At 71.3% G+C, this 57,364-nt stretch carries 51 protein-coding genes, 1 tRNA gene and 1 pseudogene (2 of these 53 only partly in view); 13 read left to right on the forward strand and 40 right to left on the reverse strand.

The window, feature by feature from the left end:
• The 3 genes from EBO15_RS09045 to EBO15_RS44100 all read left to right on the forward strand — a co-directional run.
• Positions 1-1,251: the 3' portion of a carotenoid oxygenase family protein gene (locus tag EBO15_RS09045; RefSeq protein ID WP_122193877.1), read on the forward strand. The gene continues 84 nt to the left of window position 1, outside the view; 1,251 of the gene's 1,335 nt are visible here — the last part of the coding sequence; the start codon falls outside the window, past its left edge; it ends in the stop codon at positions 1,249-1,251.
• A 60-nt stretch (positions 1,252-1,311) separates the two neighbouring features.
• A complete protein-coding gene (locus EBO15_RS09050; protein ID WP_122193878.1) occupies positions 1,312-2,811 on the forward strand; it encodes an aldehyde dehydrogenase family protein in 1,500 nt (499 codons plus the stop codon).
• A 222-nt stretch (positions 2,812-3,033) separates the two neighbouring features.
• Positions 3,034-3,207 carry an SbtR family transcriptional regulator gene (locus EBO15_RS44100; protein WP_158628167.1) on the forward strand — a complete coding sequence of 58 codons (174 nt, stop codon included), beginning with the start codon at positions 3,034-3,036 and terminating at the stop codon, positions 3,205-3,207.
• Here EBO15_RS44100 and EBO15_RS09055 read toward each other — a convergent pair.
• Complete coding sequence (locus tag EBO15_RS09055; protein WP_122193879.1) at positions 3,167-3,811, reverse strand: TetR/AcrR family transcriptional regulator; 645 nt, start codon at positions 3,809-3,811, stop codon at positions 3,167-3,169. The two genes, EBO15_RS44100 and EBO15_RS09055, sit on opposite strands and share 41 nt — an antisense overlap.
• A gap of 119 nt (positions 3,812-3,930) precedes the next feature.
• On the opposite strand from EBO15_RS09055, the gene EBO15_RS09060 reads away from it, so the two are divergent.
• The gene (locus tag EBO15_RS09060; RefSeq protein ID WP_122193880.1) at positions 3,931-5,340 is read left to right on the forward strand and encodes a DHA2 family efflux MFS transporter permease subunit; all 1,410 of its coding nucleotides are present in this window, start codon (positions 3,931-3,933) and stop codon (positions 5,338-5,340) included.
• A 386-nt stretch (positions 5,341-5,726) separates the two neighbouring features.
• On the opposite strand, the gene EBO15_RS09065 is transcribed toward EBO15_RS09060, so the two are convergent.
• Positions 5,727-7,322: a GMC family oxidoreductase gene (locus tag EBO15_RS09065; RefSeq protein WP_122193881.1), complete on the reverse strand. Its 1,596-nt coding sequence runs from the start codon at positions 7,320-7,322 to the stop codon at positions 5,727-5,729.
• An 87-nt stretch (positions 7,323-7,409) separates the two neighbouring features.
• On the opposite strand from EBO15_RS09065, the gene EBO15_RS09070 reads away from it, so the two are divergent.
• Together EBO15_RS09070 and EBO15_RS09075 are read left to right on the forward strand one after the other, a co-directional pair.
• Complete coding sequence (locus EBO15_RS09070; RefSeq protein WP_122193882.1) at positions 7,410-8,051, forward strand: cob(I)yrinic acid a,c-diamide adenosyltransferase; 642 nt, start codon at positions 7,410-7,412, stop codon at positions 8,049-8,051.
• Between the two features lie 119 nt (positions 8,052-8,170).
• Positions 8,171-8,902, forward strand: coding sequence for a DUF4097 family beta strand repeat-containing protein (locus EBO15_RS09075; RefSeq protein ID WP_122193883.1), 732 nt, complete (start codon positions 8,171-8,173; stop codon positions 8,900-8,902).
• A gap of 212 nt (positions 8,903-9,114) precedes the next feature.
• Here the strand turns inward: EBO15_RS09075 and EBO15_RS09080 are convergent, their stop codons facing one another.
• From EBO15_RS09080 to EBO15_RS09145, 14 genes are all read right to left on the reverse strand, one after another.
• On the reverse strand, positions 9,115-10,617 hold the full coding sequence (locus EBO15_RS09080; RefSeq protein ID WP_122193884.1) for a M28 family peptidase: 1,503 nt from the start codon (positions 10,615-10,617) through the stop codon (positions 9,115-9,117).
• A gap of 113 nt (positions 10,618-10,730) precedes the next feature.
• Positions 10,731-11,276, reverse strand: a complete 546-nt coding sequence (locus EBO15_RS09085) for a DUF2550 domain-containing protein (RefSeq protein WP_122193885.1) — start codon at positions 11,274-11,276, stop codon at positions 10,731-10,733.
• A gap of 8 nt (positions 11,277-11,284) precedes the next feature.
• Entirely contained in the window at positions 11,285-11,677 is a 393-nt protein-coding gene (locus EBO15_RS09090; protein WP_122193886.1) for a F0F1 ATP synthase subunit epsilon, read from the reverse strand.
• A 76-nt stretch (positions 11,678-11,753) separates the two neighbouring features.
• A complete protein-coding gene (gene atpD / locus EBO15_RS09095; RefSeq protein WP_122193887.1) occupies positions 11,754-13,187 on the reverse strand; it encodes a F0F1 ATP synthase subunit beta in 1,434 nt (477 codons plus the stop codon).
• Between the two features lie 4 nt (positions 13,188-13,191).
• Complete coding sequence (locus EBO15_RS09100) at positions 13,192-14,091, reverse strand: F0F1 ATP synthase subunit gamma (RefSeq protein ID WP_122193888.1); 900 nt, start codon at positions 14,089-14,091, stop codon at positions 13,192-13,194.
• Positions 14,092-14,095: 4 nt separating this feature from the next.
• Entirely contained in the window at positions 14,096-15,730 is a 1,635-nt protein-coding gene (atpA, locus tag EBO15_RS09105) for a F0F1 ATP synthase subunit alpha (RefSeq protein ID WP_122193889.1), read from the reverse strand.
• A gap of 89 nt (positions 15,731-15,819) precedes the next feature.
• Positions 15,820-16,638 (reverse strand): F0F1 ATP synthase subunit delta, encoded by an 819-nt coding sequence (locus EBO15_RS09110; protein ID WP_122193890.1) that lies wholly within the window; start codon positions 16,636-16,638, stop codon positions 15,820-15,822.
• On the reverse strand, positions 16,635-17,171 hold the full coding sequence (locus tag EBO15_RS09115; RefSeq protein ID WP_122193891.1) for a F0F1 ATP synthase subunit B: 537 nt from the start codon (positions 17,169-17,171) through the stop codon (positions 16,635-16,637). The genes EBO15_RS09110 and EBO15_RS09115 overlap by 4 nt, the downstream gene beginning before the upstream one ends.
• A gap of 39 nt (positions 17,172-17,210) precedes the next feature.
• Positions 17,211-17,435, reverse strand: coding sequence for an ATP synthase F0 subunit C (gene atpE, locus EBO15_RS09120; protein ID WP_122193892.1), 225 nt, complete (start codon positions 17,433-17,435; stop codon positions 17,211-17,213).
• Between the two features lie 70 nt (positions 17,436-17,505).
• The gene (gene atpB, locus EBO15_RS09125) at positions 17,506-18,315 is read right to left on the reverse strand and encodes a F0F1 ATP synthase subunit A (protein WP_122193893.1); all 810 of its coding nucleotides are present in this window, start codon (positions 18,313-18,315) and stop codon (positions 17,506-17,508) included.
• A gap of 136 nt (positions 18,316-18,451) precedes the next feature.
• Positions 18,452-18,712: an AtpZ/AtpI family protein gene (locus tag EBO15_RS09130; RefSeq protein WP_122193894.1), complete on the reverse strand. Its 261-nt coding sequence runs from the start codon at positions 18,710-18,712 to the stop codon at positions 18,452-18,454.
• 81 nt (positions 18,713-18,793) lie between these two features.
• Positions 18,794-19,261 carry a hypothetical protein gene (locus EBO15_RS09135; RefSeq protein WP_199744415.1) on the reverse strand — a complete coding sequence of 156 codons (468 nt, stop codon included), beginning with the start codon at positions 19,259-19,261 and terminating at the stop codon, positions 18,794-18,796.
• Between the two features lie 268 nt (positions 19,262-19,529).
• A complete protein-coding gene (locus tag EBO15_RS09140; protein WP_122193895.1) occupies positions 19,530-20,795 on the reverse strand; it encodes a glycosyltransferase family 4 protein in 1,266 nt (421 codons plus the stop codon).
• A gap of 134 nt (positions 20,796-20,929) precedes the next feature.
• Positions 20,930-22,009 (reverse strand): DUF2207 domain-containing protein, encoded by a 1,080-nt coding sequence (locus EBO15_RS09145; RefSeq protein ID WP_122193896.1) that lies wholly within the window; start codon positions 22,007-22,009, stop codon positions 20,930-20,932.
• A gap of 239 nt (positions 22,010-22,248) precedes the next feature.
• Between EBO15_RS09145 and EBO15_RS09150 the strand changes: the two genes are divergently transcribed.
• Both EBO15_RS09150 and EBO15_RS09155 read left to right on the forward strand, forming a co-directional pair.
• Positions 22,249-22,728, forward strand: coding sequence for a hypothetical protein (locus tag EBO15_RS09150; protein WP_122193897.1), 480 nt, complete (start codon positions 22,249-22,251; stop codon positions 22,726-22,728).
• Positions 22,729-23,138: 410 nt separating this feature from the next.
• Entirely contained in the window at positions 23,139-23,660 is a 522-nt protein-coding gene (locus tag EBO15_RS09155; protein WP_122193898.1) for a hypothetical protein, read from the forward strand.
• A gap of 186 nt (positions 23,661-23,846) precedes the next feature.
• Here EBO15_RS09155 and EBO15_RS09160 read toward each other — a convergent pair whose 3' ends face one another.
• The 14 genes from EBO15_RS09160 to EBO15_RS09225 form a co-directional block, all read right to left on the reverse strand.
• Positions 23,847-24,668: an L-threonylcarbamoyladenylate synthase gene (locus tag EBO15_RS09160; RefSeq protein ID WP_122193899.1), complete on the reverse strand. Its 822-nt coding sequence runs from the start codon at positions 24,666-24,668 to the stop codon at positions 23,847-23,849.
• A 123-nt stretch (positions 24,669-24,791) separates the two neighbouring features.
• The gene (prmC, locus tag EBO15_RS09165) at positions 24,792-25,652 is read right to left on the reverse strand and encodes a peptide chain release factor N(5)-glutamine methyltransferase (RefSeq protein ID WP_122193900.1); all 861 of its coding nucleotides are present in this window, start codon (positions 25,650-25,652) and stop codon (positions 24,792-24,794) included.
• Complete coding sequence (prfA, locus tag EBO15_RS09170) at positions 25,649-26,722, reverse strand: peptide chain release factor 1 (RefSeq protein ID WP_122193901.1); 1,074 nt, start codon at positions 26,720-26,722, stop codon at positions 25,649-25,651. Before prfA ends, prmC begins: the two co-directional genes overlap by 4 nt.
• Positions 26,723-26,812: 90 nt before the next feature.
• Entirely contained in the window at positions 26,813-27,025 is a 213-nt protein-coding gene (gene rpmE, locus EBO15_RS09175; protein WP_122193902.1) for a 50S ribosomal protein L31, read from the reverse strand.
• Positions 27,026-27,312: 287 nt separating this feature from the next.
• On the reverse strand, positions 27,313-27,960 hold the full coding sequence (locus EBO15_RS09180) for a response regulator transcription factor (protein WP_122193903.1): 648 nt from the start codon (positions 27,958-27,960) through the stop codon (positions 27,313-27,315).
• 48 nt (positions 27,961-28,008) lie between these two features.
• Entirely contained in the window at positions 28,009-28,857 is an 849-nt protein-coding gene (locus EBO15_RS09185; protein WP_122193904.1) for an endo alpha-1,4 polygalactosaminidase, read from the reverse strand.
• Between the two features lie 61 nt (positions 28,858-28,918).
• On the reverse strand, positions 28,919-30,289 hold the full coding sequence (locus EBO15_RS09190) for a sensor histidine kinase (RefSeq protein ID WP_233616066.1): 1,371 nt from the start codon (positions 30,287-30,289) through the stop codon (positions 28,919-28,921).
• Between the two features lie 165 nt (positions 30,290-30,454).
• Positions 30,455-32,518, reverse strand: coding sequence for a transcription termination factor Rho (gene rho, locus EBO15_RS09195; protein WP_122193905.1), 2,064 nt, complete (start codon positions 32,516-32,518; stop codon positions 30,455-30,457).
• A 430-nt stretch (positions 32,519-32,948) separates the two neighbouring features.
• A complete protein-coding gene (thrB, locus tag EBO15_RS09200) occupies positions 32,949-33,965 on the reverse strand; it encodes a homoserine kinase (protein ID WP_122193939.1) in 1,017 nt (338 codons plus the stop codon).
• A 14-nt stretch (positions 33,966-33,979) separates the two neighbouring features.
• A complete protein-coding gene (gene thrC / locus EBO15_RS09205; RefSeq protein WP_122193906.1) occupies positions 33,980-35,047 on the reverse strand; it encodes a threonine synthase in 1,068 nt (355 codons plus the stop codon).
• Between the two features lie 99 nt (positions 35,048-35,146).
• Positions 35,147-36,436, reverse strand: a complete 1,290-nt coding sequence (locus EBO15_RS09210; protein ID WP_122193940.1) for a homoserine dehydrogenase — start codon at positions 36,434-36,436, stop codon at positions 35,147-35,149.
• A 20-nt stretch (positions 36,437-36,456) separates the two neighbouring features.
• Positions 36,457-37,851 carry a diaminopimelate decarboxylase gene (gene lysA, locus EBO15_RS09215; RefSeq protein ID WP_122193907.1) on the reverse strand — a complete coding sequence of 465 codons (1,395 nt, stop codon included), beginning with the start codon at positions 37,849-37,851 and terminating at the stop codon, positions 36,457-36,459.
• Positions 37,848-38,420, reverse strand: a complete 573-nt coding sequence (locus EBO15_RS09220) for a DALR anticodon-binding domain-containing protein (protein WP_147481430.1) — start codon at positions 38,418-38,420, stop codon at positions 37,848-37,850. Before EBO15_RS09220 ends, lysA begins: the two co-directional genes overlap by 4 nt.
• Before the next feature lie 148 nt (positions 38,421-38,568).
• Positions 38,569-38,928, reverse strand: a complete 360-nt coding sequence (locus EBO15_RS09225; RefSeq protein WP_122193909.1) for a response regulator transcription factor — start codon at positions 38,926-38,928, stop codon at positions 38,569-38,571.
• Between the two features lie 132 nt (positions 38,929-39,060).
• Here EBO15_RS09225 and EBO15_RS09230 point away from each other — a divergent pair.
• Positions 39,061-39,132, forward strand: a tRNA-Arg gene (locus EBO15_RS09230).
• A gap of 425 nt (positions 39,133-39,557) precedes the next feature.
• On the opposite strand, the gene EBO15_RS09235 is transcribed toward EBO15_RS09230, so the two are convergent.
• The 5 genes and pseudogenes from EBO15_RS09235 to EBO15_RS09255 form a co-directional block, all read right to left on the reverse strand.
• Entirely contained in the window at positions 39,558-41,393 is a 1,836-nt protein-coding gene (locus EBO15_RS09235) for a hypothetical protein (RefSeq protein ID WP_122193910.1), read from the reverse strand.
• Positions 41,390-42,136, reverse strand: a complete 747-nt coding sequence (locus EBO15_RS09240) for a hypothetical protein (RefSeq protein ID WP_122193911.1) — start codon at positions 42,134-42,136, stop codon at positions 41,390-41,392. The genes EBO15_RS09235 and EBO15_RS09240 overlap by 4 nt, the downstream gene beginning before the upstream one ends.
• A gap of 81 nt (positions 42,137-42,217) precedes the next feature.
• On the reverse strand, positions 42,218-42,850 hold the full coding sequence (locus tag EBO15_RS09245) for a Crp/Fnr family transcriptional regulator (RefSeq protein ID WP_122193912.1): 633 nt from the start codon (positions 42,848-42,850) through the stop codon (positions 42,218-42,220).
• 347 nt (positions 42,851-43,197) lie between these two features.
• Positions 43,198-43,398: pseudogene (locus tag EBO15_RS45860) on the reverse strand (GTP-binding protein); the annotation flags it as partial.
• A gap of 135 nt (positions 43,399-43,533) precedes the next feature.
• Positions 43,534-43,764 carry a hypothetical protein gene (locus EBO15_RS09255; RefSeq protein ID WP_122193914.1) on the reverse strand — a complete coding sequence of 77 codons (231 nt, stop codon included), beginning with the start codon at positions 43,762-43,764 and terminating at the stop codon, positions 43,534-43,536.
• A 269-nt stretch (positions 43,765-44,033) separates the two neighbouring features.
• Between EBO15_RS09255 and EBO15_RS09260 the strand changes: the two genes are divergently transcribed.
• Positions 44,034-44,837 (forward strand): SAM-dependent methyltransferase, encoded by an 804-nt coding sequence (locus tag EBO15_RS09260; RefSeq protein WP_199744416.1) that lies wholly within the window; start codon positions 44,034-44,036, stop codon positions 44,835-44,837.
• A gap of 24 nt (positions 44,838-44,861) precedes the next feature.
• On the opposite strand, the gene EBO15_RS09265 is transcribed toward EBO15_RS09260, so the two are convergent.
• Positions 44,862-45,554, reverse strand: a complete 693-nt coding sequence (locus EBO15_RS09265) for a response regulator transcription factor (RefSeq protein WP_122193915.1) — start codon at positions 45,552-45,554, stop codon at positions 44,862-44,864.
• 280 nt (positions 45,555-45,834) lie between these two features.
• Positions 45,835-46,080, reverse strand: coding sequence for a hypothetical protein (locus EBO15_RS09270; RefSeq protein ID WP_122193916.1), 246 nt, complete (start codon positions 46,078-46,080; stop codon positions 45,835-45,837).
• 163 nt (positions 46,081-46,243) lie between these two features.
• Between EBO15_RS09270 and EBO15_RS09275 the strand changes: the two genes are divergently transcribed.
• Together EBO15_RS09275 and EBO15_RS09280 are read left to right on the forward strand one after the other, a co-directional pair.
• Positions 46,244-47,593, forward strand: coding sequence for a HAMP domain-containing sensor histidine kinase (locus EBO15_RS09275; RefSeq protein ID WP_122193942.1), 1,350 nt, complete (start codon positions 46,244-46,246; stop codon positions 47,591-47,593).
• Positions 47,594-47,773: 180 nt separating this feature from the next.
• Positions 47,774-49,102: an MFS transporter gene (locus tag EBO15_RS09280; RefSeq protein WP_122193917.1), complete on the forward strand. Its 1,329-nt coding sequence runs from the start codon at positions 47,774-47,776 to the stop codon at positions 49,100-49,102.
• A 614-nt stretch (positions 49,103-49,716) separates the two neighbouring features.
• On the opposite strand, the gene EBO15_RS09285 is transcribed toward EBO15_RS09280, so the two are convergent.
• On the reverse strand, positions 49,717-51,762 hold the full coding sequence (locus EBO15_RS09285; RefSeq protein WP_147481431.1) for a tetratricopeptide repeat protein: 2,046 nt from the start codon (positions 51,760-51,762) through the stop codon (positions 49,717-49,719).
• A 61-nt stretch (positions 51,763-51,823) separates the two neighbouring features.
• Positions 51,824-52,009: a hypothetical protein gene (locus tag EBO15_RS09290; protein ID WP_122193919.1), complete on the reverse strand. Its 186-nt coding sequence runs from the start codon at positions 52,007-52,009 to the stop codon at positions 51,824-51,826.
• Positions 52,010-52,231: 222 nt separating this feature from the next.
• Here EBO15_RS09290 and fxsT point away from each other — a divergent pair, with 222 nt between their 5' ends.
• On the forward strand, positions 52,232-54,841 hold the full coding sequence (fxsT, locus tag EBO15_RS09295) for an FxSxx-COOH system tetratricopeptide repeat protein (RefSeq protein ID WP_122193920.1): 2,610 nt from the start codon (positions 52,232-52,234) through the stop codon (positions 54,839-54,841).
• A gap of 60 nt (positions 54,842-54,901) precedes the next feature.
• Here the strand turns inward: fxsT and EBO15_RS47025 are convergent, their stop codons facing one another.
• Positions 54,902-57,364: the 3' portion of an FxsB family cyclophane-forming radical SAM/SPASM peptide maturase gene (locus EBO15_RS47025; RefSeq protein WP_325051884.1), read on the reverse strand. 117 nt of this gene lie beyond the right edge of the window; the window shows 2,463 of its 2,580 coding nt (coding positions 118-2,580); the start codon falls outside the window, past its right edge; it ends in the stop codon at positions 54,902-54,904.

The following is a 57,364-nucleotide window of genomic DNA, read 5'->3' on the forward strand; positions in this document are numbered from 1 at the left end:
GCCGAACTGAACGGCCGCTACCTGCGCAACGGGCCGAACCCGAGGCCCGGCGAGCCGAGCGGGCACTGGTTCACCGGGCACGGCATGGTGCACGGGATCCGGCTGCGGGACGGACGCGCCGAGTGGTACCGCAACCGCTGGGTCCGCACGAACCGGTTCACCGGCGACACCCCGTTCGTCCGCGAGGGGGGAACGTTCGACCTCACGTCCGTCCAGGCGAACACGCACGTGATCGCGCACGACGGGACGGTGTACGCGCTGGTCGAGGTCGGCCTGCCCTACGCGCTCACGCCCGACCTGGACACGATCGGCCCGTGCGACTTCGGCGGGCTGCTGACGACGGCGATGACGGCGCATCCCAAGCGGGATCCGCGCACGGGCGACCTGCTGTTCTTCGGCTACGGGTTCGTCCCGCCCTACCTGACCTACCACCGGCTGTCGGCGGACGGCGTGCTCGTCGAGAGCCGCGAGGTCGAGGTGCCGGGGCCGACGATGATGCACGACTTCGCGATCACCGAGCACCATGTCGTCTGGCTCGACCTGCCGATGGTGTTCGACATGGAGCTCGCCGGACGCCCCGGGATGCCGTTCCGCTGGGACGACGCGTACGGCGCGCGCCTGGGCGTCATGCCGCGCGAGGGCGGCGGGCCGGTGCGCTGGTACGACGTCGACCCCTGCTACGTGTTCCACGTCGGCAACGCCTATGAGAACGAGCGCGGGGGCGTCGTTCTCACGGGTGCGCGTTACCGCGACGCCGACATCACCGCGCTGTGGGGAAGCATCGGCGGGGAGCCGGATCCGGCGTCCGCGGCCGCGGACCTGGGCGCGTCCCGGCTGCACCGCTGGACGCTCGACCCGGCCACAGGACGCGCGTTCGAAGAGCCGCTGGACGACCGGAACGTCGAGTTCCCAACACACGACGACGACCGCACCGGCCTGCCCCATCGGTTCCTGTACACGGTCGCCGGTTCCGGGCTCGTCAAGTACGACCTGCACACGGGGACGTCCGCCGAGCGCGACTTCGGTGGGCGTGCGGGTGGGGGGCATGTCGGGGAGGCGGTGTTCGTCCCGGCCGAGGACGCCCGGGCCGAGGACGACGGGTGGCTGCTGACCATCGCGTCCGACCCGTCCGGTTCGCGGCTTCTGGTGCTGAACGCGGGCGACCTCTCGGAGCGGGCCCGGGTCGAGCTGCCGCGCCGCGTCCCCGCGGGCTTCCACGGGAGCTGGATCCCGGACGACGTCGTAAGGTGATTTACTAGCCGGTACGCAGGCAAGTGGTCACTTACCCTGTTGAGTCGCCCGGAGGCAGCCATGTCCGTCGCCACGGAAAGCACCACCTTCCCCTCGCTGAACCCGGCCACCGGGGAGGTGGTCGCCGAGCATCCCGTGCACGACGCCGCGGCCGTCGCGGAGGCCGTGGCGAAGGCGCGCGACGCCGCCGCGTGGTGGGGCGAACTGGGCTGGAAGGAACGGCGCGTCCGGCTGCTGAACGTCAAGGGCGCGCTCACCCGCAACCTGAACCGGATGGCCGAGCTCATCCACCAGGAGACGGGCAAGACCCTCCAGGACGCCCAGCTCGAGACGGTCATGGCGATCTCGCACCTGGACTGGGCCGCCCGGCACGCCGCCAAGGTGCTCGGCCCGCGCACGGTGTTCCCGGGCGTGATGTCGCTGAACCAGAAGGCCGTCCTGGAGTACCAGCCGCTCGGCGTCGTCGGCGTCATCGGCCCCTGGAACTACCCGATCTTCACCCCGATGGGCTCGATCGCCTACGCACTCGCCGCGGGCAACGCCGTGGTGTTCAAGCCGTCGGAGTTCACGCCCGGCGTCGGCGTCCTGCTCTGCGAGCTGTTCACCACGGTGATCCCGGAGCGTCCGGTGTTCCAGGTCGTCACCGGCTTCGGCGAGACGGGCGGCGCGCTCGCGTCGTCCCCGGACGTCGACAAGATCGCGTTCACCGGCTCGGGCCGGACGGCCAAGCGCGTCATGGCCGCCTGCGCCGAGAACCTCACCCCGATCGTCGCCGAGTGCGGCGGCAAGGACGCCTGCATCGTCGACGCGGGCGCCGACCTCGAGGCCGCCGCCGACTCGGCGCTGTGGGGCGCGATGGCGAACGCGGGCCAGACCTGCATCGGCGTCGAGCGCGTCTACGTCGTGGACGAGGAGTACGACGCGTTCCTCGCCAAGCTGACCGAGCGCGCCGCCCGGCTCCGCCCGGGCTTCGACCGCGAGGCCGCCTACGGCCCGATCACCATGCCGTCCCAGCTGGACGTCATCGAGCGGCACATCAAGGACGCCCTCGACAAGGGCGGCAAGGCGGTCGTCGGCGGGCCCGAGTCGGTCCGCGCGCCGTACGTCGAGCCGGTCGTGCTGACCGACGTCCCGGACGACTCGGCCGCGGTCCGTGAGGAGACCTTCGGGCCGACCATCACCGTCCACCGCGTCCGCGACCTGGACGAGGCCGTCGAGAAGGCCAACGCGACCGGCTACGGCCTGGCGGGCTCGATCTTCTCCAAGGACAAGGCACGCGCCATGGACGCCGCCCGCCGCATGCGATCGGGCATGACGTCCATCAACGCGTTCGCCGCGTTCGCGCTGGTCGCCGCCCTGCCGTTCGGCGGCGTCGGCGAGTCCGGCTTCGGCCGCATCCACGGCGCCGACGGCCTGCGCGAGTTCGCCCGGCCGAAGGCCATCACGCGCCAGCGCTTCGCCCTCCCGGCGAACCTGACGTCCTTCGACCGCACCGAGAAGCAGATGGCCCAGGTGCTGCAACTGGTCACGATGCTCCACGGCAAGCGCTACAAGCGCTGACCCGGCCGTCCCCCGGAACCCCTCGGCCATCCGCTCAGCGGGCGCCGAGGGGTTTTCTGCGCGCCCGGATGGCGCGGTGTGCGATGCGCCAGCCTCGCGGCCCTCGCTTCACGACGTCCTGGTAGACGCTACTGCCCGCCGTGCCGTCGGCGAAGACGCCGATCGCCTTGGAACGGGCATGGACCTCGTCTTCCCCCACTTCCGTGAGGACGAGCCGCCGAGGTGCTCGCCGTTCGCGCGAAGCGGGCCGGGACGCTCCGGGACGGCATCGCGACCGCCGACCTGCTGGCGCTGGTCAGCGGGGGGGCGATGACGGCCGGGAACACCGGCGAAGCGCGCCGGCTGCTTCGCCTGGTCAGGGACGGTCTGGAGCCCCGGACGGCCCGAACGCCCTGAGGAAGGTGTCGACGGCCTCGCGGGCGCCGGCCCTCAGGCCGTCCTCGGAGAGGGGCCGGGTGCCGAAGCGGGTGCGCCGGTCGACCGGTCCCGTGAGCAGCCCCGTGAACTGCTCGGCGGCCAGCTCGGGATCGGTGAGGTTCAGCCGTCCCGCGAGGGCGAGGCGGGCGAACCGGTCGGCGAGGGTCTGGAGGACGCGGTCGGCGACGCCGCTCTGCGTGACGTCCAGCAGGTCGGGGAACTGGCCGTGCTCGGCCAGCAGGAGCCGCCGGACGGCCCAGGACCGCTCGTCGCAGTAGCACTCGAGCAGTCGGCGGCCGACGTCCTCCAGCAGGTCGCGCAGGTCGCCGCCCGTGTCCGCGAGGACCTCGAGCGCGGCCAGGTTCGCGGTGAGCACGCGTTCGGCCTGCGCCGCGAAGGACGCCCTGAACAGGGCCTCCTTGTCGCCGAAGTGGTTGTAGACGGTGGCCTTGGCGACGCCCGCCTCGGCGGCGATGACGTCCACGCCCGCCTGCGCGTACCCCTCGCGGCCGATCACCGCGAACGCGGCGTCGAGGATCGCCCGCCGCTTGTCGATGCGGCCTCGCGCCGCCGTCGCCTCCATGCCGCGCAGTGTACCGGCCGCATCCCCGACTTGGACTCACCGGTCTACTTCGCCGCACCGACTTGTTCAATACCGTCCAGACTTCTATGTTGGACGCACCAGTCCAATTAAGGAGTCTGATGAATACAGATGCGTTCGATCCCGCGCTGCGGCGGCTGATCGCCGTGGTGCTGCTCGGCGGGATCATGGGGATCCTGGACGCCACGATGGTGTCCGTCGCCGCCGACCACCTCGTCGGCGAGTTCGGCAGCACGCTCGGCTCGGTCGGCTGGGTCTCCACCGGCTACCTGCTGGCGCTCACCGTGACGGTCCCGGTGACCGCCTGGGCCGCCGGGCGGTTCGGCTCCCGGCGCCCCTGGCTCGCCGGGCTGACGCTGTTCATCGCCGGGTCGCTGGCCTGCGCGTTCGCCGCGAACCTGCCGCAGCTGGTGGCGTTCCGGATCGTCCAGGGCGTCGGCGCGGGGATCGTCGACCCGCTGGTCATGGTGATCCTGGCGCGCGGCGCCGGGCCGGCGCGGGCCGGACGGGTCATGGGGATCATGGGCGTGGTGCTGTCGCTCGGGCCCGTCCTCGGCCCGGCCCTCGGCGGCCTGGTCCTGGACGGCCTCGGCTGGCGCTGGATGTTCCTGATCAACCTGCCGGTCGGCGTGGTCGCGTTCGCCCTCGCGCTGCGGATCGTCCCGCGCGACGAGCCGGCCGCCCCGGACACCCGCCTCGACCTGGTCGGGCTCGCCCTCCTCGGGCCGGGGTTCGCGGCCGTCCTGCTCGGGTTGTCGCGGGTCGCCGGGCAGGGCGGCGCGGGCGCCTGGGCGCCGTTCGCGGCCGGGGCCGTGCTGCTCGCGGGCTACGCCGTCCGCGCGCTGACCGTGAAGCGGACGCCTCCCCTGCTCGACCTGCGGCTCTTCACCCGTCCGGCGTTCAGCGCGAGCGTCGGGATCATGGCGCTGTCGGGCCTGGTGACGTTCGGGTTGATGTTCCTGCTGCCGCTCTACTACCAGCAGGCGCACGGGCACGGCGCGCGCGTCGCGGGCCTGCTGGTCGCGCCGGTCGGGCTCGGCGCGTCGCTGGCCATGCCGATCGCCGGACGGCTCTCCGACCGCGTCGGGTCACGCGTCCTCGCCCGTTGCGGCGCGCTGATGGCGGCCGCGTCCGTCGTGTCCCTGGCCTGGGTCGGCGGGCGGACGCCCGAGGCTTGGAGCGGCCTCGCCGCGCTCGCCGCCGGGATCAGCATGGGCCTCATGGCCGCGCCGACGATGGGCGCGCTCTACCGGACGCTGCCGCCCGAGCTGATCCCGCAGGGCAGCTCGAGCCTGTACATGCTGAACCAGCTCGGCGGATCCCTGGGGATCGCCGCGGTCGCGGTCATCATGCAGCGGTCGGACGGCGCGGTCCCGGGCGTCCACCATGGCGCCTGGCTGCTGGCGGGCGGCCTGCTCACCGCCGCCGCGATCACCGTCCTCCTCCCCGGACGCCCCGCCCGGGCGGCGGCGTCTCCGCAGGTCGAACGCGAGGCGACCCAGGTGTCCTGACGTCCGGCGACGGCCGCCTAGGCCGGGGCGGGAACGATTGGATAATACGCGCCGCGTATTAGGACCTTCCTAGGACGCCCGAATAGGGCGTCATCCTCATGTGCCCACCGGGGTCTTAGGGCGAATCTATAGATGTCGGCAGGGACCTGCCGGCGGAGATGAGGAGAAGAAGATGTACCACCACTCGTTCGCCCAGGGCATCGCCAAGCAGCGCGTATCGGCGCGGCGCACGGAGGCCAAGGCCACGTGGCGCGCGGCCAAGGCCAAGGCGAAGGCGCGTCAGCGGTGACGCCCGCGGCCAGGCGGCGGCCCTCCGAACCGGACGGCTGTCGCGACGACAAGAGGCCCTCACCACCGGCAGGTGGTGAGGGCCTCACCCTTTTCCCCTACAGCGAGGCGGGTGCGAGCGGCTCGCGCCCGCGGATGAGGTCCGCCGCCCGCTCCGCGATCGCGATCGTCGGCGCATTGGTGTTCCCGCGCGGCACGGACGGCATGACCGACGCGTCCACCACCCGCAGGCCCTCGACGCCCCGGACCCGCAGCTCGGGATCGCACACCGAGGACGACGCGTCCCCGCCCATCGCGCACGTGCTCGTCGGATGGAACAGCGTCGCGACCTCCCGCCGGACGAACGCCTCGATGTCCGCGTCCGACGCGGCCTGCTCGCCGGGCGCGAACTCGCCCGCGACCAGCGACGCCAGCGGCCCGGTCGCCGCGATCTCCCGCGCCTGCCGCACCCCCGCGACCAGGACGTCCAGATCCGCCTTGGCCGCCAGGTAGGCCGGGTCGATCAGCGGCTTGGCGTGCGGCGACGCCGACCGCAGCGTGAGTGCGCCGCGGCTCTCGACCGCGACGGCCGTGGCGAACACCGACAGCAGCCGCTGCGACGACTCCACCAGCCCCTGGTTCACGAACGGCGTGGGCAGCACGTGGTACTGGAGGTCCGGCGCGGGCAGGCCGTCCACGGTCCTGGCGAAACCGCCGACCTCCGCCACGTTGGACGCGTACGGGCCGCGCCCGAACGCCTGCCACTGCGCGAACTTCAGCGGGCTCGGCAGCTCGAAAAGGCTCTTCACGCGCGGCGTCGCGAACATGACGTTCACGAACGGATGGTCCTGCAGGCCCTGGCCGACGGGCGCGTCCACGACCACGTCGATGCCGTGTTCCCGCAGGTGGTCGGCCGGTCCGATGCCGGACAGCATGAGCAGCTGCGGGCTGTTCACCGCGCCGCCCGACAGGATGACCTCGCCCTCCGCCCGCACCGTGACCGTCTCGCCGCGCGCCTCGTAGGTCACGCCGACGGCCCGTCCGCCCTCGATGTCCACGCCGGTGACCAGCGCGTCCGTGACGACCGTGAGGTTCGCGCGGTCCCGGACGGGACGCAGGTACCCCGTCGCGGTCGACCAGCGCCGGCCCTTCTTGTGCGTGACCTGGTAGGAGCCGACGCCGTCCGGGTCCGCGCCGTTGAAGTCGTGGTTCTCCGCCAGCCCGGCCGCCCGCGCCGACCTCACCCAGGCGCGCGACAGCGGGTGCGTGTACCGGCGGTCCTCGACGTGCAGCGGCCCGCCGACGCCGTGGTACTCGGACTCGCCGCGCTCCTGGTCCTCGGCCCGCCGGAAGTACGGCAACAGGTCGGAGTACCCCCAGCCCTCGCAGCCGTGGGAGTCGCGCCAGGTGTCGTAGTCGTACCGGTGCCCGCGGATGTAGATCATCGCGTTCGTCGAGGAGGAGCCGCCGAGCGTCCGGCCGCGCGGCCAGTACACGCCGCGGCCGTCCGCGTGCTCCTGCGGGACGGTCGTGTAGTCCCAGTCGAACGGCCCCTTGATCAGCGCCGCCACCGCCGCCGGGATGTGGATCTCCACGGCGTCGTCCGGCGGCCCGGCCTCCAGCAGCAGCACCCGCGTCCCCGGGTCCTCGCTCAGCCGGTGCGCGAGCACGCAGCCCGCGCTCCCGGCGCCAACGATGATGTGGTCGTACGTCACAGCCGCCTCCGCGCAAGGGGTCAGACCAGGCCAGTAAGTGAGAACCTACAGAACCAGACTCGGGGGCCCGCTGGATAGGCTCGGCCTATGGCGAAGAACAGGGAGACCCCCGTCGTGCTGTCGCGCATCTACACCCGGACGGGTGACGACGGCACCACGGCGCTCGGCGACATGTCCCGCACCCGCAAGACCGACCCGCGGCTCGCGGCCTACGCCGACGTGGACGAGGCGAACGCCGCGATCGGCGTCGCGCTCACGATGGGCGGCCTCGGCGAGGACGTCGCCACCGCGCTCGTCCGCGTCCAGAACGACCTGTTCGACGTCGGCGCCGACCTGTGCGCCCCCGTCGTCCCCGACCCCGAGTACCCGCCGCTGCGCGTCGACGCGTCCTACGTGGAGCGCTTGGAGGGCGTCTGCGACGAGTTCAACGAGGGCCTGGAGCCGCTGCGCAGCTTCATCCTCCCCGGCGGAACGCCCGGCGGCTCCCTCCTGCACGTCGCCCGCACCGTCACCCGCCGCGCCGAGCGCACCGCGTGGGCCGCGATCGAGGCGCACGGCTCCGCCCCCCTGGACGAGTCGGGCCGTCCCACCGAGGACGCGGCGGCCGACGGCGTGAACCCGCTGACCGCCAAGTACCTCAACCGCCTCTCCGACCTGCTGTTCATCCTCGGCCGCGTCGCGAACGCCGAGCACGGCGACGTCCTGTGGAAGCCGGGCGGAGAACGCTGACACAGAACGGGGGGTGGGGTTAACCCCACCCCCGACTGTGTAGTCCCCCACCTCGTGGTTCACGGCGTCGGCCCTGGAGAATGAAGGAACTCGCTTCTCCAGAGAAAGACGCCACGTTCATGAGCCTGACCGCGAAGACCCTCCTCCCGGCCGCCGCGCTTCTGGCCGTCCTGCCGCTCTCCGCGTGCGGCGGCAGCCTCAGCGTCGGCCTCGCCAACTCCGAGAAGGATCAACGCACGTACACGGTGTCCGAGAAGGTCACCAGCATGAAGGTCACCGGGCACACCGGCAGGGTCGAGATCGTCGGCGCGGACGTCCCCACCGTCAAGGTCACCGAGAACCTCCGGTTCACCAAGAACGGCCGTCCCGACGTCAAGCACGAGGTGACGGGCGGCGCGCTCGAGATGTCCTACTCCTGCCCGGGGTCCATCTCCCTCAGCGGTCACGTGTGCGAGGTCGACTACCGCATCACCGTGCCGCGCGCCCTGGCGGCCGAGCTGCGCACCGACACCGGCGCCATCGTCGTCAGCGGCATGACCGGCTCGGTCACCGCCCGCGCCAACACCGGCACCATCACGGGCACCGGGCTGCGCCCCGTCGCGTCCGCGCACATCAGCGCCCGGACCGACACCGGCAGCGTCCGGCTCAGCATGGCCTCGGCCGCCGCCGAGGTGTCGGCGCGGGCCAACACCGGTCACATCAAGATCGTCGTTCCGGGTGCCCAGAAGTTCGCCGTCAGCGCGGACACCAACACGGGCGAGAAGCAGGTCAACATCCCCACGGACCCCGGCGCGCCCCACACCATCAAGGCGCAGACCGACACCGGCGACGTCACCATCTCCGCCGCCTGAGACCACGAAAGCCCGGCCTGTGCCGCACACGGGTCCGGGCATGGACACCGCGCAACCCCACGGGGCTGAGACCGCCGGCCGGCGGAATCAGCCCGCGCGAGCACGCGACCGATCTCCGACCGCCGTCCGAGCGACGTCGCGTGCCCGGGCTTCCGGTCCGCGTCCCGACCATCTGGCGAGGGCGCGGGCGCGGACCGGAGACCCGGTGATCGTCAGCGGACGAGGTGGCTTCCGCGGTACAGCGGAGCGGTCGGCGCCGGCTTGGCGTAGCTGCGGCCCGTGCGGAGGGCCTCGCCGTTCACCGGCAGGGTGCTCTTCGCGAACGACTGGACGGCGAAGGCGACGCCGTCGGCGTTGGTGTCGAGCAGACCCCAGTTGATGTTGGTGATGCGGTCGCACTTGGCGTGGTAGCAGACGTCGTACGGCTGGCCCGCCTTGCCGCCGAAGAGCTTGGCCTCCTCCGCGCTCTTGAGGCCCTCGGCGCCGGTGTCGATGCCGCCGGCCGGGATGCCCGCCTCGAGGAAGGGCCCGTAGTCGGAGCGGCCGTTGAAGTCGCTCGGGACGGTCGGCAGCTTCCGCTTGCCGTAGTAGTCGTTGATGACCTTCTGGATCGCGGCAGAGCCGTGCGGGGCCGTCGGGTCCGAGCCGTTGTAGACGCCGCGGACGCCGTTCGGGGACGCGGTCATGTCGAAGTTCAGGTTGAGCGCGATCTTCGCCTTCTGGGCGGCGGAGAGCGACGTGACGTAGTGCTCGGAACCGAGCAGGCCCTCCTCCTCGGCGCCCCACCAGGCGAAGCGGATCTTGTTCTTCAGACCCTTCTTGCCCAGCTTGCCGACCTTCTGGGCGATGGTCAGGATCGTCGAGGTGCCCGAGCCGTTGTCGTTGACGCCGGGACCCGCGTCCACACTGTCCAGGTGCGCGCCCACGACCACGACGTTGTCGGAGCTGCCGTACCTGGTCTCCGCGATGACGTTGCTCGCGGTGCGCTTCTCGTTCAGCGTGTCGGTCTTGATGTGCAGCTTCAGGCCGCCCGCGTTCGCGAGTCTCACCAGCTCCGAGCCGACCTTGTAGGTCGGGCCCACGGCCGGGATGGCGACCGGACCGCCGAGGGTGCCGCCCACCGGGCCGTCCGCGACGGTCGGCTTCTGGTAGATGACGACCGCGACGGCGCCCGCGGTCTTGGCGTTCGCGGCCTTGGTCGCGAAGTCACAGCCGCCGCGCTGGATCAGCGCGATCCCGCCCTTGGGGAAGGACGCGAAATCCCCGGTCTGGCAGCCCGCGTCGCCGTCGGCGTTGGGGGCCGGGGTGTCGACCGCGGCGGCGACCGCCGTCACGTCGCCCGCTCCGGAGTACTGGTAGGTCGTGAAGTCGGTGTCGAGCTTGTAGTCGACCTTGCCCGGCGCGGTCTGCCCGAAGGACGCCGGGGACCTCTCCTGGAAGTAGTCGAAGTCGAAGTTCTGGACGGTCGGCTTGTACCCGGCCTTCTTCAGCTGGCTGACCACGTACTTGGTCGAGACCGTGAAGCCGGCCTGGCCGGCGGACCGGTTGCCGCCGTTGTAGTCGGCGATCGTCTGGAGGTTCTCCAGGTGCCGCCTGATGTCCTTGGCGGTGACCAGTTTCGCGAGGTCCGGCGTGGCCGGGGCCGCGTTGGCGGACGGCACCACGAGACCGGTGGCGGCGAGCGCCGTGGCAGCGCCGATGGCGAACTTGCGCACATGAACTCCCGAAGGGGGACGAACAGGGTGCCAAGATCATGGTCATACCCGGCCAACTGCGACAAGTGTCGCCGAGATATTTGACCAAGGCGAGATATTTCCCACCAGATCAGTTAAGAATCCTGCACCGGGGAGTCCACCGGTGAACCGGGCGGCGCGGCCTCCAGCCACGCCAGGAACCCCGTCAGCGCGGACGCCCCCATCGCCAGCTCCAGCCGGCGCCCGCCGTCCCGCACCTCGACGATCGTGACGTCCGGCAGCAGCCCGGCCGCCTCCTCGCCCTGCGGGACGCGCCGTCCGGCGACGACAAGGCCCCGGCGGTGAATCACCTGCCGGGGCCTGCGTCTGAATCCGAACACGCGGTGCCACTGGAGCACGTCGCCCTTGTACCGCCCGAAACCGAGCCGCCACGGGCCGGCCGGACCGTCCGCCGAAGCACCGCCTACCGAAGCACGGTCCGCCGAACCACGGTCCGGCGAAGCGCCGTCCGGCGACGAACCCGCCGCGGCCGACCGCAGCTCGCGCAGCGAACACTCGACCGTGCCACCCGCCCGGACGAACAGCCAGCGCCGGACCGTGAGCACGCCGAACACCAGCGCGACCAGCAGGACGACGGCGGCGAGCACCGTGCCCGCGTCCAGAGCCAGGTGTCCGCCCAACGCCGTGGTTAGGCTTCCGAGCCCGCCGCGCGCAGCCGGGCCCGGGCCCGGCGCTCGGCCGTACCGTCCTGGTCCGCCCCCGCCGCCGTGAGCGCCTCGTCCAGCGCCCGGCGGGCGTCGGCGACGTCCACCTCGGAGCCCAGCTCGGCCTGCTCCGCGAGGACCGACACCTCGTCGTCGGCGATCGAGAAGAACCCGCTGCCGACCATGGCGCTGACCCACTCGCCGCCGTCGGCCGGCTCGATCTTCACCACGCTGCCGTCCAGCAGGACGCCCAGCACCGGGGCGTGGCCCGGCATGATGCCGAGCTGGCCCTCGATGGTCTGCGCGACCACCATCTTGGCCTCGCCGGACCAGACCTCACGCTCCGGTGAGACCAGCCCGACCTTCAGGGTTGCCACGAATCATTCCTCCGAAAACTGGAGCGGACCACCGGCCCGCGCCCACCGCGAGGCGTGCGCGGACCGGCGGAGCGGACTACTTCTCCAGCTCCTTGGCCTTCTTCTCGACGTCCTCGATGCCGCCGCACATGAAGAACGCCTGCTCGGGGATGTGGTCGTACTTGCCCTCGCAGAGCGCCTTGAACGAGGCGATCGTCTCGTCCTTCGGCACGGTGACACCGGGCTGGCCGGTGAACTGCTCGGCCACGTACATCGGGTGCGACAGGAAGCGCTCGATGCGCCGCGCCCGCTGGACGGTGACCTTGTCCTCCTCGGACAGCTCGTCGATACCGAGGATCGCGATGATGTCCTGGAGTTCCTTGTACTTCTGCAGGATCCGGATGACCTCCTGCGCCACGGAGTAGTGCTCCTGGCCCAGGATCTGCGGGTCCATGATCCGGGAGGACGAGTCCAGCGGGTCCACCGCCGGGAAGATGCCCTTCTCGGAGATGCCACGCGAGAGCACGGTCCGCGCGTCGAGGTGCGCGAACGTGGTGTGCGGCGCCGGGTCGGTGATGTCGTCCGCGGGAACGTAGATCGCCTGCATCGAGGTGATCGAGTGACCGCGGGTCGAGGTGATGCGCTCCTGCAGCTCGCCCATCTCGTCCGCGAGCGTGGGCTGGTAGCCCACCGCGGACGGCATGCGGCCGAGCAGCGTGGAGACCTCGGAACCGGCCTGCGTGAAGCGGAAGATGTTGTCGATGAACAACATCACGTCCTGCTTCTGGACGTCACGGAAGTACTCCGCCATCGTCAGACCCGACAGGGCGACGCGCATACGCGTGCCCGGCGGCTCGTCCATCTGGCCGAAGACCAGCGCGGTGTCCTTGAGGACGTCCGCCTCGTCCATCTCGACCCAGAGGTCGTTGCCCTCACGGGTGCGCTCACCCACACCGGCGAACACCGAGGTGCCACCGAAGTTGCGCGCGACGCGGCGGATCATCTCCTGGATGAGGACGGTCTTGCCCACACCCGCGCCACCGAACAGACCGATCTTGCCGCCCTTGACGTACGGGGACAGCAGGTCGATGACCTTGATGCCGGTCTCCAGCATCTCGGTCCGCGACTCGAGCTGGTCGAACGCCGGGGGCTTGCGGTGGATCTCCCACCGCTCGGTGACGTTCAGCGACGCGGTCGGGACGTCCAGGGTCTCGCCCAGGGCGTTCCACACGTGGCCCTTGGTGATGTCACCGACGGGGACCGAGATGGCCGCGCCGGTGTCGACCACGGCGGCGCCGCGGGTCAGGCCGTCGGTCGGCTGCATGGAGACCGCGCGGACCATGTTGTCGCCCAGCTGCTGGGCGACCTCGAAGGTCAGCTTCTTGGTCTCGCCGCCGAGGGTGATCTCGGTGTGCAGCGCGTTGTTGATGCCGGGCACGGCGTCGGCGGGGAACTCCACGTCGACGACCGGGCCGATGACCCGGGTGACGCGACCGGTGGCCGTCGTCGTCTCCTCTACCTGTGCGGTCACTCTCTCACTCCCCGCCAGAATCGGCGAGCGCGTCAGCGCCACCGACGATCTCGCTGATTTCCTGGGTGATCGCGGCCTGCCGCACCTGGTTCATCTGGCGCGTGTAGACACCGATCAGTTCGTTCGCATTGTCGGTCGCCGACTTCATCGCGCGCCGCCGGGCCGCGTGCTCCGACGCGGCCGACTCCAGCATCATGTGGAAGATGCGGCTCTCGATGTAGTTCGGCAGCAGCAGGTCGAGCACGTCCGCGGCGGACGGCTCGAACTCGTACGCCGGGGGCGTACCGCCGTCGGTGGACGAGGTGTCCTCGATCTCCAGCGGGATCAGCCGGCGCACCTGGACCGCCTGGGTCAGCATCGAGACGAACTCGGTGTAGACCACGTGGATCTCACCGACCCCGCCCTCGGCGTCGGTCTTCAGGAAGTCCGCCGCCAGCCGCCGCCCGATGCCCTCGGCGTCGGGGAAGGACGGCCGGTCGCTGAACCCGGTCCACTGCGCGCCCATCTCCCGGCCCCGGAAGCGGTACCAGGTGACGCCCTTGTTGCCGACGACGTACGGAACCGGCTGCTTGCCCTCGGCCCGCAGCTTGGCGATCAGTGACTCGGCCTCGCGGATCACGTTGGCGTTGTAACCGCCCGCGAACCCGCGGTCGCTGGTGATGATCAGAACGGCCGTGCGCGCGTCCTCCGGCTGCTCCTCGAGCAGCGGGTGGTCGATCCCGACGTTGTGGCTGACCAGCGCGGTGAGGGCGCGGACGATCTGGTCGGCGTACGGCTTGGCCGCCGCCACCGCCGCCTGCGCCTTCACGATGCGCGACGTCGCGATCATCTCCTGGGCGCGCGTGATCTTCGCGGTGGACTTCACCGACCGGATCTGCTGCCGCAGTTGACGGATCTGGGCCATCGGATCAGCCCTTCTTGACGCGCTTGATCGTCTCCTGCTCGACGTCCTCGTCCGCGATCGGCTCGGCGGACTCGTCGCCGAGCAGGCCGCCCGAGCTGGTCTCGAAGCCCTTCTTGAACTCCGTGATGGCGTCCTTGAGGGTGGTCAGGCTGTCGTCGGAGAGCTGCCCGGTCTCGCGGATCGCGGTGAGCATGCCGCCGTGCTGGCGCTCGACGTGGTCGAGGAACTCGGCCTCGAACCGGCGGATGTCCTCCACCGGCACGTCGTCCAGCTCGCCGGACGTGCCCGCCCACACCGAGACGACCTGCTTCTCGACCGGGAACGGCGAGCCCTGCGGCTGCTTCAGCAGCTCGACCAGGCGGGCGCCGCGCTCCAGCTGGGCGCGGGAGGCCGCGTCCAGGTCGGACGCGAACGCCGCGAACGCCTCCAGGTCACGGAACTGGGAGAGCGCCAGGCGCAGGGTGCCGGCGACCTTCCGCATGCCCTTGATCTGCGCGGAGCCACCGACTCGGGAGACCGAGATACCGACGTTCACCGCGGGCCGGACGCCCTGGTTGAACAGGTCGGTCTCCAGGAAGCACTGACCGTCGGTGATGGAGATGACGTTGGTCGGGATGAACGCCGAGACGTCGTTGCCCTTGGTCTCGATGATCGGCAGACCGGTCATCGAGCCCGCGCCCAGGTCGTCCGACAGCTTCGCGCAGCGCTCGAGCAGACGCGAGTGCAGGTAGAAGACGTCACCCGGGTAGGCCTCACGGCCCGGCGGACGGCGCAGCAGCAGGGACACGGCGCGGTACGCCTCGGCCTGCTTCGACAGGTCGTCGAACACGATCAGGACGTGCTTGCCCTGGTACATCCAGTGCTGGCCGATCGCGGAACCGGTGTACGGCGCGATGTACTTGTAACCGGCCGGCTCGGACGCCGGGGCGGCCACGATCGTCGTGTACTCCAGCGCGCCCGCCTCTTCGAGGGTGCGGCGCACGTTGGCGATCGTGGAGCCCTTCTGGCCGACGGCGACGTAGATGCAGCGGACCTGCTTCTTCTCGTCGCCCGACTCCCAGGCTTCCTTCTGGTTCAGGATGGTGTCGATGCAGACCGTGGTCTTGCCGGTCTGCCGGTCACCGATGATCAGCTGCCGCTGACCGCGACCGATCGGGGTCATCGAGTCGATGGCCTTGATGCCGGTCTGCAGGGGCTCCTTGACCGACTGCCGCTGAACGACGGTCGGGGCCTGCAGCTCCAGCGCGCGACGCTCGGTCGACTCGATCGGGCCCTTGCCGTCGATCGGGTTGCCCAGCGCGTCCACGACGCGACCGAGGAAGCCGTCGCCGACCGGGGCCGACAGGACCTCGCCGGTGCGGCGGACCTTCTGGCCCTCCTCGATCTTGCTGGAGTCACCCAGGACAATGGCGCCGATCTCACGGACGTCCAGGTTCAGAGCCAGACCGCGCGTGCCGTCCTCGAACTCCAGGAGTTCGTTGGCCATCGCGGAGGGAAGGCCCTCGACGTGCGCGATGCCGTCGCCGGAATCGACGACGGTGCCGACCTCTTCGCGCGCGGCGGCCTCGGGCTCGTACGACTGGACGAAGCGCTCCAGCGCGTTCCGGATCTCATCCGGACGGATCGTCAGCTCCGCCATGATTCCTCTCTTGCTCCCTTGGGGCTCAGGTGGCTCGTCGGTGGCTCGTCGTGCCTGTGGTGCGACCGAGCGGCGCGAGCCGTCGCTCGTCAGCTGGCGAGCCGCCGGCGGACGTCGTCCAGCCGTCCGGCGATCGTGCCGTCGATGATCTCGTCCCCGATCTGGACCGACAGGCCGCCGATCAGGCTCGGGTCGAGCTCGATGTTGAGGTGTACTTGGTGGCCGTAGGCCGTGGCGAGCACGGCCGCGAGCCGGGTGCGCTGGTCGGCGGAGAGGTCCACCGGCGTGCGCACGAGCGCCACCAGCCGCTCCCGCCGCTTGGCGACGAGCCGGCCGTAGTCGGCCAGCCCGCTCTCCAGGCTACGTCCCCGGGGGCGCAGAACGAGCTCGGTGACCAGCTCCAGCGTCGCGGCGGTGACCTTGCCGCCGAGCAGCGCGTCGAGCAGGCCCGTCTTGCGCTCGTCCGGCAGCCCGGGCGACGACAGCGCCCCGCGCAGCGCGGGGTCGCCCTCCACCACCCGGGAGAACCGGAACAGCTCGTCCTCGAGGTCGTCGATCCGGTCGTCGGCCTCGGCGCGGGCGGCCTCGGCGGTGACCGCGAGGGTCTCCACCGCGTCCGACAGCTCCGAGGGCTTGGACCACTTCGTCCGCACGACATCGGCGACCAGCCCGAGAGCGGCCGGAGAGACCTTGCCCTCGAGCAGGACCTCGACGAGCCGCGCCTTGTCGGCGCCGTCCCGGGACGGGTCGGAGACCGCCCGCCGCAGGCCGTGCTCGCGGTCGAGCAGGTTCAGCACCGCGAACAGGTCCGCGCCGAGCCGGCTCAGGTCGGCGGACGGGATGACCGTCTCGAGCCGCTCCTGGGCCGTGGCCAGCGACGCCCTGCTCACCGCTCCCGTGATGGTCATGATGTGATCTGCTCCCGCGTGCTCGCGCGTCCCTCGAGCTCCTCGAGGAACCGGTCGACGACGCGGCTCTGCCGGGCGCTGTCCTCGAGGGACTCGCCGACGACCTTGCCCGCCAGCTCGACCGACAGGGTGCCGATCTCGGCGCGCAGCGACTGGAGCGCCTGCTGCCGGTCGGCCTCGATCTGGGCGTGCGCCGACTCGACGATCCGCCGGGCCTCGGCCTGGGCCTGCTCGGTGATCTCCGCCTTGATCTGGGCGCCCTCCTCGCGAGCCTCCTCGCGAAGCCGGGCGGCCTCCTTGCGGGCCTCGGCGAGCTGGGCGTGGTACTGCGCCAGCGTCTCCTTGGCCTCGTCCTGCGCGGCCTCGGCGCGCTTGAGGCCGCCCTCGATCGCGTCCGTCCGCTCGGCCAGCGTCTTCTGGATCTGCGGGACGAGCTTCCAGCCGACCAGGATCAGGACGATCAGGAACGCGATCGTGCCGAAGATCAGCTCAGAGGCTTCTGGGACCAGAGGGTTTTCCGAAGCCAGAATCATCTAGTTCCCACCTTCCGAATCAAGTAGTGGAAGGTCGGCTTACTTGTGCACGAAGGGCACGACGAAGCCGATGAGGGCGAGCGCCTCGGTGAGCGCGAAGCCCAGCAGCATGTTCTGGCGGATGACGTTGGTCAGCTCGGGCTGGCGAGCGATCGCCTGCACACCCTGACCGAAGATGATGCCCACGCCGATGCCCGGGCCGATGGCGGCAAGGCCGTACGCGACGGACCCGAGGTTGCCGGTGACGGCGGCGACAGCACTCATGCTCTTTCCTTTTCACTCGACCGGCGGGAATCTCTCCGCCGGAGGGTTGCTTGGTTGCGGGTGGTTCTGATCAGTGGTCCGCGTGCAGGCCGCTCTGGATGTAGCTGGCGGCGAGCAGCGTGAAGATGAACGCCTGGAGAGCCTGGATGAAGAGCTCGAAGGCCGTCATCACGATGGTCATCAGGAAACCGACGACCCCGACTCCGGCGCCCAGGACGGTGAGCTTCTCCACCAGGAACCAGTAGGCGACCGAGGCGAAGAAGGCGAGCAGCAGGTGGCCGGCGAACATGTTCGCGAACAGCCGGACCGAGTGCGTGAACGGGCGCAGGATCAGGTTCGAGAGGAACTCGATCGGCGCGAGGATCACGTACAGCGGCTTGGGCAGGCCGGGCGGGAACATCATGTTCTTGAAGTAGCCGACCACGCCCTGGTGCTTGATGCCCAGGAAGAGCATCATCAGGTACACCGTGATCGCGAACACGATCGGGAACGCGATGTGCGAGTTCACCGGCAGGTACAGAACCGGGACGACGCCCATCCAGTTCATGAACAGGATGAAGAAGAAGGTGGAGAACAGGAACGGCATCCACCGGTCCCCGTCCTTGCCGAGCATCGGCCGCGCGACCTGGTCGCGGACGAACAGGTAGGCGACCTCACCCACGTTCTGCATGCCCCGGGGCACCAGCTTCGCGCCGGCGAACGCGCGCCACGCGAAGACGATGGCGAGCAGCCCGGCGAGGGCGACGATCAGGGTGGGCTTGGTGAGCCAGTGCAGCCACGAGGGACCGTCGGGGAACAGCGGCCCCCAGTGGAAGATTTCGAGGCCGGGTGCCTCGAACTCGTCTCCACTGCCGGAGGCGAGGAGGTGCGGCGCGCTCACGCGGCAGTCCCTTCGTCAGTGACTCGGCAAGTCAGTCGGTGGTTCTTCGTCGGCTGCGTGCCCGGGGGCAGCGGCGGCGTTCCAAAGTCGGCGTAGGGCTTCGCGGCTGCGGGCGGAACGTGCCGGGGCTGTCGCCTCAGCTCGATCGCCCGTAGCGATGGAAGACCAGGTAGAGCGCGAGAGCAAGGCCCACCAGGATTCCGATGGGGAGCAGCGCCGAGGTGCCCAGCCATCGATCCAGCAGCCAGCCGAGTCCGCCGTACACCGCCATCCCGCTCAAGATGTAGCTCGGGATCGACCAGGCGGCGTTGGCGAAGCCTCGGTGTTCCGCATCGATTCGATCCTGCTCGGACTCCTCGGAGTCCTGCGGATCGGGCCGGTGCCCCTCCTCGCTCATCGCAGGACGGACCATAGCAGGCCACCCCCCCGGTGGTCATATTGGAGTAGTCCAATCCCGCCATGATCATCCGAGCGTTCATCACGGGCTCCGGTCCGCCGGAGTGGCGACGTCCTGCACGGACACGTCCTGCGCCTGGGCGTTCTGCCCGGACGGGGCGGGGTCGACGTAGAGCTGCTTGGCCTTCAGCGTGGTGCGGATCTCGGCGCCGAGCCAGACGAGGGTCAGGGCGACGACGGTGAACGCGAACGACCTCGGGTCCCACGCGGTGGCGTCACTGAAGGCGGCGATCAGCGCCAGCATCACGAGCAGCTTGCCGATGTAGCTGAAGACGGCGGCCGCGAACATCATCTGCGGCGAGATCCGCGACGCGTAGCTGACCGCCACGACGCTGATGGAGAAGAAGACCAGGACCGTGACCGTGCCGAGCCCCGCGCCGATGGCGCCCTTGGTCCCGGCGAGCAGTGCCCCGAGGACGATGGCGACGACCCCGGCGACCGCCGAGGGGATCGCGGCGCCGCGTAGCATCCGGGCGTCGGAAGTATGCATGTGGGCTCCGAGCGGTCACTTTCAGTGGTCGGCTCTTGTTAGTGAAAGGTATCACAAGCGTCCAGAACGTCCACAATTACCCAAGATGTAATGAATGAACGCTCCCCCAACGTTACCTGCGCACCACGGACTGTAGCTCAGGTCAACGTTCGGATTCCGCGGAACGCCGTGGGGCACGCCGGACCTCCGGCACGTCCACCGCGTCCCTGCGGCGACGGCGTCAGTCTAGGAGCAACCCGTCCGTGCTCCGACCGTCCGGACGGTTCGGTCAGATGTGCTGGCGGTGCTTGCCGGTGCCCGTGTCGGGAATGTCCGTGCCAGGCGTCTGAGCTGCGGCGACGTCCGGAAGAGCGAGCTCCGCGGCGATGGCCGGAACGGCCGTTCCGAGCGGGACGGCGGGGGCCGGATCGGGGACGGCGGCGGCCGCGGCGCGGCGGCGGGCCAGGCGCGGCAGCACGATCATCAGGACGACGCCGCCGACCGCGACGGTCAGCGTCGCCGACCCCACCAGGACCAGGTTGCTGGTGGTGGCCATGCCCATCAGCCCGCCGGCGAGCAGGCCCACCCAGAAGTACATGATCAGGACGGCGCGGCGGACCGAGTGCCCGAGCTCCAGCAGCCGGTGGTGCAGGTGCCGCTTGTCGGGACTGAACGGCGAGCGGCCGTCGTTGGTGCGCCGCCAGACCGCGAGCAGCATGTCGACGAACGGGACGGCCGCGACCAGCGGCACCAGCAGCAGCGGCACGTACAGCGGGAACAGCCGGTAGGTGCCGATGATGGCCGGGTCGAACTGGCCGGTCAGCATGATCGTCGAGCCGGACAGCAGCAGCCCGATGAGCATCGAGCCGGTGTCGCCCATGAAGATCCGGGCCGGGTTGAAGTTGTGCGGCAGGAAGCCCGCGCAGATCCCGACCAGCACGGCGGCGGTCAGCGTCGGACCGCTCAGCGTCGTGATGCCCTTGGCGTGCGACAGCAGGTAGGCGTAGGAGAACAGGGCCAGCGAGGCGATGCCGACGACGCCCGCGGCCAGGCCGTCCAGGCCGTCGATGAAGTTCACCGCGTTGATCGTCGCGACCACGACCAGCACGGTCAGCGGGACGCCGTAGGCGGGCGGCAGCGACAGCGGCTCACCGCTCGGCAGGGGCAGCACGTACAGCTGGATGCCCTGCATGATGAAGATCCCGGCGGCGGCGACCTGCCCGGCGAACTTGGTGAGCGGGTCGACCTCCCAGCGGTCGTCGGCGATGCCGAGCAGCACGATCAGCCCGCCCGCGAGCAGCAGCGCGCGGCCCACGTTCACGTCGCCCTCGGCCAGCACCTGCCGCATCTTCGGCAGCCCGGACGCCACGATCAGCGCCCCCACCATGCCGAGGAACATCGCCAGGCCGCCCAGCCGCGGCGTCGGGATGACGTGGACGTCCCGGTCGCGCGGCACCGCCTGGGCGCCGAACCAGACCGCGAACTTCCGGACCGCCGGGGTGACCAGGTAGGTCACCAGGGCGGCCACGAGGATGGTGAGCAGGTACTCGCGCAACGCCCCGCGCCTCCCCTCGGCATCGGTCCTGGGCGGGGCCCCGCGGCCCCACGGAGATGTCTACGTACGGCGGGCACCGAATGGTTCCGCCAATGGTTCCGCATCGTTCACCCTGGTGGTGTTCCGGGCCAACTCTATTCCTCCCGTCCGTCGCATGGCGCACATTGGGCGCACAGTGCCGCCGTCCCGGCGATCCCCAGCGCGATCCCCGCCATGGTCAGATCCCCCAGTGACACGGCCCAGAGCCCGTAGCGATCAACGTCGACGGCGGCGTCCCCGAGAACCGCGAGAACCGCCGCCAGCAGCAGGATCCGGCCGGTCAGAGCGCGCCGCGCGAGCCCCTTCGAGCCCACGGGCCGCACCGGGTCGGCGAGCCGCCCCGCGGGCCCGGGACGCCCCAGCATCCATGGCAGGAGGGCGACGGTCAGGGCCAGCAGGCCGGTTCCGGCCCACCCGGCGTCCCAGTAGGGCCGGACGTACCGGGGCGGCCGCGGCGCGATGGCGTTCCCGGGTAGCCGTACCCGGACGGTCATGCCCTCATGCGGGTCGAGCCCGCTCTGGAGGAAGTCCACGGCGTAGGGGCCGTCCCGGTCCCGCTGGCAGGGGACGGTCACGTCGCCGTGCCCGGCCCGGCAGGACGTCTTCCAGTGCATGGTCGGCGATTCCAGCCGGACGGCGGCGTTGGCGATCGGGACGTTCCAGGTGGTGCCGATCGCGTCCCACCGCATCTCCCAGCGTCCGTCCGGCAGTGGCGCGAACAGCCGTCCGATCTCGTACTCGATCACGTACGCCTGCGGCCCGCGGACGATCCGCCGGTCGTCCCCGACGGTGATCTGGAGATCATGCGGCAGCGTGAGGGTCCGCACCCGCGCCGGGGCCCCGGTGGACGAGCTGGTCCGCAGGTCGTCGATGTCGAACATCCGTTCGCCCCGCCGGTACGGCACCCGCCGCGCGAACCCGTGCCCGCCCTCGGACCCGAAGTCGTAGGTGATCGTCTCCCGGACGTCCACCACGCCGTCCCGGCGGATGGTCATGGTGACGTCGTAGGTCGGGATCGTCCCGCCGCCGGCGAACCTGCGGGGAGCCGGGGCCTCACGCGCACGCGCGGGCGCGGAGGACAACAGGACCAGCACGAGCGCGAAGACGCCCGCGACCGCGGCTCCACGGCTCCGCCCCGGCACCTCGCCCCCAGCCCTCAGCTCAGCCCGCCCCATGCTCCCACCGGCCACGGCGACCCGCCGCCCCAACGAGGCGATTACTCCCCGTCCCCTCCGGTCGCTCTGCGTCGAGGTTACGCGCCGAACCCGCCGACCGCCGATCCCGGGCAGAAACCGACTCCTGTGTGAAATCGAACCCAACGCGTAAAAGTGCACGTACAAGGGATGCCGATCTTGCTACGGTTGCGATCTTCTGCCCCGCCCGCACCCCCTCATTCAGTACAACGGAGGAACGCATGCGACGTATCGCCACCGTGGCGGTCACCACCGGCGCCCTGGCTGCCGGTCTTCTGGTCAGCGCGGGCGCCGCCAACGCCGACCAGGGCTTCTCCCAGTCCGCCAAGCTGCCCACCGCCTCCGGCGTGCAGGCCGCGGCCTCCCACTCTTGGGTCTCCAAGAACGGGTGGAGCACCATCAAGGCGTACGGGACGTACAACCGCACCAAGAGCGGCGTGAAGGTGAGCTTCTCCCTCGCCGACACCAAGCGCAACGGCTGGTCCCCGGCCGTCCAGTTCCGCACGAGCAACGGCAAGTACCTCTACACCTCGGGCGTGTACTACCTGAAGTACCGCGGCGTCCCGGCGGACTTCAAGTTCAGCCACTACTACGGCGTCTTCACCTCGAGCTACACCAAGCACCTCTACGTGCGCGAGGCCGGCGTCTCCGTCAAGAACACCAAGAAGATCGCCTACGGGCCGTGGAAGGCGCTCTACTAAGCCTTCTCCACATGATCATCTAGCGTGATCCCCGAATGGCCGGGCGGCCTCACCGCCCGGCCATTCGCCTTTCCCGACCCTTCTCGAGCCCTTCCCCGAGCCGTTCGGCCGACGGCCGTCCAGCCTTTCCGGGGTCGGATTCGGCCGTTCTCTGGAAAATGTGACCAAGGACACAGGCTGATCGGGCACTTTTCAGAGGCTTATGTTTCCGCAGGTCAGGATGCCTTTGAGGCGGCCCGGGCGGGTGGTTCCAGACCTGTCCCGAGGGTGCTTGGACGCCGCTTGAAGCACCCCGGTTCCCGATCCATCGGACATTGCTGTGCGTCACGAATGGTGTCGAAACGGGTGAGGAAGGCCCTGCTACGGTTACGGCGATCTTCACCCCGCATTCCCCATAAAACGGAGGATCCATGCGACGCATCGCCACCGTGGCGATCACTTCCGGCGCCCTGGTCGCCGGACTGATGGCGACCGGCGGCAACGCCTTCGCCGACGGGGCCGCCAAGGCCACCGTCTCCAGCACGACGCAGGTCGCCCGCCCGGGCGCGCCCGTCGCGGGCGACGGCATGACGGCCCAGGGCAAGACGGCCTTCACCCTCAAGAAGTCCGGCCTGAGCGCGACCACCGCGTACGGCTACTACTGGTTCAGCAGCTACCACGGCAAGCCGGTCCGCGTCCTCGACGGCCGCGTCCGCGACAACGCCTACGGCCTGGACTCCTGCATGCAGGTCGTCTTCTGGCCGGGCCGGTACCAGAACCAGAAGCTGCGCGACGGCCAGATCATCTACAACACGCACGGCAAGGGCACCACCGCCCGCCTCGTCATCTCGTCCTACCTCACGGGCAAGATGTACATGCGCGAGTGCGAGGGCTACCCGGTCCGGGGCGGCTTCCACATCTCGCACGGCGGCAAGTGGCGCATCTTCTACTGATCGGCCCCGCCCGCCGGGCTGACGTCCGGCAGGCGTGATCAGTAGCGGGAACGACGACGGGGGCTTCACCGCAGCGGCTGCGGTGAAGCCCCCGTTTCGTCGTTCTCCCGCCACCCACGTCCGCTATCGCGGGGTTCGTTGGGTTTTGGACGTGGGCAGGACTCCCGGAAGGGGGTCAGAAGGCGCTCAGGAGGCCGTGCCCGGCTCGTCCTTGCGGGGCTGGGGCTTCGCCTCTCCCCCGGGCGCCTCGCCGCGCTGCGCACCGCTCGCGGCCTCGGGCTCCTCGCCGTCCTTCCGCTCCGCTTCGGCGGGCTTCGCCGGGTAGGTCTCCTCGACGGCCTGGGCGTCCGGCCTGATGTCGTCCTCGTCGGTGAGCAGGACGCCGACGACCGCGCGGATCTTGTCCTCGGAGATCGCGCCGAGGCGCAGCAGGCGCGGGATCGGGCCGGTCAGGTCCACGATCGTGGACGCGTCGCCCTGCGAGACCCGGCCGCCGTCCAGGTACACCTCGACCGAGTCGCCGAGCATCTCCTCGGCCTCGCCCGCGTCCCGGGCGGCCGGACGGCCCGACAGGTTCGCGCTCGACACCGCGAGCGGGCCCGTCTCCTTCAGCAGCTCCACGGCCAGGCTGTCCATCGGCATGCGGACGGCGACGGTGCCCTTGGTCTCCCCCAGGTCCCACATCAGGTTGGGGTTGGCGCGGCACACGAGCGTCAGCGCGCCCGGCCAGAACTCGTCGATCAGGTCCTGCCCGTAGGTGCCGAGATCGTCGATCAGGGCGGTCGCCGCGCGCACCGAGCCCACCAGAACCGGCGGGGGCATGTTGCGGCCGCGGCCCTTGGCGTTCAGCAGGCCCGTCACCGCGGACGGCGTGAACGCGTCCGCGCCGACCCCGTACACGGTGTCGGTCGGCAGGACGATCAGCTCACCGCGCCGGACGGCCGACACCGCCTCGGCGATCCCGCGCGTCCGCTCCATCGGATCCGAGCAGTCATAACGTCGGCTCACGGCTGTCCCCGTCGAAACTCGGCTTGCTGTGCTGACGTGGGAAAGCCTATCGGCGCCCGGGCAGTGCGCGTGCGCGGGCCGGGCGGCGGAGGGCGTGGGCCGGGCGGCGGGGCAGGGCGGGGGTCAGGTCGTGCCGAGGCGGGCGGTGACGAAACGGTCCCGGCCGACGAGGTCCTTGTGGTTGCGGACGTCCCGCCAGCCGTTCTCCTCGGCGAAGATCCAGTAGACGGCCGTGCCCTGGAGGTCGCTGTGCTCGACCGCGACGTGGCCGCCGGGACGCAGCAGGCGGCGGGCGGTGCGCTCGACCACGCGGATCGCGTCCAGGCCGTCCTCGCCGCCGCCCCACAGGGCGTCCGCCGGGTCGTGGTCGCGGACGTCGGTGGGGACGTACTCCCACTCGCTCATCGGGATGTACGGCGGGTTCGACACGACGAGGTCGACGGTGCCGTTCAGCTCGGGCAGGGCCGCCGAGAAGTCGCCCAGGTGCAGCCTGACCTGGCCGCGCTCGTCGAGGTCCTCGACGTTGCGGTCGGTGTGGACGTAGGCGGTCGGGTCCTTCTCGACCGCGTGGACGCGGGCTCGGGGCGCCTCCTGGGCCAGCGAGAGCGCGATCGCGCCCGAGCCGGTGCCGAGGTCGACGACGAGCGGGTCCTGGACGTCCATGTCGCGGAGGGTCTCCAGCGCCCAGCCGACCATGACCTCGGTCTCGGGGCGGGGGACGAACACCCCCGGGCCGACCTTCAGCTCCAGATACCGGAAGAACGCGCGCCCGGTGATGTGCTGCAGCGGCTCGCCCGCCTCACGGCGCGCCACGTACTCCCAGAACAGCGCGTCGAACGCGCCGTCCGGGACGGTGTGCAGCTCGGCGCGGCTCACGTTGTGCACGGCGGCCGCGAGCTCCTCGGCGTCCGCGCGCGGGGAGGCGACCCCGGCGTCGGCGAGCCGTGCCGTGGCCCTGGCGATCTCGTCGAGCAGCAGGTTCATGACGACTGCTGGGCCTCCGCGAGGCGTCGCTCGGTGTCGGCGTCCACGAGGGCCTGGACGACGTTGTGCAGGTCGCCGTCGAGCACCTGGTCGAGGTTGTACGCCTTGTAGCCGACCCGGTGGTCGGAGATCCGGTTCTCCGGGTAGTTGTAGGTGCGCACCCGCTCGGACCGGTCGACGGTCCGGACCTGGGACTTGCGCTCGGCGGACGCCGCGGCCTCCGCCTCCTCCTGCGCCATCGCCAGCAGCCGGGACCGCAGGATGCGCAGCGCCTGCTCCTTGTTCTGGAGCTGGGACTTCTCGTTCTGGCAGGAGACGACCACGCCGCTCGGCAGGTGCGTGATGCGGACCGCCGAGTCGGTGGTGTTGACCGACTGCCCGCCCGGCCCGGACGACCGGTAGACGTCGATGCGCAGGTCGTTGGGGTCGATCTGGACGTCCACCTCCTCGGCCTCCGGGGTGACCAGCACGCCGACGGCGGAGGTGTGGATGCGGCCCTGCGACTCGGTCGCGGGCACCCGCTGGACGCGGTGGACGCCGCCCTCGAACTTCAGCCGGGTCCAGACGCCCTCGGCGTCGGCGGTGCCGGACTTGTTCTTCACCGCGACCGTGACGTCCTTGTACCCGCCGAGGTCGGACGGGTGGGTGTCGATGATCTCGGTCTTCCAGCCGATCCGCTCGGCGAACCGGAGGTACATGCGGAGCAGGTCGCCGGCGAACAGGGCCGACTCCTCGCCGCCCTCGCCCGCCTTGATCTCGAGGAGCACGTCCTTGTCGTCGCTGGGGTCGCGGGGCAGCAGCAGGTGCCGCAGCCGCTCCTCCAGGTCGCCGGCGCGCTTCTCCAGCTCCTCGGCCTCGGCGGCGAACGCCGGGTCCTCACCCGCCAGCTCACGGGCGGCGGCGAGGTCGTCCTCGGTCGAGCCCAGTTCCCGGTAGGTCTCGACGATCGGGCGCAGCTGGGCATACCGCTTGCCCAGTTTGCGGGCGAGCGCCTGGTCGGCGTGGACCGACGGGTCGGCGAGCCGTCCCTCGATGTCGGTGTATTCGCTGATGAGTTCGTCGAGTTTCACGGTGGGTCCCGGCCTGGTAGCAGACTATGAGCGAGGCCCGGGGACGGCTCGTCCCCGGGCCCCCTCCTTGGCTGTGGTGCAGGCTGCGGGCTACTTGGCCTTCTTGCCGAAGCGCTGCTCGAAGCGCGCCACCCGGCCGCCGGTGTCCAGGATCTTCTGCTTGCCCGTGTAGAACGGGTGGCAGTTGGAGCAGACGTCGGAGGTGATGACGCCGTTCTCGGCGGTGCTCCGCGTCTCGAAGGTGTTACCGCACGTGCACGTCACCGTCGTGACGGCATAGTTCGGGTGGATGTCGGGCTTCACTGGTCTCTCCTCGCTCGGGGCGGTCGCCGGACGTCCCAGACGTGCGGGGCGCGAACCGGTACCGCAGCGCTTGCACACCAAGTGTGCCAGATACCCGAACGTGCCGAGGTCACCGGGCATTCCCGACCCGCCTCAATGATCTTGCTCCGGCCCGATCCCGCACCCCGGGACCCGGGCGATGACGAGCACGTTGTGCTCATATGCGGGTACCGAAGGTGACGAAAGGGCCGGACGCCGCCCGGGAAACCGAGCGGGCCACACCCAGGGTAGATCTCTGGAGGGGGTGGTCAGGCATGCCCGAGATAGGTGAGGACGGCCATCACCCGGCGGTGCTCGCCGTTCGCGGGCTGGAGGCCCAGCTTGGCGAAGATGCTGGAGATGTGCTTCTCCACCGCGCCCTCGGTGACGACGAGGTCGGCGGCGATCGCGCCGTTGGTGCGCCCCTCCGCCATCAGGCCGAGAACCTCCTGCTCACGCGGGGTGAGGTCCTTCAGGGGGTCGCCCACGCGGCGGCGGCTGAGCAGCTGGCCGATCACCTCGGGGTCGATCACCGTGCCGCCCCCGGCGATCCGGCGCACCGCGTCCACGAACTCCGCGATGTCCGACACCCGCTCCTTGAGCAGGTAGCCGACGCCCTGCGTGCCGCCGCCGATCAGGTCGGTCGCGTACCGCTCCTCCACGTACTGCGACAGCACGAGGATCGGCGTCCCGGGGAGGCGCTCCCGGACGGCCAGCGCCGCCCGGAGCCCCTCGTCGGTGAAGGACGGCGGCATCCGGACGTCCGCGACGACCAGGTCGGGACGGTGCTCCTGGACCGCCGCGAGCAGCCCCGTACCGTCACCGACCTGCGCGACCGTCTCGATCCCCTCGTCCGCCAACAGCCGGACGAGCCCCTCGCGCAACAGCACCGAGTCCTCGGCGATCACCACCCGCATGACCCCAGTATCCCGGCTGTTCAGGGCTGCTCCGCGCGTCATCGGCCGCTACGCCGGGCAGGCCTGGCGCTTGGCCGTCAGTTCCAGCGGCTTGCGGATCGAGCTGAGGCCCAGTTTCTTCGACGTCGGGCAGAACTTGGCCAGGGCCAGCTCGTACTCGGCGTGGAAGACGGCCTTGCCCGCCTTGATGAACGGGACCAGCTCGTTGCACTCGCCGTACTGGGCGCACTGCTCGTTGACCGCGAAGTCCATGGTCCCGACGAGCTGCGGGATCTGGTCGAGGTCGTTCTTCAGGCCGATCGCCAGGCCGCGCTTGTGCGCCTCGGTCGCCAGCATACGGTTGAACGCGAGCTGGTCGCGCGCGGTCAGCTTGAAGCCGGTGTCGTTCTTGTAGCCGTCCATCCAGTCGGGCTCGACGCCGTCGAAGCCCTTCTTCTTGCACTGGTCGAGCCGGGCGCCCCAGATCGGGCGCAGGACGTTCAGCTGCCGGATGTCCACCCAGCGCTCGCCCGGCCAGTCCGCGACCTTCTTGCCCAGCACCCGCGCCGGGAAGCGCTTGTAGTCCGGGCGCCAGTTCTCGGCCGAGCCGATCGCGGTGTAGCAGATCGTCCGGCGTCCGGCCTTCTTCAGCTTGGCGACCGTGGCGGCGGGCGTCTCGAACAGGTCCACGTCGAACACCTGTGCCTGGACGGACGTGTCGACACGTCCGCTGAGCTGCCATTGCCAGGTCGTCCGCGGCTTGGGCCGCCACCAGGACGCCGCGGCGCCCACCGCGGCCTGGTCCATCTTCTTCTCGGACGCCGTGTCGGCCGCCCGCTTCCCGCCCGTCCCACCGCAGGCACCGGCGGCCAGGACGGCCGTCAGGACGAGCGCGAGTCCTCGCATCGAACGCGACATGATGTTCCCCGTCAGCTATGTCGGCATTGATCCGATCATGCCAGGACGGGCGCTGCCATGATCACCAATCGCAGGGAAGATCCGCGCGGATCACCGTGGGACCGCCGGGCGGGCTGTCCACCGTAAGGATCCCGTCGATGGTCGCGGCCCGGTCGGCCAGCCCCGCGAGGCCGCCGCCCGGCTCGGCCGACGCGCCGCCCACGCCGTCGTCGGCGATCTCCACCACGACCCAGCCGGCCTCGCGCGTCACCTGAACGGACGCGCTCGTCGCCCGCGCGTACTTGGCGATGTTCGTCAGCGCCTCCGCCACCACGAAGTAGGCGATGCTCTCCACCGCGGCCGGGGGCCGCTCGGGAAGATCGACGCTCACCTCCACCGGGACGGACGCGCGTCCCGCCAGGCCGGACAGCGCCGCGTCCAGGCCCCGGTCGGTGAGGATCGCCGGGTAGATCCCCCGGGCCAGGTTGCGCAGCTCGACGATCGCCTCCTTGGCCCCCGCGTGCGCCTGCTCGATCAGCACGCGCGCGCCCTCCGGGTCGGCGTCCAGCTTGGAACGCGCCCGGCCGATGTCCATCGCGACCGACAGCAGCTGCTGCTGCGCGCCGTCGTGCAGGTCGCGCTCGATCCGGCGGCGCTCGGCCTCCACGGCGTCCACGCCGCGCGCCCGGCTCGCCCGCAGGTGCTCCGCGCGCTCCCGCAGCTGCGCGTTCTCCTCTTGCGAGCCGGACGCCCCGAGCAGCACCCGCGCCCACAGCGAGTGCGCCACCGCCATCGCCCGCGTGACGTACAACGCCGGGACGGCCAGGACGAGCCCGGCCAGCGTCGCCCACAACCCGACCAGCGGATCGTGGACGTACAGCGAGACCGGCCCGATGACGTACTGCATCCCGCCGCCCTGCGTGGCCACCAGCACCGGGGTCAGGACGAGCAGCCCCACCAGCGACCAGGAGCACAGCCACACCACGAACTCGGCCAGGGCGATCGGCAGCAGCAGGCCGAGGTAGATCAGGTCCTTCCAGGTCGCGGGGTCGGCCGCCATCGCCTTGATCTTGCCGAACACGTTGCGCCCGGCCGGCAGCGGACGGTACGGATCCTCGATCCGCAGCCCGAACGTCACCCGCAGCAGCCGCCGCTCGAACATCGCCCCGGCCCGCCAGAACGCCATCATGGCGACGAGCATGATCAGCCCGACCCACAGGGCCGACAGCGCGAACGACAGCAGCAGCCCGACGGACAGCGCGACGAACCAGAAGATCCCGAGTCCGAACGCCAGCGGGGCCTGCGCCACCGCCAGCCACGTCACCGGCGTCCGCAGCATCCTCAGCGGCCACCACGAGGCGTCCATGACGGACCTGCCCCACACCGTCCGCACGGACCTGTCCCACACCGTCCGGGCCGCCTCGCCCACCTGCGCCTCCACCTGTTCGTCCATGCCATCACCACCCTGCCCGACGCGCCCGACCCCCCGCCATGAAGAAGCCACCCGAGCCGTACTGGGGAAAACCCCACCCCGACCTGGGCGTCCGGCCGCGCGGAGAGGGAACCGGAGATGAAAAACGCCCCGGCCTGGACGGCCGGGGCGTTCTCAGGAGTCCACTCAGCGGTCGTCGGACACGGTGGTCTTCTGGACCTGGAGGAGGAACTCGGCGTTCGACTTGGTCTCCTTCATCTTCTCGATGAGGAGCTCCAGCGCCTGCTGGGTGTCGAGGGCGTGCAGGACGCGGCGGAGCTGCCAGACGATGCGCAGCTCCTCCGGCGCCATGAGGATCTCCTCCTTGCGGGTGCTGGACTGGTCGACGTCCACCGCCGGGAAGATCCGCTTGTCGGCCAGGGAGCGGTTGAGCTTGAGCTCCATGTTGCCGGTGCCCTTGAACTCCTCGAAGATGACCTCGTCCATGCGGGATCCGGTCTCCACCAGCGCGGTGGCGAGGATGGTAAGCGAGCCGCCGTTCTCGATGTTGCGGGCCGCGCCGAAGAACCGCTTGGGCGGGTACAGCGCGGTGGAGTCCACGCCACCGGACAGGATGCGCCCGGACGCCGGGGCCGCCAGGTTGTAGGCGCGGCCGAGGCGGGTGATCGAGTCGAGCAGGACGACCACGTCGTGGCCCAGCTCCACCAGCCGCTTGGCGCGCTCGATGGCGAGCTCGGCGACGGTGGTGTGGTCCTCGGCGGGACGGTCGAAGGTCGAGTGGATGACCTCGCCCTTCACCGTCCGCTGCATGTCGGTGACCTCTTCCGGACGCTCGTCCACGAGGACGACCATCAGGTGGCACTCCGGGTTGTTCTTGGTGATCGCGTTCGCGATCGCCTGGAGCACCATGGTCTTGCCGGCCTTCGGCGGCGACACGATCAGACCGCGCTGGCCCTTGCCGATCGGCGACACCAGGTCGATGATCCGCGTGGTCAGCACGCCCGGGTCGCTCTCCAGGCGCAGCCGCTCCTGCGGGTACAGCGGCGTGAGCTTGGAGAACTCGACGCGCTGCCGGGCCTGCTCGGGCTCCATGCCGTTGACCGTGTCGAGCCGGACCAGCGCGTTGAACTTCTCGCGCCGCTCGCCCTCGCGGGCCTGCCGCACGGCGCCGGTGACCACGTCGCCCTTGCGCAGGCCGTTCTTGCGGACCTGGGCGAGCGAGACGTACACGTCGTTCGGGCCGGGCAGGTAGCCGGTCGTCCGGACGAAGGCGTAGTTGTCGAGGATGTCGAGGATGCCGGCGACCGGGATGAGGACGTCGTCCTCGTTGATCACGGGCTCCTCGTAGCGCTCGCCACGGCCACGGCCGCGGTTCCGCTCGCGGAACCGGCGTCCGCGCCGGCCCCGGCCGTCCTCGTCGTCGCCCACCGGGCCGCTCTGGCCCTGGCCGCCGCGCTGACGGTTGCCGCCCTGGTCGCTCTGGTCACGGTCCCGGTCCCGGTCGCGGTCCCGGTTACGGCCGTCGCGGCCATCCCGGCCGTCACGGTCACGGCCATCGCGGTCACGACCGTCGCGGTCGCGGCCGTCCCTGCGGCCCCGCTGGCGCCCCCCGCCCTCGCGGCCCTCGCCGCGCTCCCGGCCGCCGCCCTGCTGGTCACCGCCGTGCTCGCCGGACTGCTCGCCCCGCTCGCCGCGGTCACCACGGTCACGGCCGCGGCCGCCGTCGCGGTCGGAGCGCTCGCCCCGGTCGCGGTCACGGTCGCGGTCGGAACGCTCGGCGCGCTCGGGGCGCTCCTCGCTCTGCCGGCCGTCCTGACGGCCGTCCGCCTGCCCGGCGTCGGCCGGCACGGCCGCCTCGGTCTCACGCTTGGCGGACGTGCGGGTCCGGCGCGGACGCTCGGTCCGCTCCGCCTTCTCCACCTTCTCCGCCTTCTCGGTCTTGTCAGCCTTGTCGGCCTTCTCGGACGCGGTGCGGTCGCTGGCAGCGGCTCCCTGCTCGCCCCCCGAAGCGCCCTGCCCCGCGCCACCCTGCTTCTCCTGGATGGCGGCGATGAGCTGGCCCTTGCGCATCTGGCTGACGCCCTTGATGCCGAGGTCGGACGCGATCTTCTTCAGGTCCGTCAGGACCATGGCCGACAGGCCCGTGCCGGCGGCGCGGCGCCGCCGGGGGGCGGCGCCCTGGCCGGCCTCGTCCGCGGTCGCGGCTGCCTTGCTGGATGCGTCCGTGAGGAGTTCGCTGGATTCGCTCACTAAGGGTCCTTCCCAGGGAGCGGGCGTTGGCCGGCGTTCGGCCAGTCAACCCGGTGGTGCGGCCCGGCGGGGGCGCCGAGTCGGGCTCGCCGTACCGCGGAGGAGCCGCGGTCGGCGATGCTGGGCAACAGCCAGATGGCGGTCGGCCGGGACGGCTCGCTCACGGGCCCTCCCGTGACCGCGGGGATCCGAAGTTCGCTGGAATGCCGGACAACGGAGTGTCACGGAGACGGGAAGCCTGGTACGCGGGACCGACTCGGCCGACGGGCCGGTCAGGTGACGCGTGGCTGACGAGCACTCGGCCCCGAACGGGGCATCTGGTGCGGCATTCAGCCTAACATCACCAGGGCACACTGCTATTCCCCAGAGGTCGATGTCTTCGCATTTTACCTAGCCGGTTCGTCACACCCCGGCCGCCCGCCGAGGCGGGTCAGACGCGGACCGAGGCACCTGCGGGGGCGACACGCAAGGGGTGTACGTGCCACCCATTACCCACTCCACACGCGTTTGAATCAATCCGCGACGCCGATGTGAACGCCAGGACAGTCGGCCCGGCTCCGGACACGACGGCCGGGACCCCCCGCTCACGCAGGTCACGGATCAGCGCGGCGGACTCCGGCATCGCCGGGGCGCGGTACTCCTGGTGCAGCCGGTCCTCGGTCGCGGCGAGCAGGGTCGCCTCGTCCAGGCCGTGCGTCAGGGCCGTGACCAGCAGCGCGGCGCGCCCGGCGTTCGCGGCGGCGTCGGCGTGCGGGACGGTCCCGGGCAGCAGGCCCCGGGCCTGCTCGGTCGCGAGCCGCGTCTCCGGCACGAACGCGACGACCTCGCGGTCGAGGTCGAGGCGGACGGCCCGGTCGCCCCAGGCGATCGTCAGCCCGCCGAGCAGGCAGGGCGCGACGTTGTCGGGGTGGCCCTCGATGTCGGCCGCCAGCCGCAGCGCGGCCGCGTCGTCCATCGCGCCACCGGCCGGGTGGAGCGCCCGCGCGGCCGTGACGCCCGCGACGATGGCCGCCGAGGACGACCCGAGCCCCCGGCTGTGCGGAATGCGGTTCACGCAGCGCAACCGGACGCCCCTGCCGAGCCGGGCGGCCTCGCCGGTGCCCGCGAGCCCGTCGATCGCCTCGAGCGCGGCCCGGATCGTCGTGACGATCAGGTGCCGGTCGCCGCGGTCGGCGACCTCGGCCCCCTCGCCCTCGACCTCGATGACGACGCCGTCGCCGCCGAGCTCGACGGTCACCTCGTCGGACAGGGTCAGCGCGAGCCCGAGCGAGTCGAACCCCGGCCCCAGATTCGCGCTGGTCGCCGGAACATCGACCGTCACCCGCCGCCCGGCCGTTGCGGCGGGCCCGGACGCCACAACGGGCTCGGACGCGGCAGCGGGCTCGGACGCCGCGCTGGGCTCGGGCGCCGGGCTGGGTTCGGGCGTCGGGCGGGGCTCGGGCGTCATGCGGGGGGCGGTCGTCATGCCAGGCCCAGGGCGGAGGCGGCGGCCTGGGCGTCGACCTTGACGGTGGTGGGGGCGGGAGCGCCCGCGATGGCCCAGTCGGGGTCCTTGAGGCCGTTGCCGGTCACGGTGCAGACCACGCGCGAGCCGCGCTCGACCACGCCCTGCTCGGCGGCCTGGAGCAGGCCCGCGACGGACGCGGCGGACGCGGGCTCGACGAACACGCCCTCCTCGGCGGCGAGCATCCGGTACGCGCGCAGGATCTGCCGGTCGGTGACCGCGTCGATCGCGCCGCCCGACTCGTCCCGCGCGGCGATGGCGAGGTCCCACGAGGCGGGGTTGCCGATGCGGATCGCGGTGGCGATGGTCTGCGGCTTCAGCACCGGCTCGCCCTTGACGAACGGGGCCGCGCCGGACGCCTGGAACCCCAGCATGCGCGGGCGGCGCGAGGCGACGCCGTCCCGGGCGTACTCGGTGTAGCCCATCCAGTACGCGGAGATGTTGCCGGCGTTGCCGACGGGCAGGCAGTGCACGTCGGGGGCGTCGCCGAGGGCGTCCACGATCTCGAACGCGGCGGTCTTCTGGCCCTGGAGCCGGTACTTGTTCACCGAGTTGACCAGCGCGACCGGGTAGTCGACGGCGAGCTTGCGGGCCAGCTCGAGGCAGTCGTCGAAGTTGCCGTCGACCTGGAGCAGGCGCGCGCCGTGCACGAGGGCCTGCGCCAGCTTGCCCATCGCGATCTTGCCCTGCGGGACGAGGACGGCGCAGGTCATCCCGGCGCGGACGGCGTACGCGGCGGCGGACGCCGAGGTGTTGCCGGTGGACGCGCAGATGACGGCCTTCGCGCCGTCCTCGGCGGCCTTGGAGATCGCGACCGTCATGCCGCGGTCCTTGAACGAGCCGGTCGGGTTCAGCCCCTCGACCTTGAGGTACACCTCGCAGCCCGTCAGCTCGGACACCCGGGTGGCGGGCACGAGCGGCGTGCCGCCCTCGAGCAGTGTGACGACGGGCGTCGCCTCCGTCACCGGCAGCCGGTCACGGTACTCCTCGATGAGGCCACGCCAGGGACGGGTGGTCGCGTTCACAGTCGGTCTCCTTGTTGACCTGCGGTTTTAACGAAATCCTAAGGGACCGGCCGACGCCCTTGTCGTCCGTTGCTCTACTTGTGGACAACTTCGCCCTGTTTACACGTCGTCGGCTTCCACGCGCATGACGCTGGCCACCTGACGCACGTCCTCGAAGCCGCGCAGCCGCTCCACGGTGGCGCTGAGCGCGGCGTCCGCGGCCCGGTGCGTCACGACGACGAGCTGGGCGTCCTCGCCCGACCCCGTCTGCCGGACGGCCTGGATCGACACGTCGTGCTTGGCGAACTCCTCCGCGACCATCGCGAGCACGCCGGAGCGGTCGGCGACGTCGAGCTGGATGTAGTAACGCGTCCGCGTCTCGCCCATGGGCAGGACGGGCAGCTCGGCATAGGTGACCTCGAGCGGACCGGGCGTCCCGCCGCGCAGGTTGCGCGCGACGGCCACCAGGTCGCCCAGGACCGCGCTCGCCGTGGGCGCGCCTCCCGCGCCCGCGCCGTAGAACATCAGCGATCCGGCGGACTCGGCCTCCACGAACACCGCGTTGTACGCCTCGCGCACGCTCGCGAGCGGGTGCGAGCGCGGGATCATGGCCGGGTAGACGCGGACGGAGACGCCGCGTCCGCTGCGTCCCTCCGCCGCGGGCACGCGCTCGCAGATGGCCAGCAGCTTGACGACCGAGTTCATCTCCTTGGCGCCGGCCACGTCCGCGGCCGAGACCTCGGTGATGCCCTCACGGTGGACGTCCGCGGCCGTGACGGGCGTGTGGAAGGCCAGCTGCGCCAGGATCGCGGCCTTGGCGGCGGCGTCGAAGCCCTCCACGTCCGCGGTCGGGTCGGCCTCGGCGTAGCCGAGCGCCTGGGCCTCCTCCAGCGCCTCGTTGAACCCGGCGCCGTGCGTGTCCATCTGGTCGAGGATGTAGTTGGTCGTGCCGTTCACGATGCCCAGGACCCGGTGCACGTGATCGCCGACCAGGGACTCGCGCAGCGGCCGCAGCAGGGGGATCGCCCCCGCCACGGACGCCTCGTAGTACAGGTCGGCGCCGTACTCGCGCGCGGCCGCGAACAGGGTCGCGCCGTCCTCCGCGAGCAGCGCCTTGTTGGCGGTGACGACCGACTTGCCGGTCTTCATCGCCTCCAGCATCAGCGTCCGGGCGGGCTCGATGCCGCCGATCACCTCGATGACGATGTCCACGTCATCCCGGGTGACCAGGCCCAGCGCATCGGTGGTGAGCAGCTCGCGCGGGACCCCCGCGCGCACCCGCTCCGGCCGCCGGACGGCGATCCCCGCCAGTTCCAGCGGCACCCCGACCCGCGCCGTGAGATCGTCGGCCTGCTCGCGCAGCAGCCGTACGACCTCGGTGCCGACGACGCCGCACCCCAGCAGCGCCACCCGCAGCGGCCCGCCCTGTTTCACGCTTCTACCTCCGCGTCCAGCCGGAGCAGGTCGGCGTCGCTCTCGCGCCGCACGACGACCCGCGCCGCACCGTCCCGCACGGCCACGACGGCGGGCCGGGGGACATGGTTGTAGTTACTCGCCATCGATCGACAGTACGCACCGGTCGCGGCCACCGCCACCAGGTCGCCCGCCGCCAGGTCGTCCGGAAGCCACAGGTCGCGGACGACGATGTCGCCGCTCTCGCAGTGCTTGCCCACGAGCCTGCTGAGCATGGGCTCCGCCCGCGACTCCCGGCTTGCCAGGACGCAGGTGTACTCGGCGCCGTAGAGGGCGGTGCGAAGGTTGTCGCTCATGCCCCCGTCGACGGACACGTAGGTGCGCAGCCCCTCGACGTCCTTGACCGTGCCGACCTCGTACAGCGTAATGCCGCCGGCACCAATGATCGCCCGTCCGGGCTCGACCGTGAGCTTCGGCATGCTGAGCCCATAGGCGCGGCATTCGCGCTGGACGATGTCCCTGAGCGAGTCGGCCATCGTCTTCGGATCGATGGGCTCGTCGCCGCTCGTGTAGGCGATGCCATAGCCACCGCCGAGATCGAGCTCCGGAAGCTCGACGCCGTGCTCGTCCCTGATGGAGACGAGCAGTTCCGCCAGTCGGTGCGCGGCGACCTCGAAACCGTCCGGATCGAAGATCTGGCTACCGATGTGGCTGTGCAGACCGACGAGCTCAAGGCTGTCTCGCAGTTCGAGAACACGCCGGACGGCCTCCAGGGCGGCCCCGGTGTTCCGCGAGAACCCGAACTTCTGGTCGTCGTGGGCCGTGGCAATGAACTCGTGCGTGTGCGCCTCCACACCGGTCGTGACGCGCACCATCACCTTGGGCCGCTTGCCCAGCCTCTCGGCCAGGTAGGCGAGCCGGGCGATCTCCTCGAACGAGTCGATGACGATGCGTCCGACACCGACCTCGACCGCCCGCTCCAGTTCCTGCACGGACTTGTTGTTCCCGTGCAGCGTGATGCGCTCGACAGGGAAGTCGGCGGCCAGGGCGATGGCCAGTTCTCCGCCGGTGCACACGTCCAGGCCCAGGCCCTCTTCCTTGAGCCACTTGGCCATGGCCACGCACAGGAACGCCTTGCCCGCATAGTGGACGCTGCCGTCATGGAACGCCGCCGCGTACTCACGCGCCCGCGCACGCACGTCGTCCTCGTCGTACACGTACAGCGGAGTGCCGAACTCCTGGGCCAGGTCGCGGACGTCGACGCCGCCGACGGTCATCGCGCCCTCGTCCCTGCGCGCGCCGAGCGGCCAGACCCGCTCGTCCAGGGCGTTGAGGTCCGCCGGGGGCGGCAGGGGGTGGTCTTCGGGGAGGACGTCCGCGTGCCGGGGGCCGGCCGGGTGAACTCTGCTCATATCCGCTCTCTAGGGGTTTCGCCGATCATCGTGAGGCCGTTGCGCAAGGCGATGCCCGCCGCCGCCGCGATCGTCACACGGGACGCGTGCACCGCCGAGGGTTTCTCCTCGACCGGCAACGCCGGACAGCGCTCGTAGACCGTGTGATAGGCGTCCGCCACCTCGACCAGCGACTGGACCAGAAGGCGCCCGTCCCCCTTGCGGGCCGCGCTCCGCGCCCACCCGGGCAGCTCCCCCAACGCCTGGATCAGCGGCAACTCGTCTTCTGCGGGCTCGACGCGCCCAGGACGAACCCCGAAATCCTTCGCCCGCCTCTGCACGGCCATCGCGCGCGCATAAGCGAACCGCACCGAAAACCCCGGATTCTCGAAAACCCTCGGACGGTCGATCAGCTCTACAGGCGGCACCCCGGCCGCGACCCCGTAATCGGGGTCCTCCGTGATCGCCTCGGCGAGCGCACCGGCCCGGACCCGCAGGATCACGAACCCCTGATCGACCTCGGCCGAAATCTCATCATGTGAGACGGCCTCCGCGATCGCCCCGGCGTCAAGCCCCATCTTGAACGCCACCGGGCTCGCGTACACCCCAGCCCCAACGCAGCGCAGCGCGACGTCCCCGGGCTCCCGGCCCGCGACGTCCCGCACGGCGTCCCGAAGCACACCGCTCACCACCGCTGGAGTCACCCTCGCGAGACTATCCGACCACTATGCGGACACGTCACGCACCGGCCGCGAGCGTCCGCACCGTCTGGATCAGCCGGTTCGGATCGAACGGCTTGGTGACGTACGCGTCCACGCCGATCTCGTGCCCCCGCCGCACATCGTGGTCCTGCGCGCGCGCCGTGATCATCACGACCCGGATGTGCCGCGTCTCGTCGTCCTCGCGCAGCCGCACCGCCGTGACCCACCCGTCCAGGCGCGGCATCATCACGTCCAGGGTGATCACGTCCGGACGCACCTCCCGGACCTTGTCCAGGCAGTCCTGACCGTCCACCGCCGTGACGACCTCGAACCCCTCGAGTTGCAGGTTCACAGCGATCAGCTGCCGAATCACCTCGTCGTCATCGACGACCAGCACCCGTCCCAGTGGCTCGGTCACGCCCCCGAAGCTAGCCGACCGGCGATCCCCCCGCACCCCAAACAACCAGGTGCGCACCACGCCCCCAACCCTGGTAGTCTTCATCTCGCGCCGAAGAACACCAGGCGCAACGCCCCCTTAGCTCAGGGGATAGAGCAACGGCCTCCGGAGCCGTGTGCGCAGGTTCGAATCCTGCAGGGGGCACCTAGAAAACGGGAAGAGATTCTCCGCCGATACATCTTCGGATGTGTCGGCTTTTTCTTTTTCCCCGAAAGTCGTTCGTTGCAACATCGCCCTCTCCGCATTCACCGAATGGGTGTTGAGGTGCGTTTCCTGAGGGTTCCGGGGGCGGCGGATGGGAAGCCGGTGCCAACGATCTGGTCGTGGTCGTTGATGCCCACGGACATGGCTCCTGCCGCGCCTGGGACGTCGACGGGGACGAAACGGCGTCGGGTTGCCTCAGGTGGCCGTGCCCTCCACCGGTGATTCCCTGTGCGGCTGCCGGACGCGACTCAAGGAATATCGAGGCCGCCACGGCCGTCAGCGGAACGAGCACGGCTCCGGGCAGTGATCTGGAGCTGATCACGATGTTCATGACGCGTCCTTCTTGTCGTCCAGGGTTTCGCGAACTATCGGTTGAAGAGGGATCTCGCGTGGAGGCGGAGTTTCAGGGTTTGGCGGCGCCACCAGGGAGTGGTCAGGGGGACGACTATCTCGGCGTAGACGGGGCGGCGGGTTCGGGTTCGGCGGCACCAGTGGGTGGTTTGGGTTATGAGGTATCGGGCTGTTCGTTCTTCGGCGGCTTCTACGAGGGTCCAGGTGATGGCGGGGGTTAGAGCTGGGGCGGTTTGGGTTGTGTCCAGCCAGGTTTTCAGGGTGGATTCCAGGAGAGGGCCTTGGGCGTAGGCCAGGGCGGCTCTCCAAGCGGGGATGGTGATGTGGGGGTCGATTTCTTCGGGGGTCAGGTGCCAGCGGAGGAAGGCCAGGGCGGCGGTCTGCCTTCGACGGGCCTCTTGGCGGAGGTTGAGGCTTTCCACGCCTGAGCCCTTTGACCAGGTCAGGATGGCGTTCAGGGTCTCGTCGGGGTGATCTTCCGCCAGGTTGAGCAGGGCCTCCACCGTTTCGTCGCGGACTTGCCTGTTGCCGTTGGTCGCCAGGTGCTTCAGGCGGGTCAGGGCTATTGACGGATGGGTTTGGCCAAGGGGTTCACAGACCCGGACCAGGGTGAGTTTCAGGGTTTGGGAAAGGGTTCTCTCCCGGGACCAGCGGTACATGGCGGTGCGGATTCGGCCGCCGACCGTGGGGGCCAGGCAGGTGCGGGCCAGGGCTATGTAGGCGAGGTCGGCGTGGTCGTTGTCGGCCCAGGTCTGAGCCGTCCGGATGATCTGGTCGGCGGCGTCGTGCTCGGCCGCCAGGTCGGCGAAGGTCTCGGCGAGGGTGTTCCAGAGGACGGCCGGGACGGCGGGGTCGTCCGGAAGGGCGGCCAGCCAGGCGAGGAGGTCCGACCTGATCAGGGGGTAGTCGTCCCAGACGTGGCGGAGGACGGCGTCGGTGTAGCCGTGGCGGCGGAACTCGACCTGGTCGGAGTCGGTGGCGGCGGAGAGGAATCCGCGCAGGTCGGCGGCCGGGCACCAGGCGAGGCCGGAGCCGTGGACGGTGACGTCCAGGCGGCGGAGCAGGGACGCCGCGACGGTGTAGACGTGGGTGGGGTCGGCCTGCCGGAGGGTGGCGGCGGCCACCAGGAGGGCGCGGTCGTGGGGTTCGCGGTGCTGGGTGAACCAGCGGGACAGCTCGTCCGACCAGTGGCGGAAGGACTCCTCGGCCTCGGTGGGAGAGGTGACCGCGGAGGCGATGTCGGCCAGGCGGCGGGCGTCGGCCGGGGACGCGCCGGAGAGGAGGACGGGGGCGCGGTCCCAGCGGATCCAGGACGTGCCCAGGCCCTGGCGGGCCACGCGGCGGCGGTACACCTCGATCGGGTCGGGCGGGTCCAGGGGGATGGAGTGCGGGGGCCTGGCGGTGGTGACGATGACCGCGTAGGCGCCGGCGTTGCGGACGGCGTCGGCCAGGCCTCCCAGGCCCGTCTCGGCGTCGCCGTCCACCAGGTAGCCGCAGGCGGCGCTGACCTTGATCTCACCGACCTCGTCGCGGTCCGGGGAGAAGAGACGGATGTCGGTGTTCGGGGTGACGCGCCCGAGGGCGGCGATCGCCGTGGTGCGGCGGCCGGAGCCCGGCGGGGCGGACAGGGTGACGACGTTCTCGTCGGCCAGGGTCTTCACGATCAGGTCGTGGTTGCGGGCCGGGACGTGGTCGGCGATCCGGTCCCGGATCTCCCGCGGGCCCAGGTACATCGCGGGCTGGCCCCGGACGAAACGGATCTGGGTCTTGATCAGGTCGCCGTTGACGATGGTTCCGATGACGTTCTGGGCGTCGTCGCCGGTGATGTCGACGTCCTGGATGACGGTCATGCGCGCTCCTGCCGGATGTCGCCGCCCGTCCAGCTGCCGATGACGTTCTGGTTGCCGTCACCGGAGAGGGTCACCCCGTTGATGGAGACGCCGGACGGGGCGGGCGGCTTGGCGGTGAGGGCGGGGGTCTCGGCTGCCTGCTTCGCGGACGGGACCGGGACATAGAGGTAGGCGGGGCGGTCGAACTGCTTGACCTTGGCCCGCACCTGCGTGAAGCGGCTCGGGGGCAGGGCGACCACGTGGCCGCCGCGGACGTAGGTGTCGAAGACCTCGGCGGAAACGATCAGCGCGGCGAAGGTGACGTCGGGATCGCTGCCGCCGAGGGCGGCCCGGAGCGGGTCGCTGTCGAGCAGGCGGCTGACGTCGTTGGTCGCGGTGGCGATGCCCGCCGTGACCGGGTGCTGGTCGTCCACGAGGCCGACGTGGAGCGCGACGCGGAGGCGGAGGCGGAGACCGTCGGCGCGCAGGCGGCGCGCGGCTCCGGCGAGGACGTCCTGGAGGCGGTCGGTGAAGGGGTGGACGAGCGCGGGGGTCGCCTCGTGCGGGAGGACGGCGAGGATGCCGTCGCCGGTGCTCTGCCGGAAGTCGGCCGAACGCCAGACCTCGCCCAGGCCGGACGCCTCGCAGGCGGCGTCGAGGGCCTCGCGGATCTCGGTGTGGAGTGCGGGCAGGCGCGCGTCCGGATGCTTGCTGAACCCCTCGGCGTCAACGACGAGCAGGCTGCGGAACCGGGGTGCGGTCATGGATCCTCCCGTTGCTCATGCGCCCGCGGGGCGGGGCGTGCCTTCACGGTCTCGGGTCGGTGCTCGTCGCTCTGTCTGGAATCAGACGTTCGGAGGGATCGATCTCGCCAGGTGGCGGAGGGCGTCCGGATCGGTGATGACGACGCGGCGGCGGGCGGTCGTGACGATCCCGTGTTCGCGCAGGTAGGCGAGTTCGCCCGCGGCTGTGCTGCGCGCCAGGCCGGTGGCGCCGGCTATCTCGGTCTGGTCGAGCCCTATGGCGCCTGACGGGCCGGCGCCGAAACGCAGGAGTGTTCGGGCGAGCCTCGTGCGCGCGGGCAGGGCGGCGAGTTCGGCGCGCCAGGCCTCGCTCTCACGGATCCGGGCCATCGCGTGGCGTAGAAGGTCGGCCTCTAGGCCGGACGTCCGGACGAACGCCAGGAAGCGATCGGCGGGGATCGCATAGGTGGTGCATGGCTCGATGGCGATGACCGTGGCGGATCGGTCGTCCTGCCCCAGGACGGAGTAGTCGCCGAGGATCTCGCCCGGGCCGCGTACCGCCAGGACGAGATCGTCGCCTTCGGCGGAGGAACGCACGATCTTCACGCGTCCGGTGGCCAGGGCGAGAACGTGCGTGGGCGGGTCGCCTTGGCGTAACAGTGTGCTTCCGGACGGGCAGGAGCGTGCGGTGGCGAGTTTGAGGAGCCGCTGCCACGACTCATCCGTGACGTTCACACTCCTGTCTCTCACAGTTCACAGGTGGGAGAGAAGGGATCGGTTCGGATGCGTCGGGGTGGCCGGCACCTGTGGGGGTGCCGGGCCGAGGGGTTACTGGGGCGGGGCTTGTTCGTAGGTTTGGGGGTGCATGGTGTAGGTGGCCCGGCCTTGGGTGAGGGTTCAGAGGGTGGCCACGTAGCCGAACATCTCGGCCAAGGGAACCTCGGCGTGGACGGTGCGGGCTCCGCCTCGGGACGCGTCCGCCGGTCACGCGGTCGGCGAACTCATAGGTCGCGACGCCGAAGTCGTCCGCCAGGCGGGACGGTCTGGACCTCCAGGCGCAGCTCGCCCATCCCACCGATCAGGGCCGAGGTGATGGTGATGCCGCGGTCGCGTTGCTGTTTCAGGAAGTCGGTGACGGCCGCGCCGTCATGGACCTCGCCGACGCGGTGGGAAACACCGGTGTAGAAAGGAATACGTTCCGTGGTCGTGGTCTTGCCCGCGTCGATAGGGGTCATCGCCCCGGTGTTCCTGACGGTGGACCGGTGACGGGTCGTAGTGAGCATGGGGAGGCCCTCTCTACCTGGTCGACTGTTTCGGGTCGCCACGAAACTGACCGTTGACTCAGCGTGAGGGCGAAGGGTTTTTCCGCGCCGTCACTTTCCGTGTCGTGACTTCGCGGGACGCCGCATTCGGCGGCGTCACTTTCGACGGCGGCGCCTTCCGCCGTGCCGGCGGGTGACGCGATCGGGTTTCGTCCACCACGAAGGCGGTTCGGGGCCGAGATGGCGGACGGCGGGCTGGTCGGGATGAAGCCCCAGGTCACGCAGGACGGACGCGTTCAGCCGGACGGCGACCCAACCGTGCCAGCGTCCGGTGGCGTCGGGGCCGCAGGCCAGGTCGACGCGGATCTCACCGTCCGCGAAAGGCATCGAGAAGACGCCGCGGTCGCGCAGTCAACCCTGGACGGCGGTGGCCGGATGCGGGCAGCCGGGAAGGCTCTCCCACCCGGCGATCTTGATCCACTCTTCGTCGGCCGACTGCTCCATGCCGTCCATCATGAGGGTTCTCCGGTGGCCTCGGGAAGGCGCGCGGAGGAAGACCCGGCGGCCTTTTTCGTTGGATGGAACTCGGGGGTCCGGCGGAACGCCGCGGACGCACTAATGTGGGCCTCGACATCCGTGGGTGAGGGGAGTTTGCCGTGGGCGGATCTGACGTCGGGGGTTCGCGGATCGACTCGTCGGTTCCGCATTCGGCGCGCGTGTGGAACTACCTGCTCGGCGGCAACGACAACTACGAGGTCGACCGGGAGGCCGCGGAACGGTTCATCGCGACGTTCCCGGCGATCCTGGCGATCGCGCGGGCCGACCGCGCGTTCCTCGGGCGGGCCGTCCGGCACCTGGTCGGCGACCTCGGGATCCGGCAGTTCCTCGACATCGGGACGGGCCTGCCGACGATGGACAACACCCACGAGGTCGCGCAGCGCATCGCGCCCGAGACGCGGATCGTGTACGTCGACAACGACCCGCTGGTGCTCGTGCACGCGCGCGCGTTGCTGGCCAGCACGTCCGAGGGCGCCTGCGACTACATCGAGGCCGACCTGCGCGACCCGAAGTCCATCCTGGAGCGGGCCTCCGGGACGCTCGACTTCGGCCGGCCGGTCGCGATCATGCTGCTGGGGATCCTGCACTTCGTCCACGACATCGACGAGGCGCACGCGATCGTCCGGACCCTGCTCGACGCGGTGCCGTCCGGCAGCTACGTCGTCCTCACCCACTCGACGCTCGACTTCGACCGCGACCCGTCCGCGCAGGCCGAGGCGCAGAGCGACTGGAACGCCAAGTCCGCGAACCCGATGCGGCCGCGGTCCCGGGCCGAGGTCGCCTCGTTCTTCGACGGCCTGGACATCCTGGAGCCGGGCGTGGTGTCGATGACGCGGTGGCGCCCGACGTTCGAAGAAGCCGGCGACGTCGCCGGATACTGCGCCGTGGGCCGCAAGAACTGACCCGAGGTCACCGCCGCGGACGCGTCAGGCGGGTTCGTAGCGGTAGCCGCGGCCCCGGAGGGTCGTGATGGCGCGCGGGTCGGCGCCGTGCTGCGCGAGCTTGCGGCGGAGCGCGGAGATGTGGACGTCCAGGGTCTTGGTCGGGCCGAACCAGTTGACGTCCCAGACCTGGTCGATGAGCTCCTCGCGGGTCACCACCTCGCCCGCCCGGGACACCAGGCAGGCCAGCAGGTCGAACTCCTTGGGCCGCAGCGTGATCTCGCTGCCGTCGAAGGTCGCCCGGCGCGCGGCCAGGTCGAGGCTCAGGCTGCCGGAGCCGACGAACCGCTCGTCCGCCCGGGACGCGCTGCTGCGCCGCAGGTGGGCGCGGAGCCGCGCCATCAGCTCGGTGAGCCGGAACGGCTTGGTCAGGTAGTCGTCGGCGCCCGCGTCCAGGGCCACGACGACCTCGAACTCCTGGGTGCGGGCCGTGAGGACGACGATGACCGTGTCGCTGAGCACCGAGCGCAGCCGCCGGCAGAGGGTGACGCCCTCCATGTCCGGCAGGCCGAGATCGAGCAGGATCAGGTCGGGCGCGCGCGCGGAGACGCGCTCGAGCGCGTCCTTGCCCGTCGTCGCCCAGCCCGGCTCGTATCCCTGCGCCGACAGGGCCTCGCCCAGTTCGGTGCCGATGACCTCGTCGTCTTCCACGACGAGTACGTATGGTCCCACCGCCATACCACCTAGCGTAGGGGCGGACAGGTTAGCGTGACGTTCACACCCGTACCGGACGTTCACCTCGGTCAACACGGTCCCCCCGATCGGTCCTCTGGAACGTCCCGCCCGGACGCGTCGTGAGGCGCTCCACGCGGGCACGCTGTGAAACGCCCAACGGGCGTGTTGTGAACCACCCCACACGGACGCCTTGTGGGCCATCCCCCACGGACGCCTTGGAAAACGCCCCAGTGGGACGCCATAAGGAGAACGCCTCGCGTGGGCGCCTCGCGAAACGCCCCGGCTAGGCGGGCGCGTCGTGACCGGACGCGGGCGCCGGGCGGCTGACACTGCCGCGCTCCTGGCGGCAGTAGGTGTTCCGGGAGGTCATCTGGAGGGTGTCGCTGACGGTGTCGACGACCTTGGACAGCCGTCCGCCGCTGTGCGGCTCGCTCTCGCAGGCGCTGGACAACGGCGACCGCGCGGCATGGCCGATGCCCAGCGTGGCCAGCAGCGCAAGGGCGAGGACGCCGATGAGCACCTTGCGCATGTGTGGCCTCCTGGTCACGTTCCATCACCGTATCGCCGGTCCAGGCTAGCCCCAGGCGGGTGAGAAGTCCTTGCAACGACGGTTAGGTTTGCGTTTACCTTCACTGCGGACCCGCCCGGATATCCTCCGGTCACCGCGGGCGCCCAGGTGAGAGGGGATGCGGATGCCGAACCGGACACGCGGCGCGAGCACGCCGCTGCGCCGCCAGCTCCTGGTCACCATCGTCGGCATCACCTCGATCGCCGTCCTGGTGCTCGCGCTGCTGCTCGCCGTCGCCGTCGAGCGGCTGTACCACAGCGAGGCGATCACCAAGCTGGAGCGGGACGCGACCCGGGTCGCCGCGACCGCGCCGGACGACGAGGCGCACAACCCGCGTCCGTTCACCAAGCCGGCCGGGCTGAACAAACGCCTGGTCGTCGGGATCTACCGGGTCGACGGCAGCCGCATCGTCGGGGACGGCCCGCACATCTCGCCGCTGGCGTCCGAGGCGGCCAACGGGCGGCTGCACGAGTCGGTCGAGGACGGCACGCTCACGGTCGTCGCGCCCATCCCGTCCGAGGTGGGCGTCACCTCGATCGCCCGCGTCGGCATGCCCCAGGACGAGGTCTACGACCGCCGCAACCGGGCCTGGCTGCTGATGGCGGTGTTCGCCGTGGTGGTCATCGGGCTGGCCGCGGCCGCCGCGTTCTACCAGTCGCGCCGCCTCGCCCGTCCGCTGGAGCGGCTCACGCGCGCCGCGCAGTCGCTGGGCGACGGCGACTTCACCGTCCGCGCCGAGCCGTCCGGGGTCCGCGAGGCGGACGAGGCGGGCCGCGCGCTCGAGGTCACCGCCCGCCACCTCGGCTCGATGCTGGACCGCGAGCGCGCCTTCAGCGCCGACGTCTCCCACCAGCTCCGCACCCCCCTGACCGGCCTCCTCCTCGGCCTCGAATCGGCCCTGGAGCGCCCCGGCGCCGACCTCACCGCCGCGATCCGCGCGGCCGTCCGCCGCGGCGAGCACCTGCGCGACATCATCGACGACCTGCTCCGCCTCGCCCGTGACGCCGGTCCCGACGCCGAGGTCCTGGACGTCCCCGAACTCCTCGGCGACCTCCGCTCCCGCTGGTCGGCCACCCTCACCGGAGTCGACCGCCCCCTGTCGGTCACGGCCCACGACCCGCTCCCCGAGCTGCACGTCAAGGCGTCCGCCGTCCGCCAGATCCTGGACGTCCTCATCGACAACGCCGTCACCCACGGCGCCGGGCACATCACCGTCGAGGCCAGCGACATCGGCGGCGGCCTCGCCCTCGACGTCTCCGACCAGGGCCCCGGCGTCACCGACGACGCCGAGGACATCTTCGCCCGCCGCCACACCGCCTCCGCCGAAGGCCACGGCATCGGCCTCGCCCTCGCCCGCTCCCTCGCCGAAGCCGAAGGCGGCCGCCTCGTCCTCCGCCGCCCCTCCCCACCCATCTTCACCCTCCTCCTCCCCGCCGCCGAACCCCTCCCCCCGACCACACATCCGCACTCCTGAAACACCCCAGAGTTACATTTTCGGGCCTCTACTTCGCCCTTGGTGAGCGCAATACCGGCGACCCTCTAGGCTGAGCTTTTGTTGGGCCGTTCGCGCGCGGCCCTTGTCCGGCCGTCTGCGCGCGCTCTCCTCCGCACCACCCTGTTGACCTGCGCGGTCCCTTCTTCTTGGGCGACACAGATGGCGAAGGAACCGGACGGCTGGCGTTTCCGGTTCGGCCTACTCTGGACGGGTTCGGCGGCCTCCCTGCTCGGCGCGATGAGCGTCACCACAGCGGCACCCCTGCTCGCCTTCACGCTTACCAGATCGCCTACTTTTGTCAGTTATGTCGTTGCAGCCGGAACGGTTCCGAGCCTGTTGCTGCACATCCCCGCCGGAATGCTCGTGGACCGGCTGGACCACTGGTGGACGATGCTGCTCAGCCAGACCGTCCGGACGCTGATGTCGCTGGCGGTCGTGCTGACCCTCGCCGCCGGGGCCTTCCGGCCGCCCGTCCTGATCGTCGCCGCGCTGGTCAGCGGGACGTGCACGACCTTCTACAACGTCGCCGAGGTGACGGCCGTCCCGAGCGTCGTCCCGGCGGAGCACTTCCAGCGGGCGATGGCGCAGAACGAGGGGCGGGCGAACGGCGCGATGCTGCTCGGACGGCCCTTGGGCGGGGTCCTGCAGGCGGCGGGCACCGGCTTCCCCTATGCCGCCGACGCCGCGTTCGGGCTCGCGTCCACGGCGGCGATCCTGACGCTGCGGTCCGCCGGGCTCCGGGGGCGCTGGAACCATGCCCGCCCGCTGCACGCCGACGGCCCCACCGACGCGTCCGGGATCCGGGCCGGGTTCCGGCGGGGCGGATCGCTGGTCGGCGAAATGCTGGAGGGGCTGACGTGGCTGTGGCGGTACCGGTTCCTGCGCACGACGCTGATCGCGTGCACAGCCACGAACCTGCTGTTCCAGGTCGTCACCCTGCTCTTGGTCGTGCGCGCGCGTGAGGCGGGCCTCCCCCTCGCCATGGCCGGAGTCCTGCTCGCCGCGCCAGGCCTGGGCGGGTCGTTCGTCTCCGGCTATGTTGCGGTCACCCGCCGGCGCCGGTTCGGACGCCGTCCGATCAAGCTCGTCACCCTGTGCATGTGGGCCTGGCTCGCGATGACCATCCTGCTCGCCGCCTTCCCCTGGGCCTGCGTCTGGATGGTCGCCTGGGGCGGCGTCGGGTTCGTGGGGGCGCGGCTGAACATCGCCCTGTCCGCCTACCAGGCCAGCCGCACCCCACCTGAGCTGCGCGGACGCGTCGCCGGGACGAACCGGTTCGTCACCCTCGGGATCGCGCCGATCGGCACGATGTGCGGTGGGGTGGCGATCACCGCGGTGGGCGCTCGCGCCGTCGCGTGGGCGGTGCCGATCGCCATCGCCGCCACCGGCGTCCTGCTCTGGACGGCCCGGCGGGCGCACGTGCTCCGGCTTCGGCGGCGGCTCCGTCACGGCCCGGTCCGGGAGGCCGTGGTGCCGGCCCGGGTATGACGGACGGCCCGGCGTCCGCCGGGCCGGTGAGAGCGCGTCCGACGTCGCTCATGAGGCGTTGGAGTTCGTCGTCCACGGCGGCCGCGCTGCGCGGGTCCTGTTTTCCGGCTTCGCCGAGACCGTGCAGCCAGGCGCGGCGGACCTCGGCGCGCAGGGTCTCGACCGGCTTCGCCAGGCTCGGGTCGTGGCCGACCGCGTCGAGGAACCCCTGGATCTCGCGGACGGCCGTCCGGTACTCGGCGGAGACGCGGCGCCCGCCCACCAGGTCCTCGTCCTCGCCGAGGGCGCCGAGGGACCGCAGGCGTTCGCAGAGACGGACGGTCACGCCGAGGTCGACGACGGCGTCGTCCATGCTCCGCAGGGCATCGCGGACGCGCCGGCCGGCGGCCTCCGACTGCTCGGCCTGCCGTGCGTCCGCCGCCCGCCGCCGCTCGTAGGTATGGCCGAGGCGGGCCGTGACGACGCCGACGACCGCGGTGAGCGCCCCGGTGAGGACGGCGGTCCCGCCCGTCACCAGCGCCGTGGCAGTGGAGCCCATACCGTGATCCTCCGCCCGGAGCGGACACCGCTCAGCGTCATGTGCCACACCTGGCGGACCTGCCGTCCGGCGTTCCTCACACGTCCGCCAGGAGGCGCCACGCCTCGGCGCGCAGGTGTTCGGGCAGGGGCGGGTGCCGGGCCTCGACGGCGCGGGTCGCGAGGTCGGTGGCCGTCCCGGTGTCGCCGGTCATCAGTTCGACCTGCGCCGCCCGGTACAGGGCCGGACCGCTCTCCGCGCCCGCCACGACGGCCTCGCCGATCTCCGCGCGGGCGGCGTCCAGGCGGCCCCGCCTCGCGAGCGCCAGCGCGCGGGCCGCGCGGGCGGCGGGATCGGCGGAGCGTCCGAGCCGGTCCAGGTCGCGCAGCGCCGACTCCGACTCGCCTCGGTCGGCGAGGATCTCGCCTCGGATCTCCCGGGCCTCGGACACGTCCCCGTGCCGGTTGAGCACACCGCTGAGCACCGCGAGGGCCGCCTCGGGACGGCCGGCCCGCCAGAGCATCCGGCCGAGCCCCACCTGGACGGACGCGTCGCCCGGCGCCAGGTCCGCGCCGCTGCGGAGCAGGGCGACGCCGCGTTCGACGTCCCCGGTGGCGAACCGCGCCCAGCCCTCGGCGGCGAGCTGCCGGACGACGCCGACGCTGTCGTCGATCGTCTGAAGCAGCTCGCCCGCGCGCTGGTAGGAACGGGCCGCCTCGTCGAAGCGTCCGTGCAGGTAGGCGATGTTCCCGAGGACGGTCTGCACGTCCGCCTGGAACCCGGCGTCGGTGTCGGGGTGCCCGGCGGCCGCCCCTGCGAGCCCCCGGGCGAGCAGGGGCTGTCCGGCGGCCAGCGCCGCTTCCGCCGCACGCAGCCGATGCCAGGGGCCGGTGCGATACCTGCTGCGCTTCGGCCGCTCCCCCAGCCGGTCCAGGGTGAGGGCGAGCGCCGCATGCTGGAGAACGTCGGTCGTGGTGTCACCAGTGCGCACGCTCTTCACCAGGTGTGCTTCCCTGAGAAGGTGCCGCGCGGCGGCGGACACCGCGGGACCGTCGCGTCCCCGCTCCCTGGCGGCCGCCGCGGCCTCCTCGGGACTCGACGGGATCTCGGCCGCGTGCCGTGCGACCTCCTCCGGTGTGCGCTCCCACGTCCTGAGCGTCCGCCACTCGGCCTCGGAGGTGGCGCCCGCGGAACGCGCGGCGGCGTCCAGGACGTCCACGATGTTGTCCATGGTCGCCGTGCAGAGGTCGGCGAGGATGTCGTCCAGGCTGGGGACCAGCCTGGACGAGATGGTCTCGTCGGTCTCGCCGAGGCGGTCCCAGAGTGTCCGGCAGGCGGCCTGGAGGAGCACGGGCTCCACTCCCGCGTCCTCGTGTGCGGCGGACTCGTGTGCGGTGGCGTTGTGCGTGGTGCTCAGCTCGTCCACCAGGCGTTCGGCCGCGCCGTCCTCGAACGGACGGCCCGCCTGCTGCGCGGGTTCCACCACGGCGCTCAGAGCCCCGCTCCATGTGAGCCGCCCGAGGCGCACCTCCGCGACCGGCAGCCCGTGGCGGGCGACGGCCTCGACCAGGTGCTCGGCTTCTTCCTCCCGGACGGAGAACAGCAACCGGGCGCCCGGATCGGCGGCCACCACCGTGAGGAGTTCGCGCAGACCCGATCGCCCGCGGGAGAGCGCGCGGCCGGTGAACCAGCGCTCCGCGCAGTCGACCGCGAGCAGGACCGGACGCTGCGCTCCGAACCGTCCGCGCCGCCGGGCCCGCCGCAGGAACGCGGCCACCGGGCCGGCCTCGCCGGGGTCTTCGCGCCATGCGGCGAGCAGCGCCAGAAGATAGGGATCCCACTCCGGGAACGCCGCGTTCGGCAGGACGCGCCCTTGGAGGGGGACGGCCAGGGGGCCGACGTCCGCGACGGGGACGGGGTCGTGCCGGGTGTCGCGCAGAAGCGGTATCACGCCGGCGTTGATCAGCGAGGTCCGGCCGCAGCCGCTCGGCCCGCGCAGCACCGTGACGGGACGGTGCGCCCAGAGCTCGGCGAGCCTTCGCGTCTCGTCGGCACGGCCGAAGAACCGGTGGCCCTCGGCGGTCGTGAACGGCCGTCGACCCGGATAAGGGTTCGGGTCATGGCGGGACGTGAGTTCTTCCACGTCGCCCACCCTTCGCCCGATGTCGGCCGGGCTTCTCGGTGCCGGGTCCGTCCCGCGGACCTCAGCCAAGCTCCGCGTCGCCGATGTAGGAACTGAACCCGGCGCACACCGTCGTCGGCCTGCGTTCGGGCGCGAACACCGCCTCGATCTCGCTCGCGAGCACCGTGCCGCCCACCCGGCTCAGCTCTTCGAGCGAAGCCCCGGACAGGTCGGGAAGGTCACTGCGGAAGTCAACCTCGTCGCGCATCGGAGCTCCTTGTTCCGGCGGTCGGGGCCCATCTGTGATTGTGCATGTTCCCTTCCCGGCACGGGACAACCTGGCCACATCGCGCCATTGTTCTGACCTCCATTGCCAGCTCAGATGGCGCGCGAGACCATGCGCACTCGTATCTGCCCGGCGGCCGTCCCGGACGTGGAATTCTCCCATGGTCCGGACAAGTCCAGCGGCATAGGATGCAGAACACGATCGATGGTGCGACCACGTGCGGAGGCGAGTCGCGTGACTGAATCAGTCGATGTCGCCCCGGTGCCAGCGGGTATCCCGCGCATCTGGGGTGCCAAGATTCCCGCGCGCAACCACAATTTCACCGGTCGCGAAGATCTTCTCTCATCCCTTCGGGAAGGGATCAGGAACAGCGTCGCGGCGGCTGTCGTCCCTTACGCCCTGCACGGAATGGCCGGAGTCGGTAAAACACAGCTCGCGATCGAGTACGCGCACCGCTTCCGCCCCGAATACCAGCTCGTCTGGTGGATTCCGTCCGCGCAGGAGAGCCTGGTCCGGTCCTCGCTCGCCGGGCTCGCTCCCCGCCTGGACCTGCCGCCCGCCAGCAAGATCGGCGTGGAGGAGGCCGCCAACCTGGTGCGGCAGGCGCTGGAGCGCGGCGAGCCCTACAACCGCTGGCTGCTGATCTTCGACAACGCCGACGAGCCGGAGGACATCAACGCGTTCGTCCCGCAGGGGCCCGGTGACGTCCTCATCACCTCCCGCAACCCGAACTGGAAGGGACGGGGACGCGTCGCCACCGTCGAGGTGGACGTGTTCTCCCGCAAGGAGAGCGTCGAGTTCCTCGACAAGCGCCTCCCCGGCGCGCTCGCCGAGAAGGACGCCGCCCGCCTCGCCGAGGAGCTCGGCGACCTGCCGCTCGCCCTGGAGCAGGCGGCGTCCCTGCTGCAGGAGTCGGCGATGTCGGTGCGGGACTACCTCGCGCTGCTCCGCGACCGCATCAGCGACCTCCTGCTGGAGGGTGAGGCGAGCGAGTACCCCCGTCCGATGACGGCCGCGTGGCGGCTCGCGGTGGAGGAACTGGAACGGAACTACCCGAACGCCGTCCCGCTGCTGCGCTGCTGCGCCTTCTTCGGCCCCGAGCCGTTCCCCCGGGACGTGTTCCGGACGGCGCCCGAGGGCGTGTCGCCGGAGCTGGCCACGATCCTCGGGGACACGATCGAGACCAGCCGCGCGGTCGCCGGTCTGCGCAGGTACGCCCTGGTCCGGGTCGAGATCGAGGGCGACAACCGCACGATCCAGATGCACCGGCTGATCCAGGGACTCGTCCGCAGCGCGCTCTCGGCCGGGGACAGGGCGCGCTACCTGGCGGACGTCCACCTGCTGCTCGCGGAGGCGACGCCCGGGGACCCCGACCGGCCCGAGTCGTGGCGGGACTTCGGCGCCCTGTACGCGCACATCGACCCGACGGGCGCCATCGACAGCGGCGATCCGAGGGTCCGGGCGATGGTCCTGGCGTTCGTCCGGTACCTGTACAGGTCCAGCGACCAGTCGGGCGGCGCGGGCTTCTCCAAACGCGTCCAGGACCACTGGAGCGAGATCTCGCCACCGGACGACCTCAACGTCCTGCGGGCCCGGCGGCTGCGCGCCATCCTCCTGAGAGAGCGGGGCCAGTACGCCGAGGCGTACGAGCTCAACCGGGAGACGCTGCGCACCATGCGCGCCAGTGAACGGACCGACGACGAGTTCCGCGACCTCCTGCTCGCCGTGATCGACAGCAGCGGGGCCGACCTGCGCGCACGCGGCGACTTCCGGCAGAGCCGGGAGCAGGACGAGGAGTCCCTGCGCGAGCACGAGAGCTTCTTCGGGGCGTCGCACGCGAGGACGATCCGGCCCATGAACAACCTGGCGCTCGACTACGGCCTCGTCAGCGACTACGTGCGGGCGCGCGACCTCCAGGAGCGCTGCTACCGGCTGACCTCCGTCCGGCCGCGCCCTGAGGGCGTCAACGCCTTCGACGAGGCACTGCACCTGAACGGGCTGGCCCGGGCCGTCCGGCTGCTGGGGATCTTCCGGGACGCCATGGACTTCGGCGAGGACGCGCTCGCCCTCGCCACCGAGCAGCTCGGGCTGGACCACGCGGTGACGGTCCGCGCGTCCATCGACCTCGCGATCGCCAAGCGCCGCGCCGGCCGCTACCAGGAGGCGCTGGAGCTCGCCGAGGAGACGCACGACCGATGCCTGCGAACGTTCGGCCCGATCAACCCCGACACGCTCGCCTCGGCGACCAACCTGGCGAACACCTACCGGACCGTGGACAGGCAGGACGAGGCCCTGGAGCTGGCCAGGACCGTCACCGAGCGCTACCCGGAGATGTACGGACCCGCACACCCCTACATCTTCGCCGTCCAGGGCAATCTGGCCCTGCTGCACCGCGTGCGCGGCGAGACCACGACGGCGCGGTCGACGAACGAGACGGCGCTCAAGGGGCTGGAGACCAAGCTCGGACGCGACCACCACTACTCGCTGACCATCGCCACCAACCTCGCCAGCGACCTCGCCGACCTGGGTGACCTCGCCGGCGCGATCGCGCTCGGCCGGGGCACGCTGCGGCGGCTGCGGTCGCTGCTCGGCATGGAGCACCCCATGACGCTGGCGTGCGCCGCGAACCTCTCGGCCGACCTTGAGCGCGAGGGCAAGGAGCGGCGGAACGACGCCCTCCAGCAGGAGGGCGAGGGGCTGTACGAGGACACCATCCACCGGTACGCGCGGCTCTTCGGCCTCAACCACCCGGACGCGGTCGTCGCGGCCGAGCGACGCCACCTGGACTGCGACTTCGACCCGCCGCCGATCTAGGCCCCGACCGGATCGCGAAGGGCCCGACCGGTCGCGGAGGTCCGGACGAGTCGTGCGAGTTCAGGTCGCCGTCGTGGACCCGCCTTGTTCGCGCGCGTTCGGGTCGCCGTGCTCGGCGCGCCAGCGGCGGCGGTGCTCGTTCGCGGTCGTGCGGGCTTGGTCGAGTGCGGCGGGCGGGACGGGTTCGCGGCGCCAGGAGCGCAGGGTGCGGTCCATCTCGGTGACGAAGCGTTCGCCGTCCTCGGTCAGGGCGCCGCTTCGGAGGAGGGTCCCGGTGGCCAGCGCGGAGGCGTCGCGCCAGTGGGCGAACTCGGTGTGCGCGCGCAAAGCCGACGGGCCGTGCTCGTGGTGGCGTTGCCTGCGCCAGAATCCGGCCACGCCGAGGTGCGCGTAGGCGCCGGTGAGCAGGCCGGCGGCGGGGCGCGGGTCGTCCCGCCAGGCGGCGTAGAAGCGGCGGCCGTCGTCGGGACGGGTGAGCGGGATGGCGTCGTTGAGGGCGCCGAGCTTGGCGTGCTGCACCTCGTGCGCGAAGGTCACGGCGAGGTCCCGCTCGTCCGGCGGCAGGGACGCGTACATCGCGCCGAACGCCTCGTGCACCGTCGAACTGCGCGTGCCCTGGGCCGGTGGGGCGAGGGGCGTGAGGACGCGCAGGGTGCGGGCGGCCTCCTCGGCGACGGTCCAGTGCCGGCGGACGAGCAGGCGCCAGGCGCTGCGCAGGACGCTTCGCCACTGCTCGGTCTCCTCGTGGGTGAGGCGCGGCATCGGGTCGCCGCCGACGGAGCGGAGGGGGTCGCGGTCGTCCAGGAGGAGGTGCAGGGCCATCCCGTGGTACTCGGCTTCGAGGGTCCGCAGGCCGTGCCAGCCGGGGGCGTCGCGGTGAGGGTCGCCGTCGGGGAGGACGAAGGTGTCGGCGTCGGACGAGATCGTGACCGGGGCGCCGGGGGCCGCGCGGACGATACCGGTCCCGGCGAAGGGGACCGCCATGCCGAGGGACGGCAGGAACAGGCCGTCCGGGCCGCCGACGACCTCGATCGGACGCGGGTCGCGGGCGCGGATCGCCGCGGCGGCGGCCAGGGCGGTGATCGGGTCGGTGTCGGCGCCGCGCGCCGCGACCGCGTGGGCCCAGACTCCGACGGCCGGGTGGTCCAGGACGGCGCGGACGGCGTCCGGGTCGCGGCCCTGGATGTCGGCGAGCAGCGCGTAGGCCTGGCGGGCGCGGGCCTCGCGCGCGGGGTCGCGGGACCTGGCGGCCTCCCGGACCCAGCGCAGGAGCAGCAGGCGTTTGGAGCGCTGGACGCGCCACAGCTCGTCGACGGCGTAGGCTCCGCCGCCGCCTTGGGCGAGACCGGCGAAGACCTTCTCCGGGATCGACAACCGCTTCAGTTCGGGGGGCATCGGTTCGCTCCTCGGCTGTACACGGCGTGCGGCCTCGTCCCTCGCGCGCGCGAGGTCGCGGCCGACGGCGTCGCGGACGTGAGCGGCCAGGCGGAACAGGTCCCGGCAGTAGACGGACGGGTTCCGGAAGCCGCTGCCCGCCCGGTACCGGTGGACGTACTGGCCGCCGCCGCAGATGTGCCCGACCGCGCAGGCGCGGCAGGTGTCGGACAGGGCGTCCGCGCCGATCTGGCGGGCCGCGGTCGCGGGGAGCGCGAGCGCGGCGTCGAAGCCGTCCCGGCCGACGTGCAGGCCGGTCGCGGCGGCTCCCTCGTAGGCGGACTTGAGGGTGTCGACCTGCTCGACGGTGCCGTCCGTCTCGATCACGACCATCGCGGCCGGGGACAGTCCGACCTGCTCGCTCGTGGACGGGCGGCCCAGGCTCAGCGCGATGAGGTCGCGGAACAGCCGGACGTGGGTCTCCCGGCGGGGCGCGGCCGTCCAGCGGTCGAAGACGGCGGTGAGCCAGTCGCCGTAGGGGGCGTCCGGGGAGCCGGGGTCGAGGCCGGGCGGCGGGGTGTCCCAGTTGCCGTGCGGGAGCAGGAAGTCGATGGCGGGCGGCTGGAACCGGAGCAGAGCCTCGTAGGTCTCGACGGGCGGGTTCGCGAGGTCGATGGTGGCGAGGAGGCCGCCGAACAGGTGCCGGTACGGCTCCGCGGTGAGCCTCGCGAGCCCGGCGGCCGTCTGCGCGTGGCTGCCCCGGCCGTCGGCGTGCAGGCGGTGCCGGTCGTGGCCGCGTTCGTCGCCGTCCAGGCTGACGCTCACCTGGACGTCCAGCTCGTCGAAGAGGCTGAGGAACGGTTCGTCCAGCAGGACGCCGTTCGTCTGGACACCTACCCGCACGCGCGCGCGAGCGCCGACCTCCCGCCGGACGGTCACGACGGCGCGCCGGATCAGGTCCGGTCCGGCCAGCAGCGGTTCTCCGCCGTGAAGGATCACCTCGATGTCGGTCAGGCCGTGCGCGCGGACGTGTTCGCCGATGCGCCGCGCGGTGGCGTCGACGACCGCGCCGCCCATCCGCCGGGGTTGTTCACGCCAGCCCTGGTCGGCCATCTCGTAGACGTAGCAGTAGTCGCACGCCAGGTTGCA

This window comes from Actinomadura harenae (assembly GCF_003696215.1).
GTDB classification, from domain to species: Bacteria; Actinomycetota; Actinomycetes; order Streptosporangiales; family Streptosporangiaceae; genus Spirillospora; species Spirillospora harenae.

What these genes read in the sequence shown, in the direction of transcription:
- EBO15_RS09050 (WP_122193878.1), top strand. Translation starts at nt 1,312, where the DNA reads ATGTCCGTCGCCACGGAAAGCACCACCTTCCCCTCGCTGAACCCGGCC.
- EBO15_RS09055 (WP_122193879.1), bottom strand. Translation starts at nt 3,811, where the DNA reads ATGGAGGCGACGGCGGCGCGAGGCCGCATCGACAAGCGGCGGGCGATC.
- EBO15_RS09060 (WP_122193880.1), top strand. Translation starts at nt 3,931, where the DNA reads ATGAATACAGATGCGTTCGATCCCGCGCTGCGGCGGCTGATCGCCGTG.
- EBO15_RS09070 (WP_122193882.1), top strand. Translation starts at nt 7,410, where the DNA reads ATGGCGAAGAACAGGGAGACCCCCGTCGTGCTGTCGCGCATCTACACC.
- EBO15_RS09075 (WP_122193883.1), top strand. Translation starts at nt 8,171, where the DNA reads ATGAGCCTGACCGCGAAGACCCTCCTCCCGGCCGCCGCGCTTCTGGCC.
- EBO15_RS09100 (WP_122193888.1), bottom strand. Translation starts at nt 14,091, where the DNA reads ATGGCCCAGATCCGTCAACTGCGGCAGCAGATCCGGTCGGTGAAGTCC.
- atpA (WP_122193889.1), bottom strand. Translation starts at nt 15,730, where the DNA reads ATGGCGGAGCTGACGATCCGTCCGGATGAGATCCGGAACGCGCTGGAG.
- EBO15_RS09110 (WP_122193890.1), bottom strand. Translation starts at nt 16,638, where the DNA reads ATGACCATCACGGGAGCGGTGAGCAGGGCGTCGCTGGCCACGGCCCAG.
- EBO15_RS09115 (WP_122193891.1), bottom strand. Translation starts at nt 17,171, where the DNA reads ATGATTCTGGCTTCGGAAAACCCTCTGGTCCCAGAAGCCTCTGAGCTG.
- atpE (WP_122193892.1), bottom strand. Translation starts at nt 17,435, where the DNA reads ATGAGTGCTGTCGCCGCCGTCACCGGCAACCTCGGGTCCGTCGCGTAC.
- EBO15_RS09130 (WP_122193894.1), bottom strand. Translation starts at nt 18,712, where the DNA reads ATGAGCGAGGAGGGGCACCGGCCCGATCCGCAGGACTCCGAGGAGTCC.
- EBO15_RS09135 (WP_199744415.1), bottom strand. Translation starts at nt 19,261, where the DNA reads ATGCATACTTCCGACGCCCGGATGCTACGCGGCGCCGCGATCCCCTCG.
- EBO15_RS09145 (WP_122193896.1), bottom strand. Translation starts at nt 22,009, where the DNA reads ATGGGGCGGGCTGAGCTGAGGGCTGGGGGCGAGGTGCCGGGGCGGAGC.
- EBO15_RS09150 (WP_122193897.1), top strand. Translation starts at nt 22,249, where the DNA reads ATGCGACGTATCGCCACCGTGGCGGTCACCACCGGCGCCCTGGCTGCC.
- EBO15_RS09155 (WP_122193898.1), top strand. Translation starts at nt 23,139, where the DNA reads ATGCGACGCATCGCCACCGTGGCGATCACTTCCGGCGCCCTGGTCGCC.
- prmC (WP_122193900.1), bottom strand. Translation starts at nt 25,652, where the DNA reads ATGAACCTGCTGCTCGACGAGATCGCCAGGGCCACGGCACGGCTCGCC.
- EBO15_RS09180 (WP_122193903.1), bottom strand. Translation starts at nt 27,960, where the DNA reads ATGCGGGTGGTGATCGCCGAGGACTCGGTGCTGTTGCGCGAGGGGCTC.
- EBO15_RS09185 (WP_122193904.1), bottom strand. Translation starts at nt 28,857, where the DNA reads ATGTCGCGTTCGATGCGAGGACTCGCGCTCGTCCTGACGGCCGTCCTG.
- EBO15_RS09190 (WP_233616066.1), bottom strand. Translation starts at nt 30,289, where the DNA reads ATGGACGAACAGGTGGAGGCGCAGGTGGGCGAGGCGGCCCGGACGGTG.
- thrB (WP_122193939.1), bottom strand. Translation starts at nt 33,965, where the DNA reads ATGACGCCCGAGCCCCGCCCGACGCCCGAACCCAGCCCGGCGCCCGAG.
- lysA (WP_122193907.1), bottom strand. Translation starts at nt 37,851, where the DNA reads ATGAGCAGAGTTCACCCGGCCGGCCCCCGGCACGCGGACGTCCTCCCC.
- EBO15_RS09235 (WP_122193910.1), bottom strand. Translation starts at nt 41,393, where the DNA reads ATGACCGTCATCCAGGACGTCGACATCACCGGCGACGACGCCCAGAAC.
- EBO15_RS09240 (WP_122193911.1), bottom strand. Translation starts at nt 42,136, where the DNA reads ATGACCGCACCCCGGTTCCGCAGCCTGCTCGTCGTTGACGCCGAGGGG.
- EBO15_RS09255 (WP_122193914.1), bottom strand. Translation starts at nt 43,764, where the DNA reads ATGCCTTTCGCGGACGGTGAGATCCGCGTCGACCTGGCCTGCGGCCCC.
- EBO15_RS09265 (WP_122193915.1), bottom strand. Translation starts at nt 45,554, where the DNA reads ATGGCGGTGGGACCATACGTACTCGTCGTGGAAGACGACGAGGTCATC.
- EBO15_RS09270 (WP_122193916.1), bottom strand. Translation starts at nt 46,080, where the DNA reads ATGCGCAAGGTGCTCATCGGCGTCCTCGCCCTTGCGCTGCTGGCCACG.
- EBO15_RS09275 (WP_122193942.1), top strand. Translation starts at nt 46,244, where the DNA reads ATGCCGAACCGGACACGCGGCGCGAGCACGCCGCTGCGCCGCCAGCTC.
- EBO15_RS09280 (WP_122193917.1), top strand. Translation starts at nt 47,774, where the DNA reads ATGGCGAAGGAACCGGACGGCTGGCGTTTCCGGTTCGGCCTACTCTGG.
- EBO15_RS09290 (WP_122193919.1), bottom strand. Translation starts at nt 52,009, where the DNA reads ATGCGCGACGAGGTTGACTTCCGCAGTGACCTTCCCGACCTGTCCGGG.
- fxsT (WP_122193920.1), top strand. Translation starts at nt 52,232, where the DNA reads ATGGTGCGACCACGTGCGGAGGCGAGTCGCGTGACTGAATCAGTCGAT.